This is a genomic window from Pandoraea sp. NE5, from assembly GCF_024363545.1.
In the GTDB taxonomy this organism is placed as follows: Bacteria; Pseudomonadota; Gammaproteobacteria; order Burkholderiales; family Burkholderiaceae; genus Pandoraea; species Pandoraea cepalis.
In genome coordinates, this window is record NZ_AP025517.1 from 4,287,273 (window position 1) to 4,344,943 (window position 57,671).

At 63.3% G+C, this 57,671-nt stretch carries 46 protein-coding genes and 1 pseudogene (1 of these 47 only partly in view); 21 read left to right on the top strand and 26 right to left on the bottom strand.

The features are described from left to right. From fdhF to PanNE5_RS19440, 4 genes are all read right to left on the bottom strand, one after another. Positions 1-2,615: the 5' portion of a formate dehydrogenase subunit alpha gene (fdhF, locus tag PanNE5_RS19425; protein ID WP_017234315.1), read on the bottom strand. 271 nt of this gene lie to the left of the window's left edge; only the first 2,615 of its 2,886 coding nucleotides appear in the window; the start codon lies at positions 2,613-2,615; its stop codon lies beyond the left edge, outside the window. Between the two features lie 30 nt (positions 2,616-2,645). Beyond that, positions 2,646-4,286 (bottom strand): formate dehydrogenase beta subunit, encoded by a 1,641-nt coding sequence (locus PanNE5_RS19430; RefSeq protein WP_261938663.1) that lies wholly within the window; start codon positions 4,284-4,286, stop codon positions 2,646-2,648. Continuing rightward, positions 4,279-4,752 carry an NAD(P)H-dependent oxidoreductase subunit E gene (locus PanNE5_RS19435; RefSeq protein ID WP_261938664.1) on the bottom strand — a complete coding sequence of 158 codons (474 nt, stop codon included), beginning with the start codon at positions 4,750-4,752 and terminating at the stop codon, positions 4,279-4,281. The genes PanNE5_RS19430 and PanNE5_RS19435 overlap by 8 nt, the downstream gene beginning before the upstream one ends. A gap of 265 nt (positions 4,753-5,017) precedes the next feature. Next, positions 5,018-6,091, bottom strand: a complete 1,074-nt coding sequence (locus PanNE5_RS19440) for a substrate-binding domain-containing protein (protein WP_017234312.1) — start codon at positions 6,089-6,091, stop codon at positions 5,018-5,020. Positions 6,092-6,326: 235 nt separating this feature from the next. Between PanNE5_RS19440 and PanNE5_RS19445 the strand changes: the two genes are divergently transcribed. The 5 genes from PanNE5_RS19445 (at position 6,327) to PanNE5_RS19465 (ending at position 13,187) form a co-directional block, all read left to right on the top strand. After that, positions 6,327-8,639, top strand: coding sequence for an FdhF/YdeP family oxidoreductase (locus PanNE5_RS19445; protein WP_261938665.1), 2,313 nt, complete (start codon positions 6,327-6,329; stop codon positions 8,637-8,639). Positions 8,640-8,974: 335 nt separating this feature from the next. After that, positions 8,975-9,253: a hypothetical protein gene (locus tag PanNE5_RS19450; RefSeq protein WP_261938666.1), complete on the top strand. Its 279-nt coding sequence runs from the start codon at positions 8,975-8,977 to the stop codon at positions 9,251-9,253. Further along, positions 9,243-9,497: a hypothetical protein gene (locus PanNE5_RS19455; RefSeq protein WP_017234309.1), complete on the top strand. Its 255-nt coding sequence runs from the start codon at positions 9,243-9,245 to the stop codon at positions 9,495-9,497. Before PanNE5_RS19450 ends, PanNE5_RS19455 begins: the two co-directional genes overlap by 11 nt. A 10-nt stretch (positions 9,498-9,507) precedes the next feature. Next, the gene (locus PanNE5_RS19460; RefSeq protein WP_017234308.1) at positions 9,508-11,094 is read left to right on the top strand and encodes a PepSY-associated TM helix domain-containing protein; all 1,587 of its coding nucleotides are present in this window, start codon (positions 9,508-9,510) and stop codon (positions 11,092-11,094) included. 512 nt (positions 11,095-11,606) lie between these two features. Then, complete coding sequence (locus PanNE5_RS19465; protein ID WP_150563852.1) at positions 11,607-13,187, top strand: isocitrate lyase; 1,581 nt, start codon at positions 11,607-11,609, stop codon at positions 13,185-13,187. A gap of 92 nt (positions 13,188-13,279) precedes the next feature. Here the strand turns inward: PanNE5_RS19465 and PanNE5_RS19470 are convergent, their stop codons facing one another. After that, entirely contained in the window at positions 13,280-14,050 is a 771-nt protein-coding gene (locus tag PanNE5_RS19470) for a ferredoxin--NADP reductase (RefSeq protein ID WP_026132014.1), read from the bottom strand. Between the two features lie 736 nt (positions 14,051-14,786). Here PanNE5_RS19470 and PanNE5_RS19475 point away from each other — a divergent pair. Together PanNE5_RS19475 and PanNE5_RS19480 are read left to right on the top strand one after the other, a co-directional pair. Then, a complete protein-coding gene (locus tag PanNE5_RS19475) occupies positions 14,787-15,065 on the top strand; it encodes an HU family DNA-binding protein (protein ID WP_017234305.1) in 279 nt (92 codons plus the stop codon). 370 nt (positions 15,066-15,435) lie between these two features. Beyond that, positions 15,436-16,470 (top strand): CHAD domain-containing protein, encoded by a 1,035-nt coding sequence (locus PanNE5_RS19480; protein ID WP_017234304.1) that lies wholly within the window; start codon positions 15,436-15,438, stop codon positions 16,468-16,470. Positions 16,471-16,474: 4 nt separating this feature from the next. On the opposite strand, the gene PanNE5_RS19485 is transcribed toward PanNE5_RS19480, so the two are convergent. Then, positions 16,475-18,901 (bottom strand): heavy metal translocating P-type ATPase, encoded by a 2,427-nt coding sequence (locus tag PanNE5_RS19485; protein WP_261938667.1) that lies wholly within the window; start codon positions 18,899-18,901, stop codon positions 16,475-16,477. A gap of 68 nt (positions 18,902-18,969) precedes the next feature. Here PanNE5_RS19485 and PanNE5_RS19490 point away from each other — a divergent pair, with 68 nt between their 5' ends. The 4 genes and pseudogenes from PanNE5_RS19490 to PanNE5_RS19505 all read left to right on the top strand — a co-directional run bounded on the left by PanNE5_RS19490 (position 18,970) and on the right by PanNE5_RS19505 (position 24,154). Beyond that, on the top strand, positions 18,970-19,440 hold the full coding sequence (locus PanNE5_RS19490; protein ID WP_150563849.1) for a Cd(II)/Pb(II)-responsive transcriptional regulator: 471 nt from the start codon (positions 18,970-18,972) through the stop codon (positions 19,438-19,440). A gap of 371 nt (positions 19,441-19,811) precedes the next feature. Beyond that, positions 19,812-21,047: pseudogene (locus PanNE5_RS19495) on the top strand (FAD-dependent oxidoreductase); the annotation flags it as partial. Positions 21,048-21,363: 316 nt separating this feature from the next. Next, the gene (locus tag PanNE5_RS19500; protein WP_150563847.1) at positions 21,364-22,698 is read left to right on the top strand and encodes a putative bifunctional diguanylate cyclase/phosphodiesterase; all 1,335 of its coding nucleotides are present in this window, start codon (positions 21,364-21,366) and stop codon (positions 22,696-22,698) included. A 148-nt stretch (positions 22,699-22,846) separates the two neighbouring features. Beyond that, positions 22,847-24,154: a phospholipase A gene (locus PanNE5_RS19505; protein WP_261938668.1), complete on the top strand. Its 1,308-nt coding sequence runs from the start codon at positions 22,847-22,849 to the stop codon at positions 24,152-24,154. Positions 24,155-24,234: 80 nt separating this feature from the next. On the opposite strand, the gene PanNE5_RS19510 is transcribed toward PanNE5_RS19505, so the two are convergent. Beyond that, entirely contained in the window at positions 24,235-24,657 is a 423-nt protein-coding gene (locus tag PanNE5_RS19510; protein ID WP_261938669.1) for an EamA family transporter, read from the bottom strand. Between the two features lie 169 nt (positions 24,658-24,826). Here PanNE5_RS19510 and PanNE5_RS19515 point away from each other — a divergent pair, with 169 nt between their 5' ends. Continuing rightward, positions 24,827-25,042, top strand: coding sequence for a DUF1289 domain-containing protein (locus tag PanNE5_RS19515; RefSeq protein WP_150563845.1), 216 nt, complete (start codon positions 24,827-24,829; stop codon positions 25,040-25,042). Here the strand turns inward: PanNE5_RS19515 and PanNE5_RS19520 are convergent. After that, positions 25,023-26,456, bottom strand: a complete 1,434-nt coding sequence (locus tag PanNE5_RS19520) for an aldehyde dehydrogenase family protein (protein ID WP_017234296.1) — start codon at positions 26,454-26,456, stop codon at positions 25,023-25,025. The genes PanNE5_RS19515 and PanNE5_RS19520 overlap by 20 nt on opposite strands. Before the next feature lie 335 nt (positions 26,457-26,791). Between PanNE5_RS19520 and PanNE5_RS19525 the strand changes: the two genes are divergently transcribed. Continuing rightward, the gene (locus PanNE5_RS19525) at positions 26,792-27,991 is read left to right on the top strand and encodes an NnrS family protein (RefSeq protein WP_261938670.1); all 1,200 of its coding nucleotides are present in this window, start codon (positions 26,792-26,794) and stop codon (positions 27,989-27,991) included. Between the two features lie 97 nt (positions 27,992-28,088). Here PanNE5_RS19525 and PanNE5_RS19530 read toward each other — a convergent pair whose 3' ends face one another. Then, positions 28,089-29,684 (bottom strand): ABC-F family ATPase, encoded by a 1,596-nt coding sequence (locus PanNE5_RS19530; protein WP_026132012.1) that lies wholly within the window; start codon positions 29,682-29,684, stop codon positions 28,089-28,091. Between the two features lie 470 nt (positions 29,685-30,154). Here PanNE5_RS19530 and PanNE5_RS19535 point away from each other — a divergent pair, with 470 nt between their 5' ends. Further along, positions 30,155-31,093, top strand: coding sequence for a LysR substrate-binding domain-containing protein (locus PanNE5_RS19535; RefSeq protein WP_017234293.1), 939 nt, complete (start codon positions 30,155-30,157; stop codon positions 31,091-31,093). Between the two features lie 219 nt (positions 31,094-31,312). On the opposite strand, the gene PanNE5_RS19540 is transcribed toward PanNE5_RS19535, so the two are convergent. Both PanNE5_RS19540 and PanNE5_RS19545 read right to left on the bottom strand, forming a co-directional pair. Further along, complete coding sequence (locus PanNE5_RS19540) at positions 31,313-32,671, bottom strand: 8-oxoguanine deaminase (RefSeq protein ID WP_017234292.1); 1,359 nt, start codon at positions 32,669-32,671, stop codon at positions 31,313-31,315. Beyond that, positions 32,671-34,032 (bottom strand): nucleobase:cation symporter-2 family protein, encoded by a 1,362-nt coding sequence (locus tag PanNE5_RS19545; RefSeq protein ID WP_286798664.1) that lies wholly within the window; start codon positions 34,030-34,032, stop codon positions 32,671-32,673. The genes PanNE5_RS19540 and PanNE5_RS19545 overlap by 1 nt, the downstream gene beginning before the upstream one ends. A 442-nt stretch (positions 34,033-34,474) precedes the next feature. On the opposite strand from PanNE5_RS19545, the gene uraH reads away from it, so the two are divergent. The 3 genes from uraH to PanNE5_RS19560 all read left to right on the top strand — a co-directional run bounded on the left by uraH (position 34,475) and on the right by PanNE5_RS19560 (position 38,012). Beyond that, positions 34,475-34,825: a hydroxyisourate hydrolase gene (uraH, locus tag PanNE5_RS19550; protein ID WP_261938671.1), complete on the top strand. Its 351-nt coding sequence runs from the start codon at positions 34,475-34,477 to the stop codon at positions 34,823-34,825. Positions 34,826-34,867: 42 nt separating this feature from the next. After that, a complete protein-coding gene (locus PanNE5_RS19555; RefSeq protein ID WP_150563839.1) occupies positions 34,868-36,073 on the top strand; it encodes a urate hydroxylase PuuD in 1,206 nt (401 codons plus the stop codon). A 559-nt stretch (positions 36,074-36,632) separates the two neighbouring features. After that, on the top strand, positions 36,633-38,012 hold the full coding sequence (locus PanNE5_RS19560; RefSeq protein ID WP_261938672.1) for an MATE family efflux transporter: 1,380 nt from the start codon (positions 36,633-36,635) through the stop codon (positions 38,010-38,012). A gap of 77 nt (positions 38,013-38,089) precedes the next feature. Here the strand turns inward: PanNE5_RS19560 and PanNE5_RS19565 are convergent, their stop codons facing one another. The 14 genes from PanNE5_RS19565 to PanNE5_RS19630 all read right to left on the bottom strand — a co-directional run bounded on the left by PanNE5_RS19565 (position 38,090) and on the right by PanNE5_RS19630 (position 51,484). Beyond that, the gene (locus PanNE5_RS19565; RefSeq protein WP_017234287.1) at positions 38,090-38,935 is read right to left on the bottom strand and encodes a proteasome-type protease; all 846 of its coding nucleotides are present in this window, start codon (positions 38,933-38,935) and stop codon (positions 38,090-38,092) included. Between the two features lie 49 nt (positions 38,936-38,984). Then, the gene (locus PanNE5_RS19570; RefSeq protein WP_017234286.1) at positions 38,985-39,791 is read right to left on the bottom strand and encodes a transglutaminase domain-containing protein; all 807 of its coding nucleotides are present in this window, start codon (positions 39,789-39,791) and stop codon (positions 38,985-38,987) included. Between the two features lie 4 nt (positions 39,792-39,795). Further along, the gene (locus tag PanNE5_RS19575) at positions 39,796-40,794 is read right to left on the bottom strand and encodes an alpha-E domain-containing protein (RefSeq protein ID WP_017234285.1); all 999 of its coding nucleotides are present in this window, start codon (positions 40,792-40,794) and stop codon (positions 39,796-39,798) included. 45 nt (positions 40,795-40,839) lie between these two features. Further along, positions 40,840-42,264, bottom strand: a complete 1,425-nt coding sequence (locus PanNE5_RS19580; protein WP_261938673.1) for a circularly permuted type 2 ATP-grasp protein — start codon at positions 42,262-42,264, stop codon at positions 40,840-40,842. Between the two features lie 555 nt (positions 42,265-42,819). After that, positions 42,820-43,353: an ureidoglycolate lyase gene (locus tag PanNE5_RS19585; protein WP_150564802.1), complete on the bottom strand. Its 534-nt coding sequence runs from the start codon at positions 43,351-43,353 to the stop codon at positions 42,820-42,822. Between the two features lie 77 nt (positions 43,354-43,430). After that, positions 43,431-44,453, bottom strand: coding sequence for an allantoicase (gene alc, locus PanNE5_RS19590; protein WP_261938232.1), 1,023 nt, complete (start codon positions 44,451-44,453; stop codon positions 43,431-43,433). Positions 44,454-44,554: 101 nt separating this feature from the next. After that, positions 44,555-45,076 carry a 2-oxo-4-hydroxy-4-carboxy-5-ureidoimidazoline decarboxylase gene (gene uraD, locus PanNE5_RS19595; RefSeq protein ID WP_026131624.1) on the bottom strand — a complete coding sequence of 174 codons (522 nt, stop codon included), beginning with the start codon at positions 45,074-45,076 and terminating at the stop codon, positions 44,555-44,557. 146 nt (positions 45,077-45,222) lie between these two features. Beyond that, positions 45,223-46,167 (bottom strand): allantoinase PuuE, encoded by a 945-nt coding sequence (gene puuE / locus PanNE5_RS19600; protein WP_039829837.1) that lies wholly within the window; start codon positions 46,165-46,167, stop codon positions 45,223-45,225. 367 nt (positions 46,168-46,534) lie between these two features. Then, positions 46,535-47,467: a muramoyltetrapeptide carboxypeptidase gene (gene ldcA, locus PanNE5_RS19605; RefSeq protein WP_261938674.1), complete on the bottom strand. Its 933-nt coding sequence runs from the start codon at positions 47,465-47,467 to the stop codon at positions 46,535-46,537. Continuing rightward, positions 47,464-48,009, bottom strand: coding sequence for a tRNA adenosine(34) deaminase TadA (gene tadA / locus PanNE5_RS19610; protein ID WP_261938675.1), 546 nt, complete (start codon positions 48,007-48,009; stop codon positions 47,464-47,466). Before tadA ends, ldcA begins: the two co-directional genes overlap by 4 nt. Before the next feature lie 177 nt (positions 48,010-48,186). Then, complete coding sequence (gene dkgB, locus PanNE5_RS19615; protein ID WP_150564798.1) at positions 48,187-48,990, bottom strand: 2,5-didehydrogluconate reductase DkgB; 804 nt, start codon at positions 48,988-48,990, stop codon at positions 48,187-48,189. 186 nt (positions 48,991-49,176) lie between these two features. After that, positions 49,177-49,848, bottom strand: coding sequence for a GntR family transcriptional regulator (locus PanNE5_RS19620; RefSeq protein ID WP_026131622.1), 672 nt, complete (start codon positions 49,846-49,848; stop codon positions 49,177-49,179). Positions 49,849-49,850: 2 nt separating this feature from the next. Beyond that, the gene (locus tag PanNE5_RS19625) at positions 49,851-50,720 is read right to left on the bottom strand and encodes a hypothetical protein (RefSeq protein ID WP_026131621.1); all 870 of its coding nucleotides are present in this window, start codon (positions 50,718-50,720) and stop codon (positions 49,851-49,853) included. A 149-nt stretch (positions 50,721-50,869) separates the two neighbouring features. Further along, on the bottom strand, positions 50,870-51,484 hold the full coding sequence (locus PanNE5_RS19630) for an LON peptidase substrate-binding domain-containing protein (protein WP_026131620.1): 615 nt from the start codon (positions 51,482-51,484) through the stop codon (positions 50,870-50,872). Between the two features lie 254 nt (positions 51,485-51,738). Here PanNE5_RS19630 and PanNE5_RS19635 point away from each other — a divergent pair, with 254 nt between their 5' ends. Beyond that, positions 51,739-52,443 carry an SDR family oxidoreductase gene (locus tag PanNE5_RS19635; protein WP_261938676.1) on the top strand — a complete coding sequence of 235 codons (705 nt, stop codon included), beginning with the start codon at positions 51,739-51,741 and terminating at the stop codon, positions 52,441-52,443. Between the two features lie 193 nt (positions 52,444-52,636). Here PanNE5_RS19635 and PanNE5_RS19640 read toward each other — a convergent pair whose 3' ends face one another. Continuing rightward, positions 52,637-53,491: a LysR family transcriptional regulator gene (locus tag PanNE5_RS19640; RefSeq protein ID WP_261938677.1), complete on the bottom strand. Its 855-nt coding sequence runs from the start codon at positions 53,489-53,491 to the stop codon at positions 52,637-52,639. Between the two features lie 187 nt (positions 53,492-53,678). Here PanNE5_RS19640 and PanNE5_RS19645 point away from each other — a divergent pair, with 187 nt between their 5' ends. The 3 genes from PanNE5_RS19645 (at position 53,679) to PanNE5_RS19655 (ending at position 57,452) form a co-directional block, all read left to right on the top strand. Next, positions 53,679-55,004 (top strand): MFS transporter, encoded by a 1,326-nt coding sequence (locus PanNE5_RS19645; protein ID WP_017232069.1) that lies wholly within the window; start codon positions 53,679-53,681, stop codon positions 55,002-55,004. A 156-nt stretch (positions 55,005-55,160) separates the two neighbouring features. Continuing rightward, positions 55,161-56,351 (top strand): M20 aminoacylase family protein, encoded by a 1,191-nt coding sequence (locus PanNE5_RS19650; protein ID WP_017232068.1) that lies wholly within the window; start codon positions 55,161-55,163, stop codon positions 56,349-56,351. Between the two features lie 6 nt (positions 56,352-56,357). Next, entirely contained in the window at positions 56,358-57,452 is a 1,095-nt protein-coding gene (locus PanNE5_RS19655) for a M14 family metallopeptidase (RefSeq protein WP_261938678.1), read from the top strand. Positions 57,453-57,671 lie beyond the last annotated feature (219 nt).

A 57,671-nucleotide genomic window follows, 5' to 3' on the forward strand; every position in this document is an offset into this window, starting at 1 on the left:
CCCGCGCGGCTGCGGATGCCGACCCAATCGTTGTCCTTGATGCCGCGATCCTCCGCATCGACCGGGTGAATTTCGAGCCGGTCTTCATCGTGCCAGGCCACGTTGTGCGTGCGACGTGTCTGCGCGCCGACATTGTATTGCGAGAGAATGCGTCCCGTGGTGAGCAGCAGCGGGTAGCGCGGCGTAACCTTCTCGTCCGTCGGCACATATCGGGTGATGATGAAGCGTCCCTTGCCGCGCACGAACGCATGCACGTGCATGATCGGCGTGCCGTCGGGCGCCTCGTCGTTACACGGCCATTGCAGACTGCCGGCTTCATCGAGACGCGCGTAGCTCACGCCGCTGAACGTCGGGGTCAATCGGGCGATCTCGTCCATGATCTGCGACGGATGTGTATAAGGCATGTCGTACCCCAGTCGCTTCGCCAGCGCGATCGTCACCTCCCAGTCCGCCATGCCCGGCAGCGGCGCCATCACCCGACGCACACGTGAGATGCGCCGCTCCGCATTCGTGAATGTGCCGTCCTTTTCGAGGAACGTCGTGCCCGGCAGCAGCACATGCGCGTACTTGGCCGTTTCGTTCAGGAAGATATCCTGCACGACGAGGCACTCCATCGCCTCCATCGCCGCCGCCACGTGCTGCGTGTTCGGGTCGGACTGCACGATGTCCTCGCCCTGGCAGTAAAGCCCCTTGAAGCTGCCCTGCACCGCCGCGTCGAACATGTTCGGAATCCGCAGCCCCGGCTCGGCCTGCAGCGTGACGCCCCAAGCGGCCTCGAACGACTCGCGTACCAACGTATCGGAGACGTGGCGATAACCGGGCAGTTCATGGGGGAACGACCCCATGTCGCACGACCCTTGAACATTGTTCTGGCCGCGCAACGGGTTCACGCCAACGCCCTCGCGCCCGACATTCCCGGTGGCCATCGCCAGGTTGGCAATGCCCATGACCGCGGTCGACCCCTGAACGTGCTCGGTCACCCCCAGTCCGTAATAGATTGCCGCGTTGCCGCCCGTGGCGTACAAACGCGCCGCGCCGCGGATCTGCTCGGCGTCCACGCCGGTGACGACCGACACGGCTTCGGGAGAATTCTCCGGCAGCGCCACAAAGTCGCGCCATTGCGCGAAGGCCCGGTCTTCACAGCGCTCGGCGATGAAGTCCTCGGCCAGCAGCCCTTCGGTGACGATCACGTGCGCGAGGGCATTGACCATTGCCACGTTCGTTCCGGGGCGCAGCGGCAAGTGGAATGCGGCCTTCACGTGCGGCCCGTCGACGATGTCGATGCGCCGCGGATCGATCACGATGAGGTTCGCCCCCTCGCGCACACGACGCTTGAGTCGCGAGGCGAACACCGGATGCCCATCGGTCGGATTGGCGCCCATCACGAGAATCACGTCCGAGTGCTCGATCGACTTGAACGTCTGCGTGCCCGCCGACTCGCCGAGCGTCTGCTTGAGCCCGTAACCGGTCGGTGAATGACACACGCGCGCACAGGTGTCGACGTTGTTGTTACCGAACGCGGCACGCACCAGCTTCTGCACGAGATACGTCTCTTCGTTCGTGCAACGCGACGACGTGATGCCGCCAATGGCGTCGCGCCCATACGTCGCCTGAATGCGCCGGAACTCCGACGCCGCGTAGTCCAGCGCCTCGTCCCACGACACCTCGCGCCACGGATCGGTAATCTTGCTGCGGATCATCGGCTTGGTGATGCGCTCCTTGTGCGTGGCGTATCCCCACGCAAAGCGCCCCTTCACGCAGGCGTGGCCCTCATTCGCCCCGCCATCCTTGTACGGGGTCATGCGAACGACTTCCCCGCCCTTCATTTCCGCCTTGAACGCGCAGCCCACGCCGCAGTACGCACACGTGGTAACCACCGCGTGCTCGGGCTGCCCCATCTCGATGACGCTTTTTTCCTGCAGCGTCGCCGTCGGGCAGGCCGATACGCACGCGCCGCACGACACGCACTCCGAATCCATGAACGGCTGATCCTGCCCGGCCGAAACCCGCGCCTCGAAGCCACGGCCGGAAATCGTCAGCGCAAACGTGCCCTGCGTCTCCTCGCACGCCCGCACACAACGATTGCAGACGATGCATTTCGACGGGTCATACGTGAAATACGGATTCGACTCGTCCTTCGCGCTGTGAATATGGTTTTCGCCCTCGAAGCCGTAGCGCACCTCGCGCAGCCCCGTGACGCCCGCCATGTCCTGCAATTCGCAATCGCCGTTGGCCGCGCAGGTCAGGCAGTCGAGCGGGTGATCGGAGATGTAAAGCTCCATCACGTTGCGACGCAGATCCTGCAGCGCCGGCGACTGCGTGCGTACCTTCATGCCCGGCTCGACGGGTGTCGTACACGAGGCGGGAAATCCGCGCCGCCCCTCGATCTCGACCAGACACAAGCGGCAAGACCCGAACGGTTCGAGCGAATCCGTCGCACAGAGCTTGGGGATGTTGACGTCGCGGCCCGCCGCCGCCCGCATGATCGACGTGCCGGCCGGCACGGTTACGCGCTCGCCGTCGATTTCGAGGGTAATGCCGACATCGCTCTCACGCAGCGGCGTGCCCATGTCCAGGTCGTGGCCCGGGGTCACTGAGGTGCTCGGATGAATCATGTGTTCTCCTCCCTGTCTGACGCATGCGCGTCAGGCGGCTTCGGCGCGCCCGGCGCCATCGGGCAGACCGAAGTCTGCCGGGAAATGTTCGAGCGCCGAGCGCACCGGGAACGGCGTCATGCCGCCCATCGCGCACAGCGACCCCGCCACCATCGTGTCGCACAGATCACGCAGCAGTGTTACCTGACGCACGGAGGTGTCTCCGCGTCGGATCTGGTCGATCACCTCGACTCCGCGCGTCGCACCAATGCGGCACGGCGTACATTTGCCGCACGACTCGTGTGCACAGAACTGCATCGCGTAGCTCGCCAACGCCGCGAGGTCGGCCGTGTCGTCGTGGACGACCACCCCGCCGTGACCGACGACCGCGCCGAGCGAGGCATACGCCTCGTAATCCATCGGCACGTCCCACTGCGCGCTTGGCAGATACGCCCCGAGCGGGCCCCCGACCTGAATGGCCTTGGCAGGGCGCCCGCTGGCTGTCCCGCCGCCGAACTCGTCGAGCAGTGTGCGCAGCGTCACGCCGAACGCCAGCTCCACCAGTCCGCCGCGACGCACGTTGCCCGCGAGTTGCACCGCCAGTGTGCCTTGCGAGCGGCCCATGCCGAACTCGCGATAGGCGTCGGCGCCATGCGCGAAGATGAACGGCACGCTCGCGAGGGTAACGACGTTGTTGACGAGTGTCGGCTGCCCGAAGAGTCCGGCCACCGCTGGAATCGGCGGTTTCGCCCGGACCACGCCGCGCTTGCCTTCCAGGCTTTCGAGCAACGCCGTTTCCTCGCCGCAGATATAAGCGCCCGCCGCCTTGGCGACGCGCAACTCGCAAGCGCGTCCCGAGCCCAGCACGTCCGGGCCGAGCCAGCCTTCCCGGCGCGCGACGGCAATTGCCGACTCGAGTGCCGCAATGGCATGCGGATACTCGCTGCGCACGTAGATGATGCCCTCGCTCGCCCCCACGCAGAGCGCTGCGATGGCCATCCCTTCGATGAGAACGAACGGATCGCTCTCCATGATGAGCCGATCGGCAAATGTGCCCGAGTCGCCTTCGTCGGCATTGCAGACGACGTATTTGGTTGCCGCCTGGGCGCGGCTGACGGTTTGCCACTTGATGCCCGCCGGAAACGCCGCGCCGCCGCGTCCACGCAGGCCCGAGTCGAGCACGGTCTGGCACCCTGCGGCCGCGTCGAGCGCCAGGCATGCGCGCAGTCCGACCAGGCCACCGTGCGCTTCATAGTCCACCGGGTTGAGCGGGTCGGTCACGCCAATGCGCGCGAACGTCAGGCGCTGTTGCCGCGCCAGATACGGAATCGCATCGACCCGACCGACGCAGGCAGGCATTGGGGCGTCCCAACTCCCGTCGGGATTGTCCGCGGGAACCTCGCGCTTGGCGTCCTGAGCAGCACATGCGGGCCAGCCGCTATCGAACAAGGCGGCGACCTGAGCGGCCTGCACGTTGCTGTACCCGATGCGCCCGGCGGGGGTCTCCACTTCGACGAGGGGTTCGAGCCAAAACAGCCCACGAGAGCCATTGCGCACGATATCGACGGCAATGCCTCGCTGGGTGGCTTCCGTTGCCACAGCGGCGGCGACCCGGTCCGCGCCCAAGGCGAGCGCAGCGGAGTCGCGCGGGATATACACGCGGTACGGACCGCGCTTCGAAGACTCAGACATGGCCACCTGCCTTGCGCACCGGCAGCAGCGCATCGAAGCGCGCCGGACTCACGCGCGCGTGCAGTTCGCCGTTGATCATCACGGCCGGGGACAACGCACATTGCCCGAGGCAATACACCGATTCGACGCCGACGCCGCGACACGGCGCGCCGTCCACGGGTGCGCCGGTAGACGCCTCGATATGGGCCACGAGCGCTTCGCCACCCCGACTGCGACAGGCCTCCGCGCGGCAGACCTGCACCACGATCGGGGGCGGCGGCGCGCTGCGGAAGTGATGATAGAAGGTAATCACGCCATGCACTTCGGCGCGAGAAAGATTCAGCGCGGCGGCGATCGCCGGCACATGGGCGGGGTCGACGTAACCGTCGCTGTCCTGCAGGGCATGCAACAGCGGCAACAACTCGTGCGCACGGCCGGCGTGGCGAGCCAGCAGCGGCGCGAGCGTCGCGTGAGGGGTGGACACCATCTCGTATGTCTCCTGGGGCGAAACGGCGCCTCATATGTTCTACGTTGCATATGATGGCGGCGCGTTTCTGGGGGCTCGACAGTTAGGACATTAGTCCAAACGTCCCCTCCCAACAAGCCTCGTGGAAACACCGATAGCTTGCGTTGCTCGCTTTTCCCACGCTCGCCGCACAGCAGCATGCCAAAGCCGCATAAACCGCGCCGGCTGGCCGTTCGACGCGACCGATGCTCGGGCGCAACATATGCATATCATTGCATATTATTTTTCAACCCAACGAGGGAAACGCCTCAGACAGCGGGGCGATGCTACCGGTCGCCGCCTCGCTGTAGCCGGGGATGGCATGCACCGCCTGCCGATACGCGTCGCTTTGCAGAATTTCCAGCAGCGTCCGCAAATGCGCGGACTCGCTGCCGGTCTCGGGAAACATCAGGCAATAGCGCTCCGTCAGGATTGGCAGGAAATCGAGCCCGAACTGGCTTGCCGCTGCCTCGATGGCGAGACCCGCGTCGGCGCGTCCGCTGGCGATGTACGCCGCCACGGCGGCGTGCGTGAACTCGATGTTCTCCGCGCCCGCCACGGCAGCCGGATCGATTCCCTCACGCGCGAGCAGCAGATCGAAGATGATTCGGGTGCCGGATCCGCGCTCCCGGTTCGCGAAGCGCGCCCCCGTGCGCGGCAGGTCGGCCAGCGTATGAATGCCGAGCGGATTGCCGCGTGCAACGAGCAACCCGAGACGGCGCGAAGCGACGTCTGCCACCCGATACGACTTGCCCTTGAGCAAGGGCCCATAGTGATCGAGCACCGGTTCTGCAAGCGCGCCGATCGGCACGTGAAAACTCGCGACCTCGCACTCGTGCTTCGCGAGCGCGGCAATCGCTTCGATGCTGCCGCGATAGCTCACTTCGATGGGCAGGCCCGCGCGTCCCGCGAAATCGACCAGCGCCGCGATCGCCAGCCCATGACTGGCAAACAGCCGCAGTTGGTCGCTGTCCTGCAACAGCAGATCGTCAAGCTCGGTCTGCAACTCCGACGCCATCGTCTCCAGCAGGGGGCCGAGCCGAGCCTGCAGGCGCTTTTGCCCCCACAGTAGCCGCTGAGCAAGCGGCGTGAGCACCGCGCCACGGCCACGCGCCATCGTCAGCAAGGGCGCCCCCATGAGCGCCTCGACTTCCTTCACGTGGCCCCACGCGCCTCGATACGATTGCCCGAGCGCTTGGCTGGCCGCCTGCAAGTTGCCGTGCGCCTGCACCTCGGCGAGTAGCGACAGCACCTTGTCGAGCGGAAGATCGTTGCCGTCGCGGTGAAACCGGAGCTGCGGGCCGATCGATATCTGCTTCATTGACTCACCTTATATGCTATTAATTGCATAAATCAATTTATGCAATATCCTGATAAGATGCCTGAAAACGTCGAATTCATAGGGTTTTCCAGATCGACGTCGGCACCAAAATACCGTTGCAACGCCGTTGAATTATGCATCACTTTGCCTATTTAACGGTAACCGTTTGGCTATGTCCGAAGCATTCCCCAGATGCCGACGCGCCGCGCCACCTCTTCTCGTCAGAAAACGCACCATGCCCGCCTCGAAAATCGCCCCCTACGATCGCCCCGCCGGCGGCTGGGGAGCCCTCAAGAACGTTGCCATTCAACTTGTCACCCAAGGCATTCCGCTCAAAGGCGCCCGCACACTGCTCAGCGCAAACCAACCCAGCGGCTTCGATTGCCCGGGCTGCGCGTGGCCGGATCGCGAACACGCCTCGACGTTCGAATTCTGCGAAAACGGGGCCAAGGCGGTCGCCGCCGAAGCCACCAAGCGCCGCGTCACCCCTGACTTTTTTGCCGAGCACAGTGTGACCGACTTGCTCGCGCTGGACGATTACACGCTCGAAGGCTACGGCCGTCTTACGCATCCCATGCGCTACGACGCCGCCACCGACCGCTATGCACCGATCGCCTGGACCGACGCCTTCGCGTTGATCGGCGAGCACTTGCGCGCCCTGCCCGACCCCGATCAGGCAGCGTTCTATACGTCCGGTCGCACCAGCAACGAAGCGGCGTTCCTTTATCAGCTCTTCGTGCGCCAGTACGGCACGAACAATTTTCCCGACTGCTCGAACATGTGTCACGAGCCGACGAGCGTTGGCCTGCCGCCCACGATCGGCATCGGCAAGGGCACCGTCACCCTCGACGACTTCGAACAGGCCGATACGCTGCTGCTGTTCGGCCAGAACCCGGGCACCAATCATCCGCGCATGCTCGGTGAGTTGCGCGAGGCAGCCCGGCGCGGCGCGACCATCGTGTCGGTCAATCTGCTGCACGAACGCGGATTGGAACGCTTTGCCGACCCGCAAAGTCCGGCCGAAATGCTGAGCCTCGGCGGCACCGCGATCAGCAGCCATTACATCACGCCGGCGTGCGGCGGCGACTTTGCATTCGTGAAGGGCGTCATCAAGCGCGTGCTGGAGCGCGACGCCCTTGCGCGCGCCAATGGCGAATCCGCGCTGCTCGACGATGCCTTCATCGCGGAACACACACACGGTTTCGACGATTTCGCCGCCGACGTACGCAGCGAACGCTGGGACGATCTCACGCGCGCGTCCGGTGTCTCGCAAGCCCAGATGTGCCAGATTGCCGACGTCTATCTGCGCGGCGAGCGCGTCATTGCGACGTGGGGCATGGGCATTACGCAGCACAAGCACGCCGTCGCGACCATTCAGATGATCGTCAACCTGATGCTCCTGCGCGGCAACATCGGACGCCCGGGGGCGGGTCTGTGTCCCGTGCGCGGTCACAGCAACGTGCAGGGCGACCGTACCGTCGGCATCAACGAAAAGCCGTCGGCCGCCTTCCTTGACCGGCTTGGCCAAGCGTTCGCGTTTGCGCCGCCGCGACGCGACGGGTTGAGCGTCGTCGATACGATCTCGGCCATGCGCGACGGCCGCGTCAAGGTCTTCATCGGCATGGGCGGCAACTTCGCGATGGCCACACCCGACACGCCGCGCACCTGGGAGGGGCTTCGCCAGTGCGACCTGACTGTGCACGTGGCGACCAAGCTCAATCGCAGCCATCTCGTGCACGGGCGCGATGCACTGATCCTGCCGTGTCTGGGCCGCACCGAAATCGACATGCAGCAAGGCGCGGTGCAGGGCGTCACGGTGGAAGACTCGATGAGCATGGTGCACCTGTCGTATGGCATCAACGCCCCGGCGTCCGAGCATCTGCGTTCCGAACCGACCATTGTCGCGGGCATCGCGCAGGCAACGATGGGCCGCGCGCTCGGCGGTGTCGAGGATTGGCACTGGTACGTGGAGGACTACGATCGCATTCGCGACGCCATGGCCGCCACCTTTGATGACTTTGCGGACTTCAATCGCCGCGTGCGCCATCCGGGGGGCTTCCGGCTGCCCGTGCCGCCGTCAACGCGTCAGTGGCTGACCGCCAACGCGCGCGCCAACTTCACGACACACCCGCTGCCGCACGAGATGCCGATCGACGTGGCACGGCGCCAGGCGGGTGAGCGTGGCGCCGATGTGCTGCAACTCGCCACGATTCGCTCCCACGATCAATACAACACCACAATCTACGGCCTGAACGACCGATATCGTGGGGTGTTCGGACAGCGCCGCGTTGTCTTCGCCAACTCGGAAGATCTGGATGCGCGAGGCTTTCGTGCAGGCGAGCACGTTGACCTCGTGGGTGTCTGGCACGACGGCATTGCGCGTCGCGCCGATGATTTCCTGCTCGTTGCCTACGACATTCCGCGTGGCTGCATCGCGGCATACTACCCCGAGACCAACGGACTGGTGCCGCTCGACGCTATCGCCGAGGGTGCTGGGACGCCGACCTCGAAGTCGATCCCGGTGCTGCTGGAGCGCCGTCCGGCCTGATGAGGCGAGGCGGCCTGACGCGCAACGCTTGCCGCCTCACGCCTGACGCTTGGCGCTTGGCGTTTACCGTTTGCCGTTTGTCGCCCGACGCTTGCCATCTGGCGCCTGGCGCCTGACGTGTGCTCAGGCGTGGCACCCCATTTCCAGGTGCGCTATTTCGGGATTCTGACGATTCATGCTATAAATGCGAATCGTTTTTGTTACCATTCGCATAATCACCGAAAAATGTGTGACCGCTGCGTTTGCCCGGAACCGTTTTCGATCGGCCTCGACCGTCGCGTCGCCAAAGGGTGACGTCTTCGCTTGCGGGCCATATTTTCATGTGATTCCCGAGCATGTTGATTGGATTGGCTATTGCCCTGGCATGGCTGGCAGGCGGCGCCTGCTATCTCACCTCTGAGCACCAGCGTGTGCGCGCACGACGTTTGGCTGCGCAGCCCGCCCGGTCACTCTCGCTGTTGGCCGCCATTGCCAGCCTGGGTTGCTGGTGGCTGGCGGCCGGCCCTTCGGCCGGCATCGCTGCGGCGTTCATGTCGCTGTGTTTCGGCCAGCTTTTCTGGCCGTATGCAGTGGGCGGCTGGCGCTCTTTGCGCGGAGACGCTCATGTGGAGTAGAACCTTCGCGGGCCTGGTGCTCGGCGGCTTCGCGGCGATGGCGCTGTGCGGCACTATCGCCCATCTGACGCCGGTCGGTTGGCAAACGGCGGTGATTCCCGTCATCGCCCTCTTCCCGCTCCTGTGGCTTGGCCTGTGTGCCGTCGCCTACGCGAGCCGCACCGCCAAACACGCGTGGGTTGGCCTTGGCGCCACCACCGTCGTCGCCTGGGTTGCGCTGCTGTTGGCGCACGCCGTCGGGTAAGGATTGTTCAATGCGCGCCCAAACCCTTCGCCAATATCTGAGTGTCCACACGTGGGCCGGCATCGTCGCCGGTTTCGCGCTGTTCATCGCCATGCTCGGCGGCGCCCTGACCGTCTTCCATCATGAGATCGAACGCTGGGAGCAGCCCGCCACGCGTCATGCACCGCTCTCGCTCGCGCAAACGGAACAGCTCGCCGAGCGGGTTCGCATGCAATTCCCGGCCGCGCGCGAGCAGATGGGCGTGGTGTTGCCCAATCACTCGCCAACGCCCTTTGCCTACTGGCAGGAACCGAACGGCGAATGGCAACAGGCACGCTTGCCCGCTAACGCCGAGGGTACCGCGCCGTCGCTCGTGATCGGCGAGGCGCGCCCGGGCCTGTCGGGCACGATCAATGCGCTGCACTACTCGCTGTCGATCCCGACCTACGGGCTATATCTGATGGGCGTGGTGTCGCTGTTCTACGGCATGGCGTTGATCTCGGGCGTGATCGTGCATCTGCCGCGCGTCACGCGAGACCTCTTTGCGTTGCGCCCGGGACGCAACGTCAAGCGCTTCTGGCAGGACGCGCATAACGCCATCGGCGTGCTGAGTCTGCCGTTTCATATTGTCTTCGCGCTGACAGGGGCGCTGCTGTGCCTCCTCCTGCCGCTGATGATGGCGTTCAACGTCGTGACGTTCGATAACAAGCTGCTGTCGCAAATTCCGCAGATAACGGGCGCAGTGCCGGCAACGATCGCACCGGTCGACGGCAAGCCGCTTGGTCTCACGGCCCTGCTCGCCCGCGCCGAGCACGCGGCGCCCGGCATGGAAGCGACCGCCGTGGCGTGGACCCGCTACGGCAAGCCGGACGCGGTGGCCGAAGTCTACGGCGAGGCCAGCGACTCGCTGGGAGTGTTCTCGGCCGTGGCCGTGCGCCTGAACGACGGGGCGATCGTCGGTCAGCACAGCCCCGGCGTACGGGACGCCAACCACGCGATGCTCAGCATGATCTACGGCGCCCACTTCGGTAACTTCGCGGGCGATGCCATGCGCTGGGTGTACTTCGTCCTGGGCCTGATGGGTGCGGTGCTCGTCTACAGTGGCAACCTGCTCTGGCTCGAATCGCGTCGCAAGCGCAACGCAGCCGTACAACCCGCCCATCTGCGAGGGATGGCCAAGGCCACCGCCGGCGTGTTTCTCGGCACATGCCTGGGGATTGCCGCGGCCTTCGTCGGTGCGATCGTCGCCCCCGACATGACGGCGCTCTCAATCTTCATCGCCACGCTCACCGCCTCGATGCTTTTCGCCGCGCTCGCGGCGCCGGCGGTGGCAGCCACGGGACTACTTGCAGCGACGGCGCTCGTCTGCCTCATTATCCCGGCCGCCGACGCCGTGCTCACGCCGGACAATCTCGTGCGCTCGATGGCTGCGGGCGATTGGGTGCTGGCCGGCGTTGACCTCGTCGCGATCGTCTTCGCGGGCGGCTTTGCACTGTTCGCGTGCGCGACCTGGAAACGCGCCCGCCGCGGCGATCCCTACAGCGTGTGGGCACGACCCGCGCCGACTTCCGCTGCCCCGACCTCAGAAGCCAGCGCTGACCTGAGCGCCAAGCCCTAGCAGCGAGTCGCACGCACGGCCACGTCGACGCGCGCCTGACCGGCTGCCGGTCGATCCGAGGCGCGCCGCCTTCCAAGATGAGTCAGGCCCCAGCCGGGTCCGGCTGGCGGCTTGCGTAGCGCGCTTGCCCCCACATTGGATCGCGCCATTCATCGCCCGTCGGAACGTCGCCTCGTCTCAACAGACGTCCACACAATCATTCCGCCAGCGCTCGTTGCTCACGCCATCGGCGCGTGTCCCGTCTCCAGCCAACGAAAGCGCATTTCACATTGCGGAATTCCCTCGAAATTTCGCTCGCCTCATTTTTCCGTCACCCGAAAACGTGTTTCGAATTGCGAAATATTGCACATATGTCATTGAAAAATAAGCATAAATTAACTCTTATGTCTTATATAAGACTTGACCCAATCGCGCCAAACGGCGGTACCATTTCGTCATGCAGTTCGCTTCGACATACGGGGGCGACACGCTGAACCCTTTATTCAAACGCGCTTTGCTCTCAGGAGAGGCACATGACCCAATATCAAGACGACATCACCGCTGTGGCTGGTTTGAAGCAGAAACAAGGCAGCGCCTGGGATGCCATCAATCCCGAATATGCCGCACGCATGCGTGCCCAGAACCGATTCAAAACGGGTCTGGACATTGCCAAGTACACGGCCAAGATCATGCGCGCCGACATGGCCGCCTACGATGCGGACCCGTCCAAGTACACCCAGTCGCTGGGTTGCTGGCACGGCTTCATCGGCCAGCAGAAGATGATCTCCATCAAGAAGCACTTCAACACCACCGACCGCAGCTACCTTTATCTGTCGGGTTGGATGGTTGCAGCACTGCGCTCGGAGTTCGGACCGCTGCCGGACCAGTCGATGCACGAAAAAACCTCCGTCACCGCGTTGATCCGCGAGCTGTACACGTTCCTGCGCCAAGCGGACGCCCGCGAACTCGGCGGCCTGTTCCGCCAACTGGACGCGGCCGACGGGGCTGCCAAGGCCGCCATCCAGGAGAAAATCGACAACCACGTCACCCACGTCGTGCCGATCATCGCCGACATCGACGCGGGTTTCGGTAACGCGGAAGCCACCTACCTGCTGGCCAAGCAGTTCATCGAAGCCGGCGCATGCTGCATTCAGATCGAGAATCAGGTGTCCGACGAGAAGCAATGCGGTCACCAGGATGGCAAAGTCACCGTGCCGCACGAAGACTTCCTCGCCAAGATTCGCGCGATTCGCTACGCCTTCCTGGAACTGGGCGTGGACGACGGCATTATTGTGTCCCGTACCGACTCGCTGGGCGCCGGCCTGACCAAGCAGATCGCCGTGACCCACACGCCGGGCGACTTGGGCGACCAATACAATTCCTTCCTTGATTGCGACGAAATTTCGGCGGATGCCCTCGGCAATGGCGACGTCGTCATCAAGCGCGACGGCAAGCTGCTGCGTCCCAAGCGCCTGCCCAGCAACCTGTTCCAGTTCCGCACTGGCACGGGCGAAGCGCGCTGCGTGCTGGATTCCATCACCGCACTGCAAAACGGCGCCGACCTGCTGTGGATCGAAACCGAAAAGCCGCATATCGCCCAGATCGCCGGCATGGTCAGCGAGATTCGCAAAGTGATCCCGAACGCCAAGCTGGTGTACAACAACAGCCCGTCGTTCAACTGGACCTTGAACTTCCGCCAGCAGACGTATGACGCGATGAAGGCGGCCGGCAAGGATGTCTCAGCCTACGAGCGCGGCCAGTTGATGAGCGAGGAATACGATGACACCGAATTGGCGGCCGTCGCCGACGAAAAAATTCGCACGTTCCAGGCCGATGCGGCGCGCGAAGCCGGTGTCTTCCACCACCTGATCACACTGCCGACGTACCACACCGCCGCACTCTCGACCGACAACCTGGCCAAGGAATACTTCGGCGATCAGGGCATGCTCGGCTATGTGGCCGGCGTGCAGCGCAAGGAAATTCGCCAGGGCATCGCCTGCGTGAAGCACCAGAATATGTCCGGCTCGGACATCGGCGACGACCACAAGGAGTATTTCAGCGGCGCAGCGGCCCTCAAGGCAGCGGGGAAAGACAACACCATGAACCAGTTCTAACCGGTTCCGATGACAAAAAAAACCGCTCGATTGAGCGGTTTTTTTTCGTCCCAAGGAAGCAAGCGCTGCCTTGAGCATAGGGGCCGACGGACTTAGCCGACGAACGCACGCTCGACGAGGTAGTGCCCCGGGGCGTGGTTGTGGCCTTCCACGAAGCCACGCTTCTCCAGCAGCTCGCGGGTGTCCTTGAGCATGGCCGGGCTGCCGCACAACATGATGCGGTCGTTTTCCGGCGAAAATTCCGGCAAACCGATGTCGGCGAACATCTTGCCCGACTCAACCAGCTCCGTGATACGGCCCTGGTTTTCGAACTCTTCGCGCGTCACCGTCGGATAATAGATCAGCTTGTCGCGCACGTATTCACCGAGATACTCGTGCGCCGGCAGATGCTGGGTAATGAGATCGCGATACGCCAATTCGCTGGTGAAGCGGCAGCCGTGAACCAGAATGATGTGCTCGTAGCGATCGTAGACTTCCGGATCGCGGATGATACTCATGAACGGCGCGAGGCCCGTGCCCGTCGAAAGCAGGTACAGATGCTTGCCCGGCAACAGGTTGTCGTCGATGAGCGTACCGGTCGGCTTGCGTCCAACGATGACCTTGTCGCCCGGCTTCAAGTGCTGCAGACGCGAGGTCAGCGGACCGTCCTGCACCTTGATGCTCAGGAACTCAAGCTCTTCCTCGTAATTCGCGCTCGCCATGCTGTAGGCGCGCAGCAGCGGTTTGCCTTCCACTTCCAGCCCGATCATCGTGAACTGGCCATTGACGTAACGGAACGAAGCGTCGCGAGTGGTCTTGAAGCTGAACAACGTATCAGTCCAGTGGTGGACTTCCAGCACGGTCTGTTGATTCTGAGTACTCATATTGGCTTGACGTATGACGACGGGCGGGGCGCGGCACATCGACGGAACTAATGCCCGAATCGCCTGACATGCGAATGCGCGAGCCGTCCTTGATGGCCCCGATGCCCGGACCCCAGGCGCGCCTAGCAGACGCACTTCCGGTTTTGGGCGGGAAAACCCCATTATTTTACCTCAAACGGGAATTGCTTTCATTTGTCCCCATCGGACCGCAAGGGTTTTGGCGGAATCGTGCGCCAACGCAGCGCGTCGACTCGACCGAACACGCGCGAAGTCCTTCGTATTCCGACCGATGTGACGCATCGAGCCGCTCGCAGGGCAAGTTGACGCCAACCAAAAGTCGCGCCAGTACGCAAGCCCCCATCGGCTAGGGAAACCCCCAAAGCCCGCCCAGCAAGGGATTGCGCCGGTGCATGACCGGAGATGCCCGTAGTTACCGTGTTTTTGTCATCATGAACGAGAAAGTACGCGGCATCGCACAACAAAATCGCCGCAAACCGTTGTCAGCACTGGCCCACAGCCCGCCGATGGCTCTATAATGCGGCTGCCCGGCCAGTGTCGGCGCCCTCTCGAGGCGTGACGGGATGGATCTTAGGATCGCGTTTGCGTGACGTGTCGCGATGGCGACTTTCTGGCATGTGCCGCGTGCCTTATGGCGCGGATACAACACCGACACTCGCCAAATGGCGAAAGTGTTAGAGTTGTCGCCGGTATTCACCACCTCTCAAGGGAAACACACATGAACAAACAGGAACTGATCGACGCCGTCGCCGGTGTTACGGGTGCTAGCAAGGCTCAAACTGGCGAAACCCTCGACACTCTGCTCGAGACCATCAAGAAGGCCGTCGCCAAGGGTGACGCGGTCCAGTTGATCGGCTTCGGCTCGTTCGGTTCGGGCAAGCGCGCCGCACGTACCGGCCGCAACCCGAAGACCGGCGAAGCGATCAAGATCCCGGCCGCCAAGACCGTGAAGTTCACGGCTGGCAAGGCGTTCAAGGACGCTGTGAACAAGAAGTAAAACCAGTTGCGCGCAGGCCGGCCTTCGGGCCGGCCTATCTTTTTTGCTCGCATGGCCGCGCCGCGGTGTGCAGCAATGGATAGGCGTCACGTCATCCTCTCGCGAGGTCCACGACTGATGTGACGCTGCGTGCCTCGCGGGTGTCCTGCACACCACAGCTCGGGCACCGGGCGCCCGCGACGAGACGCTCCCAGCGTCGTCTCCTGCCCCACTCCGGCAGCGACTCTCCTGTTGTCATCCCCTGCCGTCAACACCCACCGTCCTGACGCGCGTTGCCGATGGCTTTTTGCGAATCGCCGCACCTCGCGCAGCCCCCGCGCCACCCTGTCGCATCGGTCTTCCTTGGCGCTTGGCCCCAGGCAACTATGCTATGTTGCGTGACATGACACGCGTGACGACAGCGGCCATCGCCGCCGCCATCGAGGGACCGTCCGCTGCCGGCCAGGCCCCCACGGAGACGCGCACGGCGCTTGGCGCCGCGCGCATGCGGCGCATGTCCGCTGCACGCCTGCTCGTCACCCTCGCCGCGCAGATCCTGCAACAATGGCCATCGCTACCGAAGGCGGGCGAGGACAGCGACATCGCGTCCATCGACGCCGAGGTCGTGCACGAGTTGCGAATTGCGATACGTCGTCTGCGCGCGTTGATCGATGTCTTTTCGCCGTGGCTCAAGCCTCGCTGGCACCATCGGTTGAACGAGGAATTGCGCTGGCTGGGGCAATCGATGGGCCCTGCGCGAGATACCGATGTGTTAGCGACAACGACATTACCCGCGTTGCGCGCCGACTTTCCCGACATCGACTGGCCTGCGGTGGACAGGCACGTGGAACACCTGCGCCGCGTCGCCCGCGCACAAGTTGCCGCGGCATTGACCGGCGAGCGCCAACAGGCGTTGCATGGGTTGCTGCTCAGCGCCTTCGGGATGCGCGAGGACGGCCGATGCAAGATTCGCTCGGCCAAGGCATTGCGACGCCCCTCTCGTACGCCAGGCAAGCGGTCGCGCGCGTTGGCGAAGCATGCCCGCAACATGCTGCGCGCCCAATACATCGCGCTGTTTCCGGATTGTCGCCAGTTGGCCATGCTCGACACCGAGCAGTTGCACGCGTTGCGCGTGAAGATCAAGAAGGCCCGTTACAGCGCCGAACTGTTGGCGCCCTGGCTACGTAAATCGGTCTGCTCGCCCTACGAGAGCACACTGCATGCCGCACAGACGCTCCTTGGGCAACTCAACGATGCCGTCGTCGCGCAGCGAATGTGCGAAGCCATGCCGTTGCACGACGCGCAGCGCAGTGCCATGATCCGACGCCTCGATACGATCATCGTCAACACCACAAGCCGCGCGGCGCACGTGCTGGGCCAGTTGCCGGATGCGCACACGCTGGAGCGCGGCATGCGCGCCCGCTGAGCGCTCACGCCACCTTCGTGCGCAGCAGGCGCATGCCGTTTGCAATCACCAGCAGACTGGCCCCCACATCGGCGAACACCGCCATCCACAGCGACGCCAGCCCGACCACCGCCAGCGCGAAGAACACGGCCTTGATGGCGAGCGCCACGGCAATATTCTGCTTGAGCACCGTTGCGGCACGCCTCGACAGCGCCAGGAAGGCCGGCAGCTTGTGGAGGTCATCATCCATCAGCGTGACGTCGGCCGTCTCCAACGCGCTGTCGGTGCCGGCCACTCCCATCGCGAAACCGACGTCGGCGGCTGCGAGCGCAGGGGCGTCGTTAATACCGTCGCCGACCATGCCCACGTACCCGTACGTCACTCGCAAGGCCGACACCGCCTGCCATTTGTCTTCCGGCAGCATTTCGGCACGCACGTCGCTCACGCCCGCCTGCCGACCGATCACTTCCGCGGTCGCACGATTGTCCCCGGTCAGCATCACCGTGTGAACACCCATGGCAGCCAGACGCGCGATGGCGTCACGGCTTTCCGCGCGCAGCGTGTCAGCCACCGCCAACACGGCGATCGCCTGCGTTTCGCTGGCCAGCACGATGGCCGTGCGGGCTTGCGCCTCGAGACGTGCCAACGTCGCCTCTACGTGCGCATTGCACACGCCGAGCGATTCGATCAGACGATGGTTGCCGAGGTAGTAAAGGGTCTGACCGACACGCCCCTTCACGCCCATTCCCGCGAGTGCTTCGACCTCCGTGACCGACGGTAATGCGCCAAGACCCGCTCGCGTATGACCGTCGACCACGGCGCGCGCCACGGGATGGGTGGTCTGCGCGTCGAGCGCGGCGGCGAGCGTGAGTGCCTCGTCGTGTGACGTTTCGCCCAACGGCACCACGTCGGTCAGGCGCGGCTCGCCACGCGTCAGCGTGCCCGTCTTGTCGAGCGCGACCGCGCGGACCAGACGGCCGGTTTCCAGAAACGCACCGCCTTTGATCAGAATGCCTGCACGAGCAGCAGCCGTCAGGCCGCTCACGACCGTGACCGGCGTAGAAATCACGAGCGCACACGGACACGCGATGACCAGCATCACCAGCGCCTTGTAGATCCAGGGCGACCATGCCAGACCGAAGGCCAGCGGCGGCAGGAGCGCGACGAGCAACGCGCACAGCACGACAACCGGCGTGTAGATCCGCGAGAACTTGTCGACGAAACGCTGCGTCGGTGAACGTTGCTGCTGTGCGGTCTCCACGATACGCACGATGCGCGCAAGCGTCGTATCGCCCGGCGCAACGCGCGTGCGATACACGATCAAACCGCTTTCGTTGATGCTGCCCGCGTAGACCTCGTCGCCCACTGTCTTGTCGACGGGGACGCTCTCCCCAGTGATCGACGCCTGATTGAGCGCCGAACTGCCCTGCTCGATCACGCCGTCGATGGCAATGCGCTCCCCCGGCCGTGCACGCACGCGCGTGCCTACCGCAAGTGACGCCGAGGGCACATCCAACCAGGTACCGTCCGGCTGTTCGACCGACGCCCGATCGGGCGCCAGGCGCATCAGCGCTTCGACGGCGCGGCGGGCACGCGTGAGCGATGCGGCTTCGAGCTTTTCCGACAAGGCGAACAGCACGATCACCATCGCCGCTTCCGGCCATTGACCGATGCACATCGCGCCAATCACAGCGAGCGACATCAGGAAATGAATGTTCAGCGTGAGGTGACGCAGCGCGATCCAGCCTTTCTTGAGCGTTGGTAGTCCGCACGCGAGAATGGCGGCCACGACCACAGCGCCGACCCAGGGACTGTGCTCAGGCACGCCGGACCAGACCGCGATCTCGCTTGCCGCAGCCAGCAAGACGCCCGCCACCAGACGGGCAATGTCTGCCTTTCGGCTCGCGGGGGGCGGCGGTGCATTGGTGTCGCCGGCGGCCAGCGGCACCGGCGTCATGCCAAGCTTGCGCAAGGTGTCGGCGACCGCCTCCCCATGCCGGGCAACGTCGGTCGACGACGCGTTGACGTCGAAAACGATCGTCAATTCTCGCTTGAGCAGGTTGAAGTACAGCGCATCGACGCCGGGCCGATGCTCAAGCTGATCGCGGATGAGACGCTCTTCCGTCGGGCAATCCATCTGATCGATTCGGAAACGGGCCTGCGGCGCCCCCGTCGCTGGCATCGGTTCGTCCGGCGCAAAACGCGCAGCGTCTGCGCAACACGACGCATCGTCGTGCGCATGCGCGGAACTTGGGGCGCATGGGGCGACATGATCGTGTGCATGTTCGCGGTCGTGGTCGTGCGAGTGGTCGTGCGAGTGGCCGTGTTCGCTATCGTTGGCGTGCGAGGGGTCGTGCCGATGCCCGTGATCGTGACGATGACCGGAGTCATGCGTGGGGTGATCTGTCGCCGTCGAGCCGGCCAGACGGGCCGAATCCGAGGGGTGGGACATGGGAACTCCTGATTGACTGATTCGTGTTACCCTCCATTCAAAACCCTGTAGTCACTACGGAGTCAAGCATGAAAATCGGAGAACTGGCCCGCGCGGCGGGCACCGATGTCGAAACGATCCGCTATTACGAGCGGGCAGGCCTGCTGGCGGCCCCGCCGCGCACGGACGCCGGGTATCGCGCCTACGGCGACGACCATCTTGAAGCGCTGCGTTTCATCCGCCACTGCCGCTCGCTCGACATGCCGCTCGCCGATGCGAAACGACTCGGCGAACTCGCCCACGACACGAACGTGACGTGCGAAGACGCGAACCAGTTGATCGAAGCCCACCTTACTCGCGTGCATGCCCGCATTCACGAGTTGCAGGCGCTCGAACAACAGTTGCTGCACCTTCAGGCGCAATGCCATAGCCGCCACGAAACCAGCGATTGCGGCATCTTGCGTGCCCTCATGCAAGGCGCGCATGGCGAAGCCTGCGCGTGCCACAGCGAAACCGATCCGATCGAAGTCGCCTGCGACCACAATCACTCGCCCATGTGAGCGTCGCGGGCGTCGCTGTCCTGCGGCGCCCCTCTGCCGACGCCTGCGGGTATCGGCATCACCTGTCACGACAAAGTGTGCACGCCTTGACAGCACCTCGCGCGTGCTCGCCACTCGCTCGCCAACCTCGGCTCGGTTCACCCTGAACGTGGCGACGATTATGAAGAATGGCGGAATTTCCCCTGAAAACAAGGGCAAACCGACACGGTTTCTATATACAATGTCCCGCACACGAACACGCAGGTAGGAACCTATTCGTGTGAGCCGCCATCGCGCGGCGTTCAGGATGGCCATCGATATGTCGGCATCCGTTTCAATTTTGCTTATTTGTCGGAGACCTTATGTCCAGCGATGTATCCGCTACGCCCACCCCCGCGACGGAAAGCACCGCCGACATCGTGATCATGGGTGCCGGGGCGGCGGGGATTTCCGTGGCGGCCAGTCTGCGACGCCGCCGTCCGTCGCTCTCGATCACGATCGTGGACCCTGCCGACACGCATTACTACCAGCCGGCCTGGACGCTCGTCGGTGCCGGCGAGTTCGATGCGGCACGCACGGCGCGTCCGATGTCGAGCGTCATTCCCAACGGCGTGACGTGGATTCAGGCGGCTGTCACCGCTTTCGCGCCGGACCACCAGCAAATCCTGCTCTCGGACGGTCGTCGCCTCGGCTATCGCTACCTCGTCGTGGCGCCGGGCCTGCAACTGAACTGGGAGGCCATCGACGGCCTGACCGACACGCTCGGACGTAACGGTGTCACGTCCAACTATCGCTTCGATCTCGCGCCCTACACGTGGTCGCTGGTGCGTGACTTCAAGGGTGGCAATGCGCTGTTCACGCAACCGCCGATGCCGATCAAGTGCGCAGGGGCACCGCAAAAGGCCATGTATCTGTCGGCACACACGTGGCGTCAGAACGGTGTGCACAACAAGACGAAGATTGAATTCCATCTTGTGGCCCCGGCCCTTTTTGGCGTGAAGGATTACATCCCCGCGCTCATGGAATACGTCAAGCGCTACGAGATTTCGCTCAATCATCTCTCGCACCTGCGCGCGGTTGATGGCGAACGTCGCGTGGCCCGCTTCGAGATTTTCGACGCCGACGGTCAATCGCAATTCGTCGACAAGCCCTTCGACTTGCTGCACGTCGTCCCGCCGCAAAGTGCACCGGATGTGTTGCGCGCAAGCCCGTTGGCCGACGCGGCCGGCTGGTGCGAAGTCGATCCGGCCACACTGCGCCACGCGCGCTTTGCCAATATTTTCGGCGCGGGCGATGCCATCTCCGCACCCAACGCGAAGACAGCGGCCGCCGCACGCAAGCAGGCGGTTGTCGTTGCCGAGAACCTGCTCGCCGCCATGGACGGCCGCCCGCAGCCCATGCACTACGACGGCTATGGCGCTTGTCCGCTCACGGTCGAACACGGCAAGATCGTGCTCGCGGAATTTGGCTATGGCGGCAAGCTCATGCCCACGTTCCCCCTCGACGGCACGAAAGCGAACCGTATCGCGTGGATGCTGAAAAAGTACGTGCTGCCAAAGATTTATTGGGATGTCATGCTTCGCGGTCGCGAGTGGCTGGCGCAACCCAGTCGTCCCGGCCATAGGTAAAACCCGAACTCAATTTTCAAAGACGGGTGCCGTTAATGGACATAGGACCCGGTTTCCCGACCGGGCACGAGCTTCTTGTCGGGCCACGCCTAGTGCGCGGTCTGCCCGAGCGCGAGGAACGCGGTGCCATGGCCGGCAAGCCTTATCCGCCTCCTCGCACGACGGCCGACACATTTTCGCGTCTTATGCAGAACATGATTCAAGGGCTTTCTGGCGGCACGACCTGTTCGACGCGTGAGCTTCCTCTGCCGGGTGGCACTGCCTGCGGCGATGACAAACGTTCAACCTTACGGGCGACGTCTGCCTGCTTGCCGAGATGAACGATACCAACGCGTTGCGACGGCAAGTCGTGCTCGCCGACCTACTGCTGGATCGCCAGCGGCTCCTGCGCGCCCTTAGCCTGGAGTTGCGCACACCAAACCCGCCGGGCTGCCATTGTGCGCTGGTCGTGCTGCACGTGGGCCGCGGTCAGCGCATGGCGACCCGCCAACCGGCCATTTCGGACGCCGATCTGCTCGCCACTGTTGCGTTTCGCGTCGGTTCGCGCATTCGTCGCCGCGACATCATCGGTCGCGTGTCCGATCAGCAGATCGCCATCTTGCTGCGCGATCTCGGCAGCCGCGACGCGGCGATACAGATCACCCGCCGCTTCATTCGCGCCGGCGAATCGCCGGTGCCCTGCGGTGACGGCCTGCTCTACCCGATCATCTCGGCGGGGATCACCCATCTGCCCCAGGTGCCGGTGTGGCCCGCCACACTGCTTGAGCACACGTCGGATGTCGCCGACCAGGCGATTCGCGAGAGCGCCTCGCGGTTTCTCGTGACCGAAGCCCCGGCGACGCCCACAGACAGTGTCAATCCGCCGGACGAAGCCGGCAACGAACATCACTGGCGCAACGCCATCGAACGCGCGCTGTCGGGGTCGGAATTCCGGCTGCACTACCAGCCACAGATCGACATGCGCACGCACCGGCTGACCGGACTCGAGGCGCTCATCCGCTGGCAGCGCGACGACGAACTGATCATGCCGGGCGAATTTATCCCGGCTGCCGAGCGTTGCGACGTGATCGGCCCGATCGGCGACTGGACACTGCACGAAGCCTGCCGTCAGCTCGATCAATGGCATACGAACGGTCACGAGTATCCGCGTGTGGCGGTGAACCTGTCAGCGCAACAAATGCGCGTGCACACCCTGGACACGATCCGCTACGCCCTCAAGCACCATCGAGTCCCGCCGGACAAGCTCGAAATCGAGATCACCGAGTCGTCGCTGATCTCGCACCTCGACGAGGCTGCAACGCTGATGAACGAACTCGTGGCGATGGGCGTGCGCCTCTCGCTTGATGACTTCGGCACCGGCTATTCAAGCTTTGTGCGGCTCAAGCGCTGGCCGTTCGGCACCGTCAAGATCGACTACCAGTTCGTGGCCGGCGTGCTGCTTGGCGGCTACGACACCGAGTTGATTCGCGCCATCATCGCCATTGCCCGCAAGCTCGAAATCGAGACGGTGGCGGAAGGCGTCGAAACCATTGCCCAGCGCGATGCGCTCGCGTCGATGGGTTGCCACGCATGGCAGGGGTATCATTGCACGCGCCCCCTACCGCCAGGACACATCGAGACGTTCATCCGCGACTGGCACGGGCGGCTGTAAGCGCGCCCGCCGCCTTCAACCGGCCCACCCGGGTCGGTGCGCGGTGCAATCGTCGCCGTCCACCGAAAGCCCGCCCCGGCTACGCCCGGGGCGAGTCGACCCAGACATCGGGCTCACGGGCCCGGGGTCGCCAACCCAGACAGGTCCGATGCCCAAGACGAATCCCGATGCATTCGCCCCATCACCGTTTCGCGCCATTTCACTCGTTGCCGCCACCCTCTGCCTGACCCTGAGCACCGCGGCACGTGCCGACCTATCGCTCTTGCAACCCCCGCGCGCCCTCTCGGGCGGTGCGCCGTTGCAACTGACGTTGCTGGCCACGCACGACGGCCCGGGGCACAAGACGCTTGCGTTGCCGAACAAGATCGTCGTGCGTATCTCGAACGACGATTTTAAACCCACGCTGATCTCCCTCAAGCGCGCGGCACTGGTGCCCGCGCACGTGACCCTCTCGAGCGGCCAGTTCCGGCGCATCACATACGCCGCCGACCTGCCGAAGGAGCTACGCGGCTCGGTGCGCGTCGAGCCGGTCGATTGGGATGCCTCGACCACCACGATCGTGCTCGATCGTGCCGCACCGACCCAGCCGATGGTCGCCGCCAGCCCGGTCCCACGCGGCAGCGGTGCCGTGCCGGGTACCGCAGTCGGTGCGTCCGCGTCAGCCGCTGCGCTCACCGCGGCCGCCTCCGACGCCCTCGCCAGCACCGCTCCCGACGCGATTGCACCGACCAGCGACGCCGAGTTTGCGCGCATCTCCTCGAATGAGCCGATGTACATCGCATTCGGAAAGAATGGCGACGCCAACGCACGCTTCCAGCTCAGCTTCAAGTTCCATATCCTCAAGCCGGAAAATCCCGCCTCGAAGGCCTTCCTCGACAACCTGTACTTCGGCTATACGCAGCTATCGGTCTGGGATCTGGAGGCCGAATCGGCCCCGTTTCGCGACTCGAACTATCGGCCAAGCCTCTTCTACTACGTCCCCGACACCGGCGTGCGCGCGAGTTGGTTCTCGTCTCTGGGCGTCGCGGCAGGGTTCGAGCACGAGTCCAACGGCAAGGCGGGCGAGGATTCTCGCAGCATCAACACACTGTTCGTCAAACCGATCTTCAAGTTCGGCAATCCCGCCGAGTACCACTGGACGGTGGCGCCGAAGCTCTATGCGTATCTCGAGAAGAAAGACAACCCCGACATCCAGGACTACCGCGGCTACCTGGATCTGCTCGTGTTGTGGGGCAAACCGAACGGGTGGCAGATCGGCGCGACCTTGCGCAAGGGCATGAAACGCAACTATGGCAGCGTGGACCTGCAGGTGACCTATCCGCTGGGCAAGCTGATACCGGGCACCGGCGGCTACCTGTGGCTCGGCTACTTCACCGGTTATGGCGAAGACATGCTCGACTACAACCGCCACTCTCGGTCGCAGGTGCGGGTCGGGTATAGCGTATTCCGCTGGTAGCCGAGCGAACGTCCGGCTGGGGCGGATCGTCACCGGACGGCCGCCCGGTGCCCCGCGTCGACATCATCCCCAGCAAAAGCTCAGAACACCAGCACGAGGGCGCCCGCGACGATCAGCGCACCGCCAAGGGCTTCCTTGAGCGAGAACGGTTCACCGAGCACGCTCCAACCAATGATCATCGCCATCGCCACGCTGAGCTTGTCGAGCGGCGCAACGCCCGACACGGGCCCCAACTGCAGCGCACGGAAGTAGCAAAGCCACGACAAACCGGTCGCCACGCCGGAGAGCACCAGAAACCACCATGTGTTTGCGCTCAGGCTCGCCGGCCGCTGCCACTCGCCGCGCACGCCCACGATCGCCAACGTCACGGCAAAGATGATGACCGTGCGTATCAGCGTGGCCATGTTCGAGTTCACCTGCGCCACCCCGAGCTTTCCGAAAACCGCCGTCAGCGCGGCAAAGAACGCCGAGCCCAGCGCAAACAGTTGCCAGCTACGCAACATAAATCGTCCTTATGGCTATCCCTTGGGCCGGCCCCGGCCCCCACCTGAAACTCACCGGCATGTCCACCGCCAAGCCCCTGCCGTAGGGGATTCAACGGCAATCGGGCCATCAATGCGATAATGGCGCCTGCTTTGAACGCCCATCCCGCCTTTGGCCGACACGCCCCCTATGTCCGAATTGCACGACCGCCCCGACAGCCCCTGCATTGGCGTTTGCTCGACGCTCTTCGACGACGTCTGCAAGGGTTGCGGGCGCACCGCCGACGAAGTGTCGAACTGGGTATTCTTGACCGACGCCGAGAAGGCCGCCGTGTGGGCGCGCATCACCCGCGAGGGCAAGGCGATGCGTTTTTGCGAGAGCCGCTCTACGACTTCGCAGCCTTGAACTGAAGCGACTTGTACTCGAGGAACTCCTCGAAGCCGTACACGCCGTTCTCACGTCCGTGCCCGGACTGTTTGAATCCGCCGAACGGCGCCTTCACGTTGAATTCCCCGCCATTGATATCCACTTGTCCCGTGCGGATCTGACGCGCCACCCGCACCGCGCGTGCCTCGTCGCCCGACCACACGCCACCGCCCAGCCCGTAGATCGAGTCGTTGGCAATACGCACGGCATCGGCGTCGTCCTGATACGTGATGATCGAGAGCACCGGACCGAAAATCTCTTCCTGCGCGACCGTCGCGTCAGGCGCCACGCGGCCCAGCACCGTCGGCTGTACGAAGAACCCCGCCTCGAAGCCGGCCGGCACAGCATCCCCGCCCGCGATCAACTCCGCGCCTTCCGCCAGACCTTTGCGGATATAGGTCTGAACTCGTTCGCGCTGTGCGGCGGACGCCAACGGTCCGAGACGCGTCGTTTCCTCACGCGGATCGCCCAGCGTGAAGCGCGCGACAGCCTCCTTCGCCAATGCCTTGACTTCCTCATAACGTGAGGCAGGCACGAGCATGCGCGTGTGCGCCGAACACGTCTGGCCGGAATTCAGATAGCAGGCGTTGAGCGTGCCTTTGACCGCGGCGGCGAGATCGGCATCGTCAAGCACGACCGATGCCGATTTCCCGCCGAGTTCCAGTGCCACCCGTTTGACCGTCTGCGACGCGACTTCGGACACGCGCTTACCTGCCCGCGTCGATCCCGTAAAGGACACCATGTCGACGTTCGGATGCCGCGCCAACGCCTCACCGACCACCGGCCCGAGCCCGGTCACCAGATTGAACACCCCCGGCGGCAGCCCCGCTTCGGCGATGACCTCGGCCAAGATAAATGCGTTGAAAGGCGCCACTTCCGACGGCTTGAGCACCACCGTGCAACCGGCCGCCAGGGCCGGCGCCACCTTCAGTGTGATTTGATTCAGCGGGTAATTCCACGGCGTGATCGCCGCCACCACGCCGACCGGCTCGCGCACCACCAGCGAATTGCCGACGCGCGCTTCAAATTCGAATGTTTCGGCCAATTCGGCGTATTGATTCCAGTGATAGACAGGTCCGCCCACCTGAATGGCGCGAGCCAGCTTGATCGGCATGCCGGTCTCACCGGTGATGACTTGCGCGAGCGCGTCCGTGCGAGCCTTCAGGCCCGCAGCAATCCTGCGCAGGTAGACGGCCCGCTCGGCAGGCGGCGTGGCCGCCCAGCGATCGCGCGCATTCAGCGCGGCGGCAACGGCCGCCTGCACGTCGTCCGTTGCGCCCTCGGGAATGCGGCCCATGAGCGTCCCGTCAGCCGAATGAAAGACGTCCAGCGTTGCGCGCCCAACCGGCGTCACCCACCGGCCGTCGATGAAAAATTTGTCGTACGTGATCATGCGATGTCTCCTGCTGGGAGGTTCCCGACGAGCGATCATTGTAGTCCGCGCGCCCACGCATCTCGCACGCTTGCGACGAAATCAGTCGACTCCGACACGCAGCTTCCGAGATTCCTAAGTTGCGCTCAGATGACGCAAGCACCGATTGCCCACATCGGGCCGACGCGTCTACGCCATCGGGTGTCCAAAAGGCACGCATTCTCGTCAGGGTATTGGGCCCGCCCCATGCGCCACATAGCGCTATCGTCACGCCGCCCCCCATAAGGACATTTCTCCCAGATCGCCCAATGATGCGATAAGATGTATTTACGATACATCTTATCGCGGAGGTCGCGATGTCAATCAGCCAACCCACCACGAGACCATCGTCGCAATCAGTCCCCGGGCTGCCCCTGCTTCGCCTTGGCTTTCGCCCGTTTTACCTAGGCGGCGCAGGCTTTGCGGCATTGGCCATTGCGCTATGGCTGGCCGCGCTTCACGGCTATCCGGTCGCCGGTCGGGCCGCGCCCATGAACGGCCTCGTCTGGCACGTTCACGAGATGATATTTGGCGGCTTCGCCGCCATCGTTGTGGGATTTTTGCTCACCGCGGTTCGCGCGTGGACCTCGCTCGATACGCCCCGGGGTGCACCGCTTATGTGGCTGTGGGGCTTGTGGGCAGCGGGACGCGTACTTGTTTATTACGGGCCGGAATGGCTCGCCGCGGGCGTCGATTCCCTTTTTCTTCCCGTGGTTGCCATCGTGCTGATGCGCGTGCTGATCAAGGCGAACAATCGTCGCAACCTATTTCTCCCCGTCGCCCTCGGCGCTTTCGGTGCGTTGAACGCCCTCTTCCACTGGTGGGCGTGGCAAGGACGCGTTGATCTCTCATTACAGGCCGCTTACGCCGCCATCGGACTGGTCGTCATGTTCGTGACGGTGATCGCGGGGCGCGTGGTGCCGATGTTCACCACGAACGCGGTGCCGGGCTATTCCGCGAAGCGCTGGAAATGGATTGAAACGCTGGCCGCCCCGAGCGTCGTCATCACGCTCCTCGCAGATGCATTCCTGTCGGTGCCCGCCGTGACGATCGTGTGCGCCGGATTCACGGTGCTGATTCACGGTATCCGGCTGGCAGGATGGCGTTCCTGGCGTGTCGGGCCTCGACCGATACTGGCGATCCTGCATGTGGCCTATGCGTGGATTCCGATCGGCTTTGCGCTTCTGGCGCTCGCGGCGGCGGGAACGATTGCGCACTCCCTTGCGATCCACGCCTTGACGGTCGGCGCGATCGGGTGTGCCATCATGGGCATGATCACGCGCACGGCACTGGGACATACCGGCCGCGCGCTGATCGCCGGGCGCTTCGAGATGGCCGGTTACGGATTGATCATTGCCGCGGCGCTCTTGCGCGTCTTCGGGCCCTGGTTGGTGAGTGGTGCCACAAGCGTCTGGATTGACGCAGCGGGCGTGTGCTGGCTAGCGGCATTTTCCGTCTATCTGATGCGCTATGCGCCCTATCTGATGACGGCGCGGGTTGACGGAAAGGACGGTTGAACCGTCAGACCGCTCGGCGAACTGGAACGCCGCAGCGCCAATGAAAAAACCCGCCGAAGCGGGTTCTTTCATTTGAACAACGGAGGCCGAACGCGACTCAGACTTCCACGCCCTGGCTCGCCAGATATTCGTCGTACGTGCCTTGGTAATCAATGAGCGTACCGTCGTTCTTCACTTCGATGACACGCGTGGCCAGGCCCGACACGAATTCCCGGTCATGCGAGACGAACACCAGCGTGCCCGGATACTTGTCGAGCGCGATCTGCAGCGACTCGATCGACTCCATGTCCATGTGGTTGGTCGGCTCGTCCATCATCAGCACATTGTGACGGCCCAGCATCAGCTTGCCCCAGATCATGCGGCCCTTCTCGCCCCCGGAGAGCACACGCACCGATTTGCGCACGTCGTCGCCACCGAAGAGCAGACGGCCGAGCGAGCCACGAATCACCTGATCGTCGTCGCCCTCCTTGCCCCACTGCGTCATCCAGTCGGTGAGCGTCAGGTCTTGCGGAAACGCTTCCGACGTGTCTTGCGGCATGTAACCGATGTTCGCGTTCTCCGCCCACTTCACATCGCCCGCGTCGACCGGCAACGCCGCCATCAGGCTGCGAAGCAGCGTAGTCTTGCCTGCGCCGTTCTCGCCGATGATCGCCACACGTTCGCCTGCGCGCACGGCGCCGGAGACGTTCTTGAAGATCTGACGATCGTACGACTTCGAAATGCCTTCGAATTCGAACGCCAGATTGTGCAGCTTCTTCTCAAACTCGAAGCGGATGAACGGATTCTGACGCGACGACGGCTTGATGTCCTCCACCTTGATCTTGTCGATCTGCTTGAGACGGCTTGTCGCCTGACGCGCCTTCGACTTGTTCGCCGAGAAACGACGTACGAAGTCCTGCAGGTCGGCGATACGCTCCTTCGCCTTCGTGCTTGCCGCCATCTGGCGTTCACGGGCTTGGGCTGAGGCGAGCATGTAGTCGTCGTAGTTGCCCGGGTAGATCTTCAGCGTGCCGTAGTCCATATCCGCCATGTGCGTACACACGGCATTCAAAAAGTGGCGATCGTGCGAGATGATGATCATGGTGGAGTTGCGCTCGTTGAGCACGTCTTCCAGCCAGCGGATCGTGTTGATGTCCAGGTTGTTGGTCGGTTCGTCGAGCAGCAGCACGTCCGGATTCGAGAACAGCGCCTGCGCTAGCAGCACCCGCAGCTTCCAGCCCGGCGCAACATTGCTCATCGGCCCCTGATGCTGGTCCGTCGGAATGCCCACGCCGAGCAACAGTTCGCCGGCACGCGCTTCGGCCGTGTAGCCGTCGTACTCGGCGAACTTCGCCTCGAGCTCGGCCGCGTGCATGTAGTCGTCGTCCGTCGCCTCCGGATTGGCGTAGATGGCGTCGCGCTCGCTCATGGCCGCCCACATCTCGGTGTGCCCCATCATCACGACATCGAGCACGCGCATCTCTTCATACGCGAACTGGTCCTGCTTGAGCTTGCCCAGGCGAACGTTCGGCTCGAGCATGACGTTGCCCCCGCTCGGCTCCAGATCGCCGCCAAGGATCTTCATGAACGTCGATTTGCCGCAACCGTTGGCGCCGATCAGGCCGTAGCGGTTGCCCCCGCCGAACTTGACGGAGATGTTCTCGAAGAGCGGCTTCGCGCCGAATTGCATCGTGATATTGGCAGTAGACAGCACAGGTGGTATCCGGGAGATGAGGTGCGGCGGCACGAAATTGCGCCACGAAACCCGGTATTTTAACACCGATGCATGTCATGCGCCCCGGGCCGCCCCCAGCGGTTGTGAAGCATCCGAATTGTGGCGTACGCAGGGGCCGACAGGTCATCGACTGTCTTACGCTGCCCGAAGCCACGTCAATCGGTGCGTCGTCCGCGCCTGTGCCTGCGCGTATGCGTGCGCTTAAGTCTGCGCGGGCTCGGCACAGCAGCCGCTGTCGGTCGCCGCCCCCGACGCGGGCAAACTCGCCTGGGACCCGACCGTGCAGCCAGCCCGCTATTAACGTTGTTGCAGCGCCCGTCGCCTCGCGAACGACAGGCGCCACGGTCGCCGGTAGGGGCTTTCCGCTATAGAAGCGTATGGGACTTGTGCTTCATAATGATTTCCTTATGCAATTCACAGTCCGACATATTCGGATTGTTATATTCCTTATGAGCCAGAACCGCGAACCGATTGACACTTATTTGCTGCGCGTCCTTCATACCTTGTTGATCGAGCGCAGCGTGACGCGCGCGGCCGTCAAGCTGAACCAGTCGCAGCCGGCGATCAGCGCGGCGCTGCGGCGGTTGCGCGACATCACCGGCGATCCGCTGCTGGTGCGCGGCAAATCGGGCATGGTGCCCACGGAGTACGGTCAATCGCTGCTGGAGCCCACACAGAACGCGTTGCGCGAGATTGAGCGCATCACGGTTCAGCAATCGAATTTCGATCCGGCGACGACGGTACGCACGTTCCGCATCGGCTCGCCCGACTATCTGAATACGCTATTCGTACCGACAGTCGTCGAGCGCTTTCGCCAGCAGGCACCCAACGCCCAGCTCGAACTCCATTCGCTGGGGCCCGCCTTCGACTATGAGCACGCCCTCGAAGACGGCAAGGTCGACATCGTGATCGGCAACTGGCCCGAGCCGCCGGAGCAGCTTCACCTCTCGAACTTGTTCGTCGATCAGATCGTCTGCCTGGTGCGCAATACGCACCCCTACGCCAAACGCGGCCTCACACTCGACCAGTATCTCGCCAGCCCGCATCTCGCTCCGACGCCCTATTCCGTTGCGCAACGCGGCGCCATCGATATGCACCTCGCGCGCGAGCGCCTGAAGCGCAATGTGGTCGTGACGATTCCGTATTTCAATCTGGCGCCTTACGTTTTGCTCAAATCCGATCTGATCTTCACCACGACGCGCCTGTTCGCCGACTATTACGCCGAGTTTCTGCCGCTCACCGTGCTCGAAGCGCCCATCGACTTCCCGCCGATGCAGTATTACCAGTTGTGGCACGAACGCACGCACTATTCGGATGAGGTGCGCTGGCTACGCAGCGTCATTTCCGACGCCACGCGGACGTTGCTTGAGATGCGCCCCCAGACCTAGGCCGTCGCCGCAGTCGTCACCTGCCGTTACCCGCGCTTACCTGCGCCATCGATTCGCCTCGGGGTTCCCGCGAGGTTTTTACCGGCGGAGCGGCCCCCACCGCTCCGCCGAACCGCACGGCAGCATGCCCGGAGTCCAGGCACACCACTCCCGACGTCCCGCCGGCCCGTTGCCGCGCCGGGCCGCACACCGTGAAGGTGCGGCCGGTGCGGCAGGGCCTTATCGGGATGCCTCGGCCAGTTGCCGCGCCAGCGCGTTGTGACGCGTGACGAGCGACGGCAGGTCAAGCGTCGCCAGACGCCCTTCGCGCACCACCACCCGCCCGTTCACCACGCTGTAGGCGGCTTGTCCGGGATTACAGAAGACCAGCGCCGCCACCGGATCGTGCAGGCCACCCGCCATGCCGATGCCACGTGTGTCGAACGCCACGAAGTCCGCCGCCATGCCGGGCGCGAGCACGCCGATGTCGTCTCGCCCCAGCACGCGCGCGCCCCCCACCGTGGCGATCTCCAGGGCCTCGCGCGCGGTCATTGCGCTCGGACCGAAGCCCACGCGTTGCAGCAGCAATGCCTGGCGCGCCTCGCCGATCATGTTGGCCGCATCGTTCGACGCCGATCCGTCCACCCCCAGCCCAACGGGCACGCCCGCGTCACGCATGCGTCGAATCGGGGCGATGCCCGATGCGAGCCGCATGTTCGAACACGGGCAATGCGCCACGCCGGTGCCGGTCTTGGCGAACAGCGCGATGCCCGCGTCGTCGAGTTGCACGCAGTGGGCATGCCAGACATCGTGGCCGACCCAGCCCAGATCCTGCGCATACTCGGCCGGCGTCATGCCGAACATCTCGCGGCTGTAGGCAATATCGTTGACGTTCTCCGCCAGATGGGTATGCATCGATACGCCGTACTGACGCGCCATCGTCGCCGACTCACGCATCAGGTCACGACTCACGGAAAACGGCGAGCACGGGGCCACGACCACGCGCAGCATCGCGTAGCGACCTGCGTCGTGATACGTCTCGATGAGACGTTGCGTGTCGGTGAGAATGTCGTCTTCGCGCTCCACGACACGATCGGGCGGCAGCCCGCCCTGGCTCTGCCCGACGCTCATGCTGCCACGGCTGGCATGAAAGCGCATGCCGATCTCGGCGGCCGCTTCGATGCTGTGGTCGAGCTTGCAACCGTTCGGGTAGATGTACAGGTGGTCGCTCGACGTGGTGCAGCCCGAGAGCAGCAACTCGGCCATGGCCGTCTGGGTCGAAACGCGGATCATCTCCGGCGTGAGGTTCGCCCACACCGGATACAGGTTCGTCAGCCAGTTGAACAGTTCGCCGTCCTGCGCCGCCGGAATGGCGCGCGTGAGGCTCTGATACATGTGGTGATGCGTGTTGACCAGGCCGGGAATCACGACGTGCCCGGTCAGATCGAGCACGTCGTCAGCCGTGTCCGGCAGCGTATCGCGGGTGCCGACCGCCACGATTCGGTTGTCCTCGATGTAAAGGCCGCCTCGGGCAATTTCGCGGCGGCCCGCATCCATGGTGACCAGCACGTCGGCATTCGTGACGAGCAGCGTTTTCATCAATGCGCCTCCAGTCCCATCGCCGACCCGTTCTGCTCGCCGTGGCCATTGGCGGCCGGCGCTTTGAAGCCATTGAAGTAGGCGTTCAGAATCACTGCCGAGAGCGTGGCCAGCAGAATCCCGCTGTGGAGCAACGGCGCGAGTTGTTCCGGCATCTTCGCGAAGAACTTGTTCGACGCCACCGGAATCATCGCCATGCCGATGCTGATGGCCACAATGTACAGGTTATAGCGGTTGTTCGAGTAGTCGACCTTGGACAGAATCTTGATGCCCGTGGCAAGCACCATGCCAAACATGACCACGCCGGCGCCGCCCAGCACGAATTGCGGAATCGAGGCCACCACCACCGACATCTTCGGAATGAAGCCGAACACGAGCAGGATGGCGCCCGCCGCCACGCACACCCAACGACTTTTCACCCCCGTCACGCCCACGAGGCCGATATTCTGCGAAAAGGAGGTATGTGGGAACGTATTGAACAGGCCGCCGATCACGGTGGCCAAGCCGTCGACACGCAGACCGGCCACCAGCGCCTTCTCGTCGACCGGCTTGCCCACGATCTCGCCAAGCGCCAGGAACATGCCCGTCGATTCGATGAACGTGATCAGCATCACGATGGTGAGCGTCACAATCGCCCACGGATCGAACACCGGCATGCCGAAATGGAACGGCAGCACGACGTCGAACCACTTCACCTGATCGAGGCCGTCGAAATTGACTTTGTGAAGCATCAACGCAATGGCGAAGCCAAACAGAATACCGAGCAGCACGGCAATGTTCGAGAAGAAGCCCTTCACGAAGCGCGTGATCAACAAGATGAAGATGAGGACCGCGAAGGACACCCCCAGGTAGACCGGGTCGCCGTAATCGGGATTGCCCACCCCGCCCGCCGCCCAATTGATCCCCACGCCGATGATGGTCAGGCCGATCGACGTGATGACAATGCCCGTGACAATGGGCGGAAAGAAGCGCAGCAGCTTGCCAACGGCCGGCGCGAGCAGCGTACCGATGATACCGGCGGCGATGGTCGCCCCGAAAATGCCGGGCAACCCGAGCGATGGATTGGTGCCGATCGCGAGCATTGGACCGACCGCGGCGAACGTGACGGCCATGACGACCGGCATGCGAATGCCGAAACGACCCACGCCCACGCTCTGGATCAGCGTGGCAATGCCACAGCACATCAGGTCGGCGGAAATGAGAAAAGCGATCTGGTCCTTGGGCAAGCCAAGGGCGCCGCCGATGATGAGCGGCACGGCGACCGCCCCCGCATACATCACGAGCACGTGCTGCAGGCCCAGCATGAACAGTTTTCCGATCGGCAGTCGCTCGTCGACCGGATCCACGGTGTTGGTTGTCACACTCATTTCGTCTCCGTCCCAAGGGGGGCTGTTTGATTGCTATTTTTGGGTGACTCAATGGTGCAGGTCGACGCCTTTTGCGACAAGACCGTCGGAGGCTATAGTGTTTTTTTCATGGAACGTATGCCTGAATGCTTATCTTGCCGCTCGGGTTTTCCCGAGGCAGGTACGTCGCCATTGGGCTTTCCGGGCGATGCGCGTCCAGTGGCGGACACACATCATATGCACGGCGTTATACGGCGGATAAACGAAACAAATAGTGCTCCCAAAAATCCCCTTCGCAGGGCACGCGGGGTACGCTGAGCACGTCGGCATGCCGCAGGGATGCCTGTCACGTATTTGTCCGGCGTGGCGTGGTATGTGCGCGTTTTTATCTTTGGTATTGCGCCCGTTGCCACGCCGCCATCTCCCTACAATGCATCCATCCATCACAGGAGACATCATGGGACGACTGACTACCCACGTACTTGATACATCGCACGGCAAGCCAGGCGCGGGCATCCGTGTCGAGCTATGGCGTGTGGACGGCGAGCGCCGCTCGCTGCGCGACGTGCAGACGAATCGCGACGGCCGTTGCGACAAGCCGCTGCTCGAAGGCGAGGAATTCGTCGCGGGCGAATATGAACTCGTGTTCCATGCAGGTGACTATTTCGCCGCCCAGGGCGTGGACGTCCCGTCGCCGCGCTTCGTGGATCGCGTTGTGCTGCGTTTCGGCGTGGCCGAGCCTTCCCAGCATTACCACGTGCCCCTTCTGGTGTCGCCGTGGAGCTTTTCCACGTATCGCGGTAGTTGATAAGCGCGAGCGTGAACGTCAGGCAGTTGAGGAGAACATAAGATGGAAGCGTTTATTACCGACTGGGTCAATCTGTTGTTGCGCTGGCTGCATGTGATAGCGGCCATCGCCTGGATTGGCGAGTCGTTCTATTTCGTGATGCTGGACAATGGTCTGAAGCCGCCGAAGGCGGCCGACGACAAGCAAAAGGGCGTGTTCGGTGAGATGTGGTCGGTGCACGGGGGCGGTTTCTACCACGCGCAAAAGTACCTGAACTCGCCTCCGCAGATGCCGGAAGACCTGCACTGGTCGAAGTGGAAGTCGTATACGACGTGGCTCTCGGGCTTTGGCCTGTTCTGTGCGCTGTATCTGCTGCAGCCGCAGACGTATCTCATCGACAAGACCGTGATGGATCTGCAGCCGGGTCAGGCGGTGGGTCTTGCGGTGGCGTTTCTGATTGGCGGCTGGTTTGTCTACGATTTCCTGTGCCGCATGCTGGGCAAGAACGAACGGGTGCTGGGCATTGCGGTTGCGCTGTTCGTGGTCGCCGCGACGTATGCCACGACGCATATTTTTGCCGGGCGCGCGGCCTTCCTGATTGTCGGCGCCATGATGGCGACGTCGATGTCGGCAAACGTGTTCTTCTGGATCATCCCGGGACAGCGCAAGAGCGTCGATGCGCTGTCGAAAGGCGAGGTGCCGAACCCGATCTGGGGCAAGCTGGGCAAGCAGCGCTCGGTTCACAACACGTATTTCACATTGCCGGTCGTGTTCATCATGATCAGCAACCACTACGCGTTCACGTATAGCAATCCGCACAATTGGGTGATTCTTTCGATCATCATGGCTGCGGGCGCGATGATTCGTCAGTTCTTCGTGCTGCGTCACGCGGGGAAGAATCTGTACGTGCTGCCGGTCGCGGGCGCGGCCCTGCTCGCCGGGGTCGCCGTGTTCGCCGCACCGCGCCCTGCCCCGACGCCCGCCGCAGGTGCGCACGGCGAAGCGGTGGCGTCGAACGTGAAGCTCTCGGAAATCCAGCCGATCCTGACGCAACGCTGCGCGACGTGTCACTCGGCCAAGCCGACGATGATGGGCAGCGCACCGGCAGGGGTGATGTTCGATACGCCGGCCGAGATTTCGCAAAACGCCCAGCGGATCTATCAGCAGGCGGTGGCGCTCAAGGCGATGCCTTTGGGCAACGTGACCCAGATGACCGACGACGAACGCCAGAAGATCGCCGCGTGGTTCAACGGCGGCGCGCAGCAGTAACCTTCACGAACGTCTTTCTTGCTGGACCCATGTTGGGGCGCTTCGGCGCCCCGTTTTTTTACGTCATCGCGTTAGGTTGCGCTGATGCACTGCACGGCGTTGTAAGCGGTGAAAGTGACGTGCACGTTTTCGACTGTTCCCCGACAAAACAATCGCTTGGGAACTTCGGTACGGGTACGCAGGTCTGTAGTACGCGTCCGGCAGTCCGGGCGTGACGTATTTGCGAAGGCGGCATCCGCTCAACCTTCCCATCACGTCAAACTACGGGTGCGATGCCGACAGCGGCAGGCGCATCACGAATCAGACATCATGAATTTCCTGCTTTTCTCCGCTTCCCGGCAAGGCGTTGTCTGGGTGCATCTGCACCAGGCAATGTTTCCGCCGTCCGATCTGACTGCCTGACGACGTCTGCGCGCCACTGCTGCGCGTGATGTTGCGGGCGGGACGGGTGCGCCGTCGCTTGCGCGTGCCCGATCGATCTCCCATCTCGAAGTTTCGATGTGCAAGCCACGGTGAGCTGCGTCCCGACACGACGCGGCGATATGTCATCGGGGGGACCATGTCTCATTCCACTCTTCATCAATCCACGCAGGGCACAAGGACGCCGCTGCTCAAACAATTTACGTCGCTCGCGATTCCAACCATTCTTTCCGGCTGGGTATACACGGTCTACACGTTGATCGACGGGATCTTCATCGGTCGATACGTCGGCGAACAGGCGTTGGCAGCGCTCAATCTCGTCGTCCCGTTGCTGTATGTCCCGTATGCGTTCAGTGTCATGATCGGTGTGGGCGGCGCCACGCTCATTGCCCGCTTGTTGGGAGAGGGACGCGACGCACAGGCGCGTCGCGCATTCTCGCAGGTGCTCTGGGTGATGCTCGCCTTCAGTATCGCGATGAGCGCCGGGGTGCTGTCCTTCCGTCACGAAATCGCCGCCGCGCTCGGCGCACACGGCGAAATTACACAACACGTGGTGGGCTTTCTGTCCGGCTGGGGCTGGTTCGTGCTTTTCGCGAACGGTCTTTACGCGATGGAGCTGTTCCTGCGCGTGGAAGGCGCGCCGGCGGCGCGATTCGGACTGTACGCGATGTTTCTTGGCGCGCTCGCCAATGTGGCGCTGGACTATTGGTTCATCGTGGTGAAGGAGATGGGCATGTACGGGGCGTCGCTCGCCACCGGCTTGTCGATGATGGTCTCCAGCAGCGTGATGCTCGCCTATCACTTCGTGCTGGCCAAGAAGGTCGTGCCTGCATGGCGGGCTTTCGCAGACACCGAAGTCCATATCTGGCGCATGATGTACAACGGCGCCTCGGAGTTTCTGGGGGCGATCGCCCCGGCGGTGACCGTGTTCGCGTTCAATCGCGTCATTCTGTGGAACTTTGGCGAGCCCGGGCTGGCCGCCTACGCCATTCTGGAATACATGACGCTCGGTGCCACGGTGACGATGGTGGCGCTCGTGCAAAGCATGCAGCCGATGATCAGCTTCTACCATGGTTCGCGCGATCTGAACGCGTTGCGCGAGTCGTTCCGGCTCGGCGTCATGGCGGTGATGGGGTTCTCGGTGCTGGTGGCTGTCGCCATGGCTACACTGGCTCGCCCGCTGACGTTCCTGTTCTTGCCGGCAGGCGTTCAGGCGTGGTCGATTCTCGAGCACGCGGTGCTTTGGTACGCGCTGGCGTTTCTGCCCGCAGCCGGCAATTTGATCGTGGCGGGCTTTCTGACGGCCGTGGAGTCACCGGGACCGTCGGCGGCCATTGCCATGCTGCGAAGCTGGGTGTTACTGCTGGGCATTCTTTGGCTGCTCAATGTTGGGTTCGGCGGCGCGGCGATCTGGTACACGCTGTTGATCACTGAAATGCTGACGCTTGCCATCAGCGTCTGGCTATATTGGCGCAGTGACCGAGGCGACGCGCTCTTGGCGCGCGCAGCGTCGCGCTGAGGCTCTGGCCCCTGGCTACCCGGCAAAACGGCGTGACTTCGCGGTCACGCCGTTTTTTATGGTCATGCCGCGACGGCTCAGCTCGGCATCTTTAGCGAGAACGTTTGCGCGAGTGACTGCACGCTGGACGCGTCGTCCGCGCCCGGCGCGCCTTCGGGCGGCGCGGCGCGTGGCGGCAGCGCTGCGGGCCGGCTAACTTCGCTGGCAGCCCACTGCGGTTCGGGCAGTTCGTCGAACACTTGGCGCAGGCGTGCTCCCCACGATTCGTGGATCATCTTGTAGTAGACGTTTTCGTCGTCGAGCGACGCGAACCGCGTCACGCGCAGGCTGTTTTCTTCATACACGAGAAGATCGAGCGGCAGCCCCACGGAGACGTTGGAGCGAAGCGTGGAATCCATGGAAATCAGCGCGCACTTGGCGCCGTCGTCGAGCGAGGTCGCGGGCGTGACGAGCCGATCAATGATGGGCTTGCCGTATTTGGACTCGCCGATCTGGAAGTACGGGTTGACCGACGACGCTTCGATAAAGTTACCTGCGGAGTACAGTTGATAAAGGCGGCTCGGCGCACCGGCGATTTGCCCGCCGAGCAGAAAGCTGCAATTGAAGTCGACACCGAAGGCTTCGAGCGCCTTGGCATCGCGTGTGTGGACGTCTCGAATCGCCTGGCCGACGACGCGCGCGACGTCGGTCATGCTTTTGGCGTTCCACAGCGTTTCGGTGTCGCGCGCTTCGACAAGTTGTTGGCGCACGGCCTGCGTGAGCGCGAGGTTACCCGCCGAGAGCAGGACGAGCACGCGCTCGCCCGCGCGCTCGAACACGAGCATCTTGCGAAAGGTGCTCACGTGATCGACGCCCGCATTGGTTCGGGTATCGGCGAGAAAGACGAGCCCGGCATCGAGCTTCATGGCCACGCAATACGTCATGTCGTTCCTGTCTTGCCGTGCGGGGCCCTCGGCCCAGGCACGCTGAAAGCTATTGTTGTTGATCGAGCGGCACGGTATCGACTGTGACCGATACGTGCAGCGCTTCTGTCGCACCGCCGCTGCGCATGCCTCTGACGGGCGCGGCAGACTCATAATCGCGTCCGACGGCCAATCGGCAGTAGTTGCCGCTGGCGAAGCAGGCATGAGTCACGTCGATGCTGACCCAGCCCGCCCCGTCGAGCCACACGTCGACCCATGCGTGACTGGCCGCGTGCGGCACGTCGCCCGGATCGATATACCCGCTGACGTATCGCGCCGGCACGCCACGCGCACGGCAAACGGCGAGCATCAGGTGAGCATGATCCTGGCAGACGCCTCGCCCAAGCGCAAGTGCCTGTGCGGCGGTACTGGTCACGCCGGTGATTCCGGATTCGTAGTCGACTTGTTCGCAGAGGGTGGCCGCGAGCGCCAGCAGTTCGCCCGGCGTGGTCACGCCGGCGGCGGCGGCAAGCGCGTCGATGGCGTCGTTGCGCGCGGTGAGCGGCGTCGGGCTCGCGAAGGATAACACCGGTACGGCGTGGGTCGTCTCGCCGAGCCGTCCATCGATAAGCGGTGTGGTGTCGACCTCGCCTTCGGCCATGAGATGGATTTCGCTGTGCGGCTGATGAAGTACCAGGGTATGCATGTCGTTCCCGAACGCGTCGCGCGCGGGCGTGAGTTTGCCGGGCGCGCTCAGCCGCCAGTGCGCGATACGCTGCACTTCGGACGCCGCAGGCGTGAGCCGAAGCTGCTGGATGGTGTAACGCACCGGCGTGTCGTAGCGGTAGGTGGTCTCGTGACGGATGGTCAGGCGCATGGCATCAGGCGGCGAGCGGGATCAGGAAGGTCTGGCTGATCTTGTTGCCGAGCACGGAGACGCGCTCGAGGAATGCAGTCAGGACGGGGTGGAGGCCTTGTTGGTGGATCTGCTGGATGTCGGTGTACTTGAGTTCGGCTTGTAATTTTCCCGCGTAGCGTTCCACATCCCCGGACTGGGCATTGGACAGGGTGGCGAGGTTTTCGCATACGCCGCTGAGCGAGGCGAGCAAGGAGCGTGGCATGTGCGCGTTGAGCATGAGCAGTTCGACGACGCGCTCTGGGGTAATCACGTCTCGGTAGACTTTGCGGTAGATCTCGAAGCCGGACACGCTGCGCAGCACGGCGGACCAGTAGTAGAAGTCGGTGGGATGGGAGGCGTCGGGGCCTGCGCGGTCGGTGCGCACGGCTTCGTGGAAGCGGACGTCGAGAATTCGCGCGGTGTTGTCGGCGCGCTCCAGGAATAGGCCAAGCCGAGTAAAGTAGAAAGCATCATCCTGGAACAAGGTGCCGAAGCTGACGCCGCGCGAGAGGTGCGAGCGCACTTTGACCCATTCGAATAGTTGGGCCGGGTCGCGCTCCAGCAAGTCGAGCATGCGCGGAAATTCGAGCCAGGTGCTGTTGACGGTTTCCCATAGTTCGGTGGTGAGCGTGCCCCGCACGGCGCGCGCGTTTTCGCGTGCCGCCTCGAGACAACAGGCGATGCTCGATGGGTTATCGCGGTCACGTACGACGAAGTCGAGGACATTGGCACGCGTGGCACGCCCATGTTTGCGATTGAACGCGGGCTCGAGTTCGGAGATGCGCAAGGTGGCGCGCCAGCCAGCCTCGTCGTTGAAGGTGCCGGCGTGCGCACGGGCGCCGTCGGCATCGTCGTCGTCGTCGATGGCATCTTGCGGCAAGAGCAGGTTCTGCAAGTTGACGTCGAGCAGGCGTGCGGTGTTTTCGGCCCGCTCCATGTAGCGAGCCATCCAGAACAGGTGATCGGCGGTACGGCTGAGCATGATGGCTTCCCGATAGGATTTTTTGTCGTGTCCGGCGAACGTGGCTTATTTTTCGAGTACCCAGGTGTCTTTTGTCCCCCCGCCCTGGGAGGAATTGACGACGAGTGAGCCTTCGGTAAGCGCAACGCGGGTGAGTCCGCCCGGCACCATGGTGACGCCTTTGCCGGAGGAGAGCACGAAGGGACGCAGGTCGATGTGTCGCGGCGCAATGCCGGCCTCGACGAAGGTGGGGCACGCGGACAGTGCGAGCGTAGGTTGGGCGATGTAGCCGTCGGGTTTGGCGATGAGCCGTTGGCGGAATGCCTCGATTTCGGCTCGGGTGGCCGCCGGGCCCACGAGCATGCCGTAGCCTCCGGCACCATGCACTTCTTTGACGACGAGTTCGCCAAGGTTGTCGAGGGTGTAGGCGAGATCGTCCGCTCGACGACATTGGTAGGTCGGAACGTTGTTGAGAATGGGCTTCTCACCGAGGTAAAACTCGATCATGTCCGGCACGAACGGGTAGATGGATTTGTCGTCGGCAACGCCGGCCCCGATGGCATTGGCCAAGGTGACACGCCCCGCCCGGTAGACGCTGAGCAAGCCAGGCACGCCCAAGGTGGAGTCGGCGCGGAAGGCCAACGGGTCGAGAAAGTCGTCGTCGATTCGGCGATAGATGACGTCGACGCGCTTCGGACCATTGGTGGTTCGCATGTAGACGAGGTTGTCCTCGACGAACAGGTCTTGCCCCTCGACTAACTCGATACCCATCTGTTGCGCCAGAAAGGCATGCTCGAAGTACGCGGAGTTGTAGATGCCCGGGGTCATGACGACGACGGTAGGATCGTCGACCCCCACCGGCGCCACGGCGCGCAGACTGTCTAGCAACAGGTCAGGATAATGCTCGACCGGCGCAATCCGGTTTCTCGCGAACAGTTCAGGGAATAACCGCATCATCATTTTGCGGTTTTCCAGCATGTACGACACGCCGGACGGCACTCTGAGATTGTCCTCCAGCACGTAGAACACGCCATCGTCGCCCGCCCCCGCCCGCACGATATCCACACCCGCGATATGTGCGTAAATGTCGCCCGGTACGTCCACCCCCTGCATCTCGGGACGATACTGCGCGTTCTGTAATACCTGCTCCGCCGGAATGACCCCGGCACGCAAGATGTCCTGCTCATGGTAGACGTCATGAACGAACCGGTTCAACGCGTCCACGCGCTGGCGCAAACCCGCCTGCAAGGTCTGCCACTCCTGGGCAGGAACAATTCTGGGAATCAAATCGAATGGGATCAAGCGCTCTGTGCCCGCCTCATTGCCATACACAGCAAATGTGATCCCCACTCGCCGGAACGCCAAGTCGGCCTCGGCCCGCTTGTGGTGCAAGACATCCTCGGACTGACATTTAAGCCAATCGTCAAACCGCCGGTAATGCGCACGCGTCGCACCCGTGATGCTCGCCATCTCGTTGTAGCTCTCGACCATTTGCTTCTCCGCAAATTGCTGTGTCGAGATCGTGCAATATCCATGCCCGTGCCGTTTTTTATCCCTTTCGCACGATTTTCGTGCGCCCCATGCATTTTTTTGCACCACATCCGTGATTTGAACTCAACACCACTCCCCTAGACGGACCGGGGCCCCTTTCCGCCTCTCAAACATAAACCCAACTCGCTGCAGAAAGGGGCCCCGGTCCATCCCCCTCCACGCCCCCAGTCCCCCCACCGACACCGCCCGCTTCCCACGCCTCCCCCCACACCGCCCCTGTCCCGTCGACACCGCCCGTCTCCATCGCCATCGCGACGCCGCACCCGCCCCGCGCGTGCTCCGCATCTGCCGCAGGACGGCCGCGTCGTCGCCCACGCCTCTCCAGTCCCTCTTCTCCTCCTACCTCCTTCTTGCTTCTCCTAGTGCCTCCTAGTGCCTCCTAGCGTCTCCTCTCGCGCTCCTCCCTCCCTCGCTTTTTCATCCCCCCATATGCAAAACGCCGGGCTCTCCCCGGCGTCTTCACTGTCCTGCACTTATCGTTCGCTACCGCTTTGCTTATGCGGCCTTTCGCGCTGAGCGCACCGCCTCCAACGCCGCTCGCGTCAACACATACGTGCCCGGCAAATCCTGCTCGTCACAGTTGTGACCCTCTCCACCCCGATCCACCACCACGAAGTCACTCACCTCATCCAACGCCAACAACGGGTGATGCCACACGCCACGCGCATAGTTCACCCCCTGCCACCCCTCCGAAACAAACGCCCTCATCTGACTCACGTCCAATTCGCCCGCCGGCGCTACCACCACCAAGTACGGCGTCGTCTTCAACGGTATGAACGCCTGACTCCCCAACGGATGCCGCTCCAACATCTTCACCTCATACGGCAACTGCCTCGGCTGGCCACGAAACACATTGACCAACGTGCGGCCGCCCTCCGGCCCCAAATCTACCGTCGCCAAATCGTGAAACCGCTCCGTCGTCCCGCCATTGATCCCGAAATGCTTCGCCCCCGACAACTCAATCACATCGCCAAACGGCGCAAACGCCTCTCGCGTCAATCGCTCGATCTTCAACGCCGCTCCCGCCATGTCACTCTCCTTTTTTTCCTTTTTTCATTTCCCCCCCTCTCGCACCCCTGCCGGGCGCGAGAGGGATTCATTCGCGCTTACGCTTTCTTTTCGCTCAACCGGCCCCACAACCGCAAACGCGATACACCCCCGTCCGGAATGATGTTGAAGCGAATGTGCGTGATCGCCCCCAGCCTCTGTACCTGCTCCTCAAAGCTGAATTGCTTGTCCATCGCCAATTTCTGCTCAGGCAACAACTCCGGCCAGAACATCGACTGCGTAATCAAGGACTGCTCGGTGCCGCCCGTCACATACGCCGCCTGAATGGAACAACGATCCGGGAAGTTGCCCTTGAAGTGCGCCGTGTCCACTTCGATCTTCGCAATCTCGCCCGGCTGCGCCAACGCAATGATCGCCCAGTCGTTGCCCGGCTCACGACGTCGACGCGTCTCCCACCCATCGCCCATGTTCACCCCCCGGCCCGGCATCAACAGGTTCGATGCCATCCCGAAGTGCTGGTTGTTCGCCGCGACGACGTAACCGCCATTCTCCATCGCGATGAGGTCGATCAACTCGTCACGCGAGCGTCGCGCCCAATCGCTCTGCGGCAACCCATACACGCGCAAACGCGCCAGGCCACCATCGGGGTACAGGTTCACTCGCACATGGGTCACCGCACGCGACTGCGTAATCGCATGGTAGTGGTGCGCATTGCCCTGCAAGCTGGTCGACGCCAGCAATTCGAACCACTCGGCCGACTCGCCCGGGGCGCCGTCCGGGCTGTGGCAACCCTCGAGCGACGCGGCCGGCGGAAAGTTGCCGGTGAAGTGGCTGGTGTCGAGGTCAACGCCAAACAACACGCCCGGTCGCGCCAGCTTGACCACACACCAGTCGTAGCCGTTCACACGCTTGCGACGTGTCTCCCAACCATCCATCCACTTGCCGTTGTCGTCGTATTTGCCAGGGATGAACACGGCCGGCTCAGGGTTGAGCATGCGCTCCTTGGCCGCGAAAAACTCGTCGCTGGCCTCCAACGCCTGCGCACCCAGGCGCGGATCAGCCAAGTTGACGTAACGGCGCACAAATTCCGGTGCGTTCGGGTCTTGCGGGGCGAGGGCCATGCCAACTCCTTGATGCTGGGTAATGTCTGAAACGGGACGAATCGGGTTGCAACGGACGGAAACCACTCGGGCCGACACTATCCGCCCAGTCTCCTTTCGGTTCAGTCGCGAACCAGATCCTGCAGACGGAATCCGGCGATACGGAAGATCTGTCGCAAGCATTCGTCGATCTCGTCCGCCCGGCTGTTTGCAACGCGCGCCGCGAAGTTTTCGATGATGCTGGCACGCGTATGCCCACGCACCGCCAGGATGTAAGGGAACCCGAACTTGGCTTTGTACGCATCGTTGAGTTCGGTCAGCCGCGCAAATTCATCGGCACTGCACTGGTCCAGCCCCGCCCCCGCTTGCTCACGCGTGGACTCGGCCGTCAGTTCGCCTCGTACGGCCGCTTTGCCCGCCAATTCGGGGTGAGCACGGATGAGGTCGAGCTGAGGGCCTTCGCCAGCATCGATGACGGCCTGACACATGGCGTCCTGCAACGCCTCGACGGTGGCAAACGGACGGTCGTCCCAAGCCGCTTCGGCCACCCAAGGCGAATGCTCGAAGATGCCGTCGAGCGCCGCAACGAACTCGGCACGGGGCAACGCCGACAGTTCGGCAACGGTACGTTGGGTCATAGACAACGGGGCGTTCATTCACTGCTCTCCCGGAGAACAAAGGTGGCGCCCCGCCATGCTTTTCGCACAGCCGAGTGACGCCTTTCGGATTCAAATTTCTACCAGTGACCACGCCGGTTCCCAACGTAGCCGCCTCACCCAAATCTGCTCGCTCACGCCGCCACGTACGGATGGCGCGTCTGCCAGTGACGTGCCACGTCGATACGACGACACACCCACACACGATCATGTTTCTCAATGTGATCGAGGAATCGCTGCAACGCCGCAAATCGCCCTGGGCGACCCAGCAAGCGGCAATGCATGCCCACCGACAACATCTTCGGTGCCTCGTCCCCTTCCGCATACAAGACGTCAAACGCATCGCGCAGATAATGGAAGAAGTGATCCGCCGTATTGAAGCCCTGCGGTGCCGCGAAGCGCATGTCGTTGGAATCGAGGGTGTAAGGCACGACAAGGTGAGGCTTGACGTCGCCCGTGCCGGTCCGCACCTGTGTCCAGAATGGCAGGTCGTCGCCATAGTTGTCGGAGTCGTACACGAACCCGCCCTGCTCGACCACCAGACGCCGCGTATTCGGGCTGTCACGACCCGTGTACCAGCCAAGCGGCGCGCTACCCGTCATTGCCTTGAAGAGGTCGATCGCGATGCGCATGTGCTCGCGCTCGGTCGCCTCGTCCATGTTCTGGTAATGAATCCAGCGCCACCCGTGACACGCGATCTCATGCCCCAATTCCTGAAAAGCGGCTGTCACCTCAGGATGACGCTGCATGGCCATCGCCACGCCAAACACGGTCAACGGAAGCCCGCGGCGCTCGAATTCGCGCAAGATGCGCCACACGCCCGCCCGCGACCCATATTCGTAAATGGACTCCATGCTCATGTGACGCGCTTCGTACGCCGCCGCGCCAATGATCTCGGACAGGAATTGCTCGGACGCGCGATCGCCGTGCAATACACAGTTCTCGCCGCCTTCTTCGTAATTCAGGACGAACTGAACGGCAATGCGCGCACGCCCCGGCCAGTCGGCAAACGGTACGTGACGGCCATAACCGATGAGGTCGCGCGGATAGTCGCTGGAACTTGCAATGTGGCTGGCCATGGTGTCCTGGCATTCGGGGAATGGCGAAATGATCGAAGCAGTGTAGCCAAATCCATCCCGCGGAAACATAGCCAGATTCGGATATTCAGGCTGTGCTTAAACGTATAGTCGCCCCCGCACGGCCCCGCCCGTTCACGCGCGCTCCTTCGCCCGCGCTCATTCGGCACCCTCCCCGCCCGTGGATCTTGGTTGTCGACAAACCCACCAAAAACACCCTCAAATAACGCAAAAAATCACGCAACCTCGCCCAATAGACGTAAATCGACGCAACAACAAAAAAGCACGCCGGGCCGTTGTTTCGACCCGGCGTGCTTTCGCTTGCCGCTATGCCGCTTTATCGAACGCTCAGTCGGCGCTCGCTTGGAAATTACGCGTACAGATAGGGATATCCCGTAAGCGTCAGCGTGACCTGCGCCCCGGATGTCTGCAGTCTGGCCTGTCCGCCCACCGGCAAGGTCAGTTTGTCGGGACAGTGACCAAACGGCATATCGGTCGCGATCGGAATGCCGATCACTTTACGCACGCTTTCGATCATCGCCGGCATGTCGTATCCGTTGTCATATTCGGTCACTCGGTACTGTGAGAAATCCCCAAGCACCAACGCACGTTGACGCGCCAGAATGCCGGACTGATGCAACTGGTACAGCATCCGCTCAACGCGATACGGCGGCTCGTTGACATCTTCGACGAACAACACGCCCCCCTCGATCTGCGGCAGGTACCGGGTACCGATCAGGCTGCAGACCATCGCCAGGTTGCCGCCCCACAAGGTGCCCGACACGTCGATATCGCCGCTCGCCCCATCCCCCAGCCACTGGGCCACGTGACTCGGCGAACGCAATACGGATTGGAATTGCGTCAGGGTGAAATCGCTCAGCGGATCGGCCCCGAAGTCCGCCAGCAACATCGGCCCCGCAAACGTGGTGAGCTGGGCCTGCGCCAACAGTGCCAACTGCACGGCCGTGAAGTCGCTATGACCGATGATGGCGACCGGTGCTCCCGATAACCGGCGATGCAGGCCTTCGTAGTCAAGCTGGTCGAGCAGATGCACGGCGCCATATCCGCCACGCACCGCGAGCACGATCTCGGGCACGGGATGCTCACGCCCCGCCAGCTGGTTGATTTCGGCAACGCGCTCGGCATCGGTTCCCGCAAAGCGCAAGTACCGACGCGCAAGCGCCTCGCGATTGCTGACGGTGTAGCCGAGTCGCTCCAATGTCTCGATGCCGCGCAAGGCGACGTCGGGGTCGGGGGCGTAGCCCGACGGGGCAATCAGTTCGAGAAGCCTGGTCTGCGTCAATTGAGGGATCCCGGTGTTGGGGTTGGGGTCTCGCCCACCGCCTCGGCGGACGCCGACGAGCGACGCGCCTTCGCAGCGGCACGTCGTTCACTGAAGAAGGTCTGGAGAATGTCGACGCACTCGTCGCGCATGACGCCGCCGAGCACTTCGGCATGATGATTGAGCCGAGGTTCCGCGAACAGGTCGACCACGCTGCCGCACGCCCCGGTCTTGGGATCCGCTGCCCCATACACGACGCGCTTCACGCGCGCATGCATGATCGCACCCGCACACATGACGCACGGCTCGAGCGTCACATACAGTTCGCATTCCGGCAGACGATAGTTGCCCAACGCCTGTGCCGCCGCGCGCAGCGCCTGCATTTCGGCATGAGCCGACGGGTCGTGGCCGCCGACTGGACAGTTGTGCCCAACGGCAATCACCTGTCCGTCGCAAACGACGACGGCACCCACCGGCACCTCTCCCTGCACCATCGCGGCACGGGCCTGCTGCAGCGCCAGGCCCATGTAGGTCTCGTCGGTGGCGGGTAAATCTCGATTCATGAAACGTTGACGAAAAGCCGCCGCACGTCGCCCGCCCCATTTCGGACGCGCTACGCACAGCGCAATTGGCCGCTATCGGCAATGCGCTATTCTCGCACACGCCCCGCCACCGTCACACATCGGGCGCGCGCTCCGCAAGCCCCCGCCGCACCCGCAATCCCCCGACTCGCGCGTATTTCAGTCCCAAGCGGGCGCGAGCGACGCCGGATTGGCCTGACGCTCGTTGCGATCGAGCGTGGCGATCCGTGCCATGTCGTCATTGCTTAGCCTCAGGTCGCACGCCTTCATGTTGCTCGCCAGATTCTCGCGCTTGGTGGACGACGGAATGACGGCGTATCCCTGCTGCATCGCCCAGGCAAGCGCGACTTGCGCCGTGGTAGCCTCGTGCGCCTCGGCAATTTTCACGAGCACCGGATCGTTCAAAACTTTTCCGTACGCCAGCGTCATGTATGACGTGACGTGAACGCCCTGCGAACGCGCAAATTCCGCCAGTTTGCGGTTCTGCAAGTATGGACTCAGCTCGATCTGCAAGGTCGCCAACTCGCCCGGCCCAACAATGCCAATGGCCTGCTGCAGCAGCGCAATGGTGAAGTTGGACACGCCGATGGCACGGGTCAAGCCCTGCTCGCGGGCTTCGCGCAACGCGCCAAGATATTCCGCCATCGGCACTGCATTGGCCGGCGACGGCCAGTGAATCAGCGTGAGATCGACCCGGTCGGTGCCGAGCTTCGAGAGACTGTCCTTCAGGCTCGGAATCAACTTGTCACGGGAAAAGTTGTCGACCCAGATCTTGGTGGTCAGATGCAACGCGTCACGCTTGACGCCCGATGCCGTCAGTGCGTGCCCGATGTCGGCTTCGTTCTCGTAGATCTGCGCGGTGTCGATCGCGCGGTATCCCAGCGCGAGCGCCTGGGTAACGGTATCGACGACGGTTTGCCCCTTCAAACGGAACGTGCCGAGGCCAAAGGCGGGAAGACTCATGAGTGCAACTCCTGTCAGATGCGTCGCGCCAAGGAAATCAACGCCCGTTGAACGGCGCGACGGAAGCGCACAGTGTCCCGGATTCGCGCACGCACAAGAAGCCCCCTCAGACGAACAAGATTCGTGCACTGAATTCACAAATAAGCGCGAATCGGGGCGTCGACCGCTGTGATCGACAGGGGCGACTCAGACAGCAGCCTGCGGGAGGAAGCTGGCGTCTTCGCGCGCCATCGCCTTGATTTCGTTACGGGTGGCGAGGATATGCGCCTCGAGCAGGGACACGACTGCCCCCACGTCGCGACGCCGGCATGCCGCGAGAATTTCGTAGTGATCGTGCTGCGGGTTCTCTTTGCCGGTCGCCTGCGACATCGCCAGATGCGAGTAGCGGTCGGTGTTCAGGCAGTAGGCTTCGACGAGCATCCGCAAACGGCGGTTGTTGGCGGGCGCCGACAGCGCAAGATGGAAACGTCGGTTGTATTCGGCCCACTCCGAGACGGCTTCGGACGCCGAGTAGTCCGCCAGGATCTGTTCCATCCCCTGGAAGTCGCGCTCCGCCATGTTGGGCACGGCAAGCTTCGCGGCATGGCATTCGAGCGCGACACGAATGTCGAGCAACTCGCACAATAGCTCGAGGTTCATGCTCGTCACGGTCGCGCCACGGTTCAGAGGGTGGGTAACCAACCCCTCCGCTTCCAATTGCCGCAACGCTTCGCGCACCGGCACCCGGCTTGCGTTGAAACGCTCAGCCAGGGCTTCCTGACGCAGTTGATACCCACCCGGGAGCACGCCGCGCAAGATTTCGTCTCGCAGCGTGTCGCGGATGGCCTCATGAAGGGCTTGGGATCTGGGTGTTCGCATACTTACTTGCCCGCTCGCGCCTCCGCCAGCGCAATGGTCAGATGGGCCACCCGCTTCTTGAGCGCATCGCGCTCGGCGGTCATGGCTTTGAGTTCCTTTGACAGACGCGTGAGTTCGTCGGTCGGCTCCGCAGTGGTATCCCACGGCGGCGTGCCGTCGTCTTCGTCAGCGATCTCGTCGTCCTTCCGCTTGCGTGGCTTGACGGGACGCGCCTCACGCACCTGACGCGCCAGCTCACGCAACTCCTGCTTGCCAGCGACCACCGCGGCCACCTGTGCCGCCTGCGGCAAGGTCGAGACGGCCGCGGCCGCGTTGATCGACACCTCCCCACGTTTGACGGCATCCACCAGCTCCGGCGCCGCCGCCGTGTGGATCTGCTCGATCTGCCCCAGCGTATTGCTCGACAATCGCGCCGCACGCGCCAACGCCGCGCGCGTGAGCGCCATCGTATGCGCGGGGATCGACGCATTGGTCCCCATTGCCTCAGCCGCATCGCTCGCCGAAGCGGCCGGCGGCGCCTCGGCTTGCGCCGGATTGTCGCTACCGGTGCGGGCTTCGAGAATGGTCTTCTTGCGCAACGCCAGCACGCCGCGCTGGTAATCGGACACGCTGCGCCGGCCCAGGTGATTGTCAATCATCCACAGGCGCACGTCGTCCATGGACTTGAACGAGAGGTTCTGCACCGTACGGAATTCGATGTTGTGCTTGCGGCAAATCGCGTAGCGATTGTGGCCGTCGACCAGCACGTCGCCCCACAGTACAAGGGCGTCGCGGCATCCCTCGGCCAGCAGGCTCTGTTCGAGCGCCGCATATTCATCAGGCGTGAGCGGATCGATGTACGCCTTGAGTTCTTCGTTGATCTGGACTGTCATGGATTTCTGTGACGATGCCGCCGCCCCCGGCGCCGCTGGCTGCGGCACGACGCGGAACGTCGGCATGGAAAGACGTTGCAGGCGGCATTATCGCCTGTCTGGCCGGCTTTGACGAAACGAACGCCCGGACCCCCTGCCCGGGTCGGCGCTCAGGACAGCACGCCGTGATCGGTCAGGAACGCCTGAATGCGCGACAGACGCGCCGCCGGATCGACGATGCCCAGAAGGGCCTCTTTCTCGTGCGGCGGCAGCGGCAACAACTCGGCCCATCGATCCGCGACCCAGCCGCACTCGTCCAGACGGTACGGCGGTGCGAGCGGCAATTTTGCCGCGCGTGCCGGGTCGCGCTGCAAACCGGCAATCAGCTTGCCCAGTGTGTCGGCACTGATCTGCAAGTTATCGGGGATGGCGATGTTGACATCGTCCGGCAGCATTTGCGCTTCGCCCGTCCAAAGCCCGTACTTCCCCTGCTCGACGGACGCGAGCCGAAACTTGGTCGTGCCACGGCACACGAGCTCGAGCAGCGACGGCATGGTCGCGCGCCAGTCGTCGATGCGCGCCATCGTGCCGATCATGGCGGGCTCCTCGACGCCGTCGGGCAAGCGTACCTCGCTGCCCTTGCGCAGGACGACCACACCAAATTCGGTGCCATCGGCGAGACATCGCTTGATCATGTCGAGATAGCGCACCTCGAAGATGCGCAGATGCAACACCCCAGCAGGAAACAGGGCGTTGCCAAGCGGGAAGAGTGGGATCTGGACCATGCCATATGATGACACGAAGTCACTCGCGGTATGCGCCATTGTCTTGCCAGGGCGCATAGCGCCTACCCGCTCGCAAGCGACGCAACACGATGACCGTTTGTCGCAATCCCCTGTGGCCGAGCGCGCGGCCAGCGCCTCATCGAACTAGCGAGACGGTGTGTCATCGGGGATGCGCCGAGATGTTACGCTTTCAGACGCGAATCGTAATGCGGGCTGCCGTTGTGGGCATGCCGGCGTCTCTGGAGGTTATCGGTATGACAGTGGAAAAAGTGGCGTTGATTACGGCGGGCGGCAGTGGCATGGGCGCTGCCGCGGCGCGGCGTCTCGCGGCAGATGGCTTCAAAGTCGGCATCCTGTCGTCGTCGGGCAAGGGCGAGGCCCTGGCCACGGCGCTGGGTGGCGTGGGCGTGACGGGGTCGAATCAATCGAACGAAGCGCTGGCGACGCTGGTCGAGTTGGCCGTCGAACGCTGGGGACGTATCGATGTGCTGGTCAATAGCGCAGGTCACGGTCCGAGAGCGCCGATTCTGGAGATTACCGACGACGACTGGCATCGCGGCATGGACACCTATCTGATGAACGTGATCCGCCCGACGCGGCTGGTGACACCGATCATGCAGAAGCAAGGCGCGGGCGCGATCATCAACATCTCGACAGCGTGGGCGTTCGAGCCGAGCGACATGTTTCCGACTTCCGCGGTGTTTCGCGCCGGTCTGGCATCGTTCACGAAGCTGTTTGCGGACAAGTACGCGAAGGACAACGTCCGAATGAACAATGTGCTGCCGGGCTGGATCGACAGTCTGCCGCAGCAAGACACACGCCGTGAGAGCGTGCCGATGCAGCGCTACGGCACGGCGGAAGAGATCGCTGCGACCGTGGCGTTCCTCGCGTCGGAAGGCGGTGGGTATATCACCGGCCAGAACATTCGCGTTGATGGCGGACTTACGCGCTCGGTGTGAGCGTCGCGCGCCTGCCTTCACCGGACCCATTCGGTCTGGCCGCCTCCCTCACCCATCGCGCACAAGATTGGAGCGGCCCTCCCCCTCGGGTCCTATCGGTTCAGGCACGGCCACGATCATCAGGCCGACATTCCGATCGATGCCCCTTCGTCCGGGGCTTGCTTGACAACGCGACTCGTGGTCGCCCGCAAACTCACGCCTGTGCGAGAACCTGCTGGGCGATGACGCTCGTAATACCGGTCTTGTCGTCGCGGGCGCGCGCCAGCAGACCAATGCTACGTTGCTCGGCCACGTCGGGCAGCGCGACGACGCGCAGGGTGTCTTCTTGCGCCCACGTGGCGTTGCGCAGCATTGGCACGACGGTGACGCCGAGCCCCTGGCGCACCAGTCCCACAATGCCTTCAATGGAACTCAACTCCAGGAATTCATTGACCTTGATGCGCTGACGCCGCAAAGCGCGATCGATCAGCGCCCCCGTGCGTTGTGTGTGGTCGAATCGCAGGAAGGGTTCCGTCGCCAGCAGCCGCGCGCTCAACGCCTGCTTCATCCCGGAAGGGGCAAGCATCACCAGAGGCTCGCGATACAGGGGCGTCCAGCGCACCCCAGCGGGCCGACGCCCCGGCGGCTCGACCAGCACCGCGCAGTCAATATCACCGGCGTCGAGCTGGGCCGTCAGTTCCATCGAGCGCGCGGTCACGATCGAGACCTCCAGGCCCGGGCGCGCCTGCTTGATTTGCAGCACGGCGGGCGCCAACGCGCTCACCGCAGACTCGATCGCACCAATCGCGACAGGGCCGACGGGCGACTCGATGCCGGACGCCAATATGCGCATGTTCTGGTATTGCGCCAGCAACAACTGCGCGTGCGGCAGCAACGCCCGGCCCATGGCGTTGAGTGCAATCGAACGCCCCACCCGATCGAATATTGCGTGACCGAACTCCTCTTCCAGCGCGCGCATTTGCATGCTCACCGCCGACTGCGTCATCGCCAGACGTTCGGCCGCCGAAGCGAACGAGCCGTACCGCGCCACCGCTATGAAAGTGCGCATGAATCGCAGGTTGCTCACGGGTTTCCTCGCAGGTCGTGTCGAGATCCCGTCGACCGCGAATTCATCAAAATATTTGCGATGACGGATCACAAATTCTAGCTTTTATTGCTTTTTTTACACAAGCAGAATCAGTCGGAGCAAGTGAATCCGGCTTGCCACAGTCAAACTTCGAGACAGGAGCCTCTCCATGGAAGTTTCAGTTGAGCGCGACAGCGCCGCTACCCCGACAGCCCCGGAACGATCGGGCAAACGTATCGACGTAGGCGTGATTGCGGTATCTACGATCGGCAATGCGCTCGAATGGTTCGATTTCACTGTTTTCACGTTTTTCGCGGCGAACATCGCCCGCCAGTTCTTTCCCAGCGATAACCCGACCGCCGCCTTGCTCGCCACCTGGACGACGTTTGGCGTGGGGTTCCTCACGCGGCCGCTGGGCGGCATCGTTTTGGGTAACGTCGCCGACAGGCATGGCCGCAAGTCAGCCCTGCTGCTGACCATCTCTGTCATGGCGGTCGGTGTCGCGGTCATCGCCTTTGCGCCAACCTATGCGTCAATCGGCATGGCCGCACCGGTACTGATGTTGATCGGCCGTTTCCTGCAAGGCTTTTCCGCCGGCGGCGAAGTGGGCAGCGCCACCGCCTTCCTGGTCGAGCATGCCCCTGTCGAACGACGCGGCGTGTATGGCAGCTTCCAGATGATCGCTCAGGCCTGCAGCATGTTGCTCGGGGCCATCGTATCGGTAGGTATCACCCAAACCCTGACCCCGGAGCAGATCGACGCATTCGGATGGCGCATTCCCTTCGCGATCGGCCTGCTGATCGTGCCAGTCGGCCTGTATGTGCGCTCGCGCCTGGACGAATCCCCGGTATTCAAGCACGCCACCCAGCATGCCGAGCCCCGGCGCTCGCCTTTCATCGAATCGGTGACCACGCACTGGCGACAGGTGCTGGCCGGCTTCGGCCTGACGGTGTACGGCACCATTGGCACGTACATCTTTTATTACTACATGCCGAGTTACGCCACGAAGTCGCTGGGCATTCCGTTCAAGAGCAGCGTGATCGCGTCGCTGTGCGCGGCCGTCGCGTACATCGTCGGCACCTTTGCATCGGGCCGGATTTCAGACGTCATCGGCCGCAAGAAGCCAATGGTAGCGTCCGGCGTGATCAGCCTGGTCATCACGTATCCGCTGTTCCTGGCCGTGAGTCACACGCCGACACTGCCGATGCTGATCCTCGTGCAGTGTTGCCTGATGCTCTCGCTGGGCTTGTTCCAGGGCTCGTATTGCGCCTTCGTCTGTGAACTCTTCCCATCGCGGGTACGTGCCACGTCGATGGCGATTGGCTATAACTTCGCGGTCATGATCTTCGGCGGCTTCGCCGGCGCCATTGCCACGCTACTCATCAGCTGGACGGGGGACAAGCTCGCTGTCGTGTACTACGGAATGTTTGGCGCGGCGGTGGGCCTCATCACGATCCTGATGCTGCAAGACCGCTCGCGCATGCCGCTGCAGTAACAATTCGCGCATCGCTCCCCATGCGCGGGACGTCGTCTCGCGCATGTCTAACTCACTTCAGTCCCACAACACGCCCCATGGCCAATGTCGCGCCCCGGCTTTCTTGACGATCGCCGGCGGCGGCGCCATCGGGGCCTCCATGGAGAACCCGCTTACATGTCCATCATTCCCGAAATCGCTGAACGCACCACCGAGTTGCAGGCCATTCGCCGCGACCTCCACGCCCACCCGGAGCTGCGTTATGAGGAAGCGCGAACGTCCGACATCGTTGCGCGTCTGCTCGAATCCTGGGGTATCGAGGTCACCCGCGGCCTCGGCAAGACAGGGGTCGTCGGCGTGTTGCGCAACGGTACCGGCAAGAAGACCATCGGTCTGCGTGCCGACATGGATGCCCTGCCCATCCAGGAACTCAACAGCTTTGCGCACGCCTCGCAATATGCCGGCAAGATGCATGCGTGCGGTCACGATGGTCATACCGCCATGCTGCTGGGCGCTGCGCAGCAGCTTGCCACGCATCGCACGTTCGACGGCACGATCGTGTTCATCTTCCAGCCCGCGGAAGAAGGCGGCGGCGGCGCCAAGGCCATGCTTCAGGACGGCCTGTTCGAGCGATTCCCGGTCGACGCAGTGTTCGCGCTGCACAACTGGCCGGGACTCGCCGCCGGTAGTTTCGGTGCGCGCGTGGGTGCGACGCAGGCGTCGAGCAATGAGTTCCGGATCGTCGTCAAGGGGACGGGGGCGCACGCCGCCATGCCGCACGATGGCATCGACCCGGTCCTGACGGCCATGCAGATCGGTACCGGCCTGCAGAGCATCATGACGCGCAACAAACGTCCGATCGACGCCGCCGTGCTATCCATCACACAAATGCAGGCGGGTGAAGCGATCAACGTCATCCCCAACACCGCCACGTTGGCCGGCACCGTGCGTACGTTCTCCATCGAAGTGCTCGATCTGGTGGAGACTCGCATGCGCGAGTTCTGCACATCCACGGCGGCCGCCTATGGCTGTACGGCGGAATTCACATTCGTGCGCAATTACCCACCGACCGTCAACACGGCGACCGAGACGCAGTTTGCCGTCGATGTCATGCGAGAGATCGTCGGACGCGACCACGTTGTCTACCCGATCGACCCGACCATGGGGGCGGAGGACTTTTCATTTTTCCTGCAGGAGCGTCCGGGGTGCTACGCGTATATCGGCAACGGACTGGGCGATCACCGCGCACACGGACACGGACTCGGCCCGTGCATGCTGCACAACACGAGCTATGACTTCAACGACGATGTGCTGACGCTGGGCGCCACGTATTGGGTTCGTCTGGCTGAAGCCTTCCTGGTCGCGTAACGCATCATGGCCAACGCATGCTTTTCCGCGACCTATGCCCAGGCACGCACGCGCTTTGCCGCCGCGGCACGGGCTGCTGGGGTCGCCGTGACGAGCCATCTCATTCCCGGCATCGCGGGGCGTGAAGGCGAGGAACTGGCGACCGACGTTGTGCGGCTCGGGGCACCGCGCACCCGTCGGCTATTGATCCTGACGTCGGGCACCCATGGCGTGGAGGGCTTTAGCGGCAGTGCGGCGCAAGTCGCACTGCTGGGCGATGCAGGGCTACAGGCACGCCTGGCGGCGGCTGATGTGGCGATCCTTGTCGTGCATGCCATCAATCCTTACGGCTTCTCGTGGCTGTCGCGAACCAACGAGGACAACGTGGACTTGAACCGCAACAGCATCGACTTCACACAGCCGCTGCCGACCAACGATGCCTACGCCGATCTGCACGCCTTGCTGGTGCCACCGACGTGGCCGCCCTCGGACGACAATGTCGCGGCGATCACGCACTATATCGCCGCGCACGGTGAACCCGCGTATCAGCGCGCGCTGACCCTTGGGCAATATCGATTTGCAGACGGGTTGTTCTATGGCGGGCGTGCTCCGGTGGCAAGCACCCGACTGATGGACGCGCTCATTCACGACCATGCGCAGGCGTGCGAAGCGGTGGGTTGGATCGACTTTCATACCGGGCTCGGTCCACCCGGTCATGGAGAGAAGATCAGCGTGGGACGAGTCGACGCCGCCGAACTCAGGCGCGCTCGTGCCTGGTGGGGTGCCGATCTGGCCAGCCCGGTCGACGGAACGACGGTGGCATCCAACGTTGGCGGGCCATTGCTCGACACGTTGCGGTTTGCCTGTCCGGATGCGCAGGTCACCGCCATGGCCATCGAATATGGCACGGTACCGCTCATCGACATGCTGCACATGCTGCGGGCGGATGCCTGGCTGCGCCAGCATCCGGACGCGCCGGCGGCGCAGACGGCGGCGATTCGAGCAGCGGTGCGCGCGACGTTCTGCTTCGAGGACCCGATTTGGCAAGGGCAGATTCTGGGCCAGGCGCGTGTGGCAATCCTGCAAGCCGTAACGGGGTTGGGGCGCGGTGCTGTCGACTGAGCGCCGGGGTGAGCGTCGGCGTCGCCCGTTCCAGCGCGTTCTGCCAGTCGATTGAAGTAAAGATGCTGATCGAAGATTGACGGCCTCACTACGACGAAGTGCATCCGCATTCTGGTTTTCAGTCCTTGGTTCCTCGGATTTTCGCTGCGTTACCGAACGTATTTCAACCACTGGGGTAGTGAGTCTTTGAACACGATTGGCACGAGAAAACCAGTCGTG

Bases quoted from the DNA above. Each gene is read 5' to 3' on its own strand.
- PanNE5_RS19645 (WP_017232069.1), top strand. From the start codon at position 53,679: ATGGAAGTTTCAGTTGAGCGCGACAGCGCCGCTACCCCGACAGCCCCG.
- uraH (WP_261938671.1), top strand. From the start codon at position 34,475: ATGGGACGACTGACTACCCACGTACTTGATACATCGCACGGCAAGCCA.
- PanNE5_RS19525 (WP_261938670.1), top strand. From the start codon at position 26,792: ATGTCAATCAGCCAACCCACCACGAGACCATCGTCGCAATCAGTCCCC.
- PanNE5_RS19570 (WP_017234286.1), bottom strand. From the start codon at position 39,791: ATGCGCCTGACCATCCGTCACGAGACCACCTACCGCTACGACACGCCG.
- PanNE5_RS19470 (WP_026132014.1), bottom strand. From the start codon at position 14,050: ATGAGTACTCAGAATCAACAGACCGTGCTGGAAGTCCACCACTGGACT.
- PanNE5_RS19485 (WP_261938667.1), bottom strand. From the start codon at position 18,901: ATGTCCCACCCCTCGGATTCGGCCCGTCTGGCCGGCTCGACGGCGACA.
- PanNE5_RS19620 (WP_026131622.1), bottom strand. From the start codon at position 49,848: ATGCGAACACCCAGATCCCAAGCCCTTCATGAGGCCATCCGCGACACG.
- PanNE5_RS19555 (WP_150563839.1), top strand. From the start codon at position 34,868: ATGGAAGCGTTTATTACCGACTGGGTCAATCTGTTGTTGCGCTGGCTG.
- PanNE5_RS19440 (WP_017234312.1), bottom strand. From the start codon at position 6,091: ATGAAGCAGATATCGATCGGCCCGCAGCTCCGGTTTCACCGCGACGGC.
- PanNE5_RS19510 (WP_261938669.1), bottom strand. From the start codon at position 24,657: ATGTTGCGTAGCTGGCAACTGTTTGCGCTGGGCTCGGCGTTCTTTGCC.
- PanNE5_RS19490 (WP_150563849.1), top strand. From the start codon at position 18,970: ATGAAAATCGGAGAACTGGCCCGCGCGGCGGGCACCGATGTCGAAACG.
- PanNE5_RS19625 (WP_026131621.1), bottom strand. From the start codon at position 50,720: ATGACAGTCCAGATCAACGAAGAACTCAAGGCGTACATCGATCCGCTC.
- PanNE5_RS19460 (WP_017234308.1), top strand. From the start codon at position 9,508: ATGCGCGCCCAAACCCTTCGCCAATATCTGAGTGTCCACACGTGGGCC.
- PanNE5_RS19655 (WP_261938678.1), top strand. From the start codon at position 56,358: ATGGCCAACGCATGCTTTTCCGCGACCTATGCCCAGGCACGCACGCGC.
- PanNE5_RS19480 (WP_017234304.1), top strand. From the start codon at position 15,436: ATGTTGCGTGACATGACACGCGTGACGACAGCGGCCATCGCCGCCGCC.
- alc (WP_261938232.1), bottom strand. From the start codon at position 44,453: ATGGCCCTCGCCCCGCAAGACCCGAACGCACCGGAATTTGTGCGCCGT.
- PanNE5_RS19635 (WP_261938676.1), top strand. From the start codon at position 51,739: ATGACAGTGGAAAAAGTGGCGTTGATTACGGCGGGCGGCAGTGGCATG.
- PanNE5_RS19565 (WP_017234287.1), bottom strand. From the start codon at position 38,935: ATGACGTATTGCGTGGCCATGAAGCTCGATGCCGGGCTCGTCTTTCTC.
- PanNE5_RS19505 (WP_261938668.1), top strand. From the start codon at position 22,847: ATGCCCAAGACGAATCCCGATGCATTCGCCCCATCACCGTTTCGCGCC.
- PanNE5_RS19500 (WP_150563847.1), top strand. From the start codon at position 21,364: ATGAACGATACCAACGCGTTGCGACGGCAAGTCGTGCTCGCCGACCTA.
- PanNE5_RS19580 (WP_261938673.1), bottom strand. From the start codon at position 42,264: ATGGTCGAGAGCTACAACGAGATGGCGAGCATCACGGGTGCGACGCGT.
- PanNE5_RS19450 (WP_261938666.1), top strand. From the start codon at position 8,975: ATGTTGATTGGATTGGCTATTGCCCTGGCATGGCTGGCAGGCGGCGCC.
- PanNE5_RS19475 (WP_017234305.1), top strand. From the start codon at position 14,787: ATGAACAAACAGGAACTGATCGACGCCGTCGCCGGTGTTACGGGTGCT.
- PanNE5_RS19515 (WP_150563845.1), top strand. From the start codon at position 24,827: ATGTCCGAATTGCACGACCGCCCCGACAGCCCCTGCATTGGCGTTTGC.
- puuE (WP_039829837.1), bottom strand. From the start codon at position 46,167: ATGGCCAGCCACATTGCAAGTTCCAGCGACTATCCGCGCGACCTCATC.
- PanNE5_RS19430 (WP_261938663.1), bottom strand. From the start codon at position 4,286: ATGTCTGAGTCTTCGAAGCGCGGTCCGTACCGCGTGTATATCCCGCGC.
- dkgB (WP_150564798.1), bottom strand. From the start codon at position 48,990: ATGAGTCTTCCCGCCTTTGGCCTCGGCACGTTCCGTTTGAAGGGGCAA.
- PanNE5_RS19435 (WP_261938664.1), bottom strand. From the start codon at position 4,752: ATGGTGTCCACCCCTCACGCGACGCTCGCGCCGCTGCTGGCTCGCCAC.
- PanNE5_RS19445 (WP_261938665.1), top strand. From the start codon at position 6,327: ATGCCCGCCTCGAAAATCGCCCCCTACGATCGCCCCGCCGGCGGCTGG.
- PanNE5_RS19630 (WP_026131620.1), bottom strand. From the start codon at position 51,484: ATGGTCCAGATCCCACTCTTCCCGCTTGGCAACGCCCTGTTTCCTGCT.
- PanNE5_RS19575 (WP_017234285.1), bottom strand. From the start codon at position 40,794: ATGCTCAGCCGTACCGCCGATCACCTGTTCTGGATGGCTCGCTACATG.
- PanNE5_RS19535 (WP_017234293.1), top strand. From the start codon at position 30,155: ATGAGCCAGAACCGCGAACCGATTGACACTTATTTGCTGCGCGTCCTT.
- PanNE5_RS19650 (WP_017232068.1), top strand. From the start codon at position 55,161: ATGTCCATCATTCCCGAAATCGCTGAACGCACCACCGAGTTGCAGGCC.
- PanNE5_RS19465 (WP_150563852.1), top strand. From the start codon at position 11,607: ATGACCCAATATCAAGACGACATCACCGCTGTGGCTGGTTTGAAGCAG.
- PanNE5_RS19640 (WP_261938677.1), bottom strand. From the start codon at position 53,491: ATGCGCACTTTCATAGCGGTGGCGCGGTACGGCTCGTTCGCTTCGGCG.
- tadA (WP_261938675.1), bottom strand. From the start codon at position 48,009: ATGAATCGAGATTTACCCGCCACCGACGAGACCTACATGGGCCTGGCG.
- PanNE5_RS19455 (WP_017234309.1), top strand. From the start codon at position 9,243: ATGTGGAGTAGAACCTTCGCGGGCCTGGTGCTCGGCGGCTTCGCGGCG.
- PanNE5_RS19585 (WP_150564802.1), bottom strand. From the start codon at position 43,353: ATGGCGGGAGCGGCGTTGAAGATCGAGCGATTGACGCGAGAGGCGTTT.
- PanNE5_RS19540 (WP_017234292.1), bottom strand. From the start codon at position 32,671: ATGAAAACGCTGCTCGTCACGAATGCCGACGTGCTGGTCACCATGGAT.
- PanNE5_RS19560 (WP_261938672.1), top strand. From the start codon at position 36,633: ATGTCTCATTCCACTCTTCATCAATCCACGCAGGGCACAAGGACGCCG.
- PanNE5_RS19520 (WP_017234296.1), bottom strand. From the start codon at position 26,456: ATGATCACGTACGACAAATTTTTCATCGACGGCCGGTGGGTGACGCCG.